The sequence below is a fragment of the Flavobacterium sp. WC2509 genome (assembly GCF_052683105.1).
This window is the reverse complement of record NZ_JBQZFG010000001.1, coordinates 4,210,014-4,267,684: the sequence shown is the minus strand read 5'-3', so window position 1 is coordinate 4,267,684 and position 57,671 is coordinate 4,210,014. Positions and strand designations below refer to the sequence as shown.

Sequence of the window (57,671 nt, the reverse complement as noted above, 5' to 3'; positions counted from 1 at the left end):
TTTGATTATCTTGAATTATTGAGGAAATATAATTCCTGCCACCTTTAACTTTACGGATATCAATTCTTAAAAAAGTATTTTCTTTTTTATTAAACAGATTCAAACCATTGTTGGTACCAATCCAAAGTTCTTTTTCGTTATCTTCTAAAACAACATTAATGTGATTGTTGCTAATAGTATTTAATATGTCTTTATTATAAACATATCTCAAAAAATCATAACCATCATAACTAATCAAACCATTTGCAGTTCCTATCCAAATAAATCCCTTTTTAGTTTGATGAATACTAGAAATCATACTTTGCGAAAAACTCACATCATAATTAATATGATCAAAATATAAATCATGATCTTGAGCAGAGGAACCAAAAGGGATTGAAAAAAAGAATATAAAGCTTAAAATATAGTTTTTGATATTTTGCATAAATTGAATTAATTATGGGACTCAATAATTATTTGACGAAGATATTTTTTTTAATTAATCTTTAGAAAAAATAAATAAAACAGATTGCAATGTAAATCTAATGCAAAAAAACGAAAGCCTATATTTTTCCTTTTTAAGGGGTGTATTTGTACTTTTTGTACAAAAACTGCATGGTTCTAGGACGAAAAGTACACAAAAAAATCCCATCTCCTTTAATAATAGAGATGGGATTTGAAAATATAAAAAACAAGAAGCTTATTCCAATTTAAAGCTAACACTTACATTAACAGTAATTTCAATTTCTCCAACTGCCATTGTTTCTCTTGTCGTATCACTTTCAGCTTTCATAGCCATCGTTCTGATTCCACCATAAACAGGCTGTGGATAATAGTTTTGTGAATTATCTGTAATAACCGTTGCTAAGCCAACTTTTTGCCCTAAAACAGATACATAGTCCTCAGCTTTCGTTTTAGCATCTTTCATAGCTAATTTTCGGGCATCAGATTGATATTGGGCCAATTTTGAAGATTGAAAAGTCACATTATCAATTCTATTAATTCCCTGATCAACCAATCCTTCCATCAATTCATCATATTTTGATAAATCTTTCAAAAGAATCTCAATGGTTTGTGTTGCATTATAACTGTGTTTCTTTTTCTCATAATCATACTGAGGATTCAAAGAAACTCTTTTTGTTTTGTAATCTGCAGGAGGTAAATTCATAGTTTTAATTAATTTTATAACAGCCTCCATTTGCTGGTCATTTTGTTTTTTGACATCTTTAGCATTAGTCCCTTTGGTTTCAACTGTTGCAGATATTGTAACCTGATCTGGGACTACTTTTATTTTCCCTTCTCCAGAAACATTAATTTGAGGAACTAGCTTCACTTCTTGACAATAAATTGCCATTGTAAAAAAACAAACTAAGAATGCAATTGATTTTTTCATACTTTTTTAAATTAAATTATTATTATAGTTTACCCATTTTTGCCATTCCAAATAAAATTACAATTGGAATTGCTAATAAAACGGTCATTAAGGTATGTTCTTGTATTAATTCTGGATTTCTTAAAAGTGTAATCAAATATCCTCCTATTGCCCCTCCAAAATGAGCCGTATGACCAATGTTATCATTTTTGGCTCTCATTCCATAGATAGAATATAATAAATATAAAATACCAAATAAATAGGCTGGAATAGGAATTACAAAATACAAACCTAACATCATATTTGGCTGTAATAAAATAGCTGAGTATAAAACTCCCGTAACTGCTCCTGATGCCCCTACTGCTCTATAACCATATTCATTTTTATGAAATGATAAAGTCAATAAACTGCCAAATAGCAAACTGCCAAAATAGACCAGAATAAATGAAAAATCACCTAAAAAGCCAAGAACTACTGGTGCAAAAAAATAAAGTGTCAACATATTAAATAATAAATGCCCCATATCGGCATGCAAAAATCCAGACGAAAGCATTCGGATTTGTTCTCCAGCCCCTATACTTCCTACGTGAAACTCATACTTTCTAAAAAAAGAAAGATCATTAAATCCTTTATAACTAATAAATACATTGGCAACAATAATGACTATTAAAATAGCATTCATAAAATGGATTGTTTTTAAAATTTTACTGTAAAGCTAACTATAATTTAGATTGACAAATAACAATATTTTTTTATGAATTAATATCAATTTGCATTTTTAAAAGAACTATTTAACATCAATTTATGCTTTATACATATAAATTTATTAAAAATCGACAAAGTGAAGCTAAACATCGTTTAATAAACTATATTTGGCCAAATTTTAAAAATGAAATACATTATTTATCTAATTGTTTACCCTTTTTTATGGTGTATTTCAATGCTTCCTTTTCCTTTATTATATTTACTTTCTGATTTTGTATTCATTATTCTTTATCGAATTATCGGTTACAGAAAAAAAACTGTACGGGCGAATTTAAAGTTAGCTTTACCTCATTTATCAAAAAAAGAACGTTTGATTATTGAAAAGAAATTTTATCATCATTTGTGTGATATGTTTCTGGAAATGATAAAAACAATGAATATTTCTAAAGAAGAAATATGCAAACGATATGTCTTTAAAAATTTTGAAATCTATCAGGAATTAGAAAAACAAGATAAGAGCATCGCTATTATGTGTGCGCATTATGCAAGTTATGAATGGGTTGTATCGATGAATTATTATACAAAATTTAAAGGTTACGGTATTTACAAACAAATTAAGAATCCTCATTTTGATAAATTAGTTCATAAAATACGATCTAAATTTAACGCAACCTTAATTACTACTAAAGAGACAATCCCTACAATAGTAACTAATTACAGAAATAAGAACTTATCAACTTATGGGTTTGCCAGCGACCAATCTCCAAAGGAAAATACCGCTCATCATTACACAAAATTTATGGGGCATGAAGTGCCTGTTCATACTGGAGCCGAAATGTTGTCAAAAAAATACGACATGAATGTTGTTTTTTTGAAAACCAAAAAGATTAAACGTGGTTACTATGAAGCTACTATGGAAATTCTATCGGAAAATGCTAAAGAAGTTCCAAACTACGGAATTACTGATCAGTTCTTAAAACTAGTAGAACAACAAATTTATGAAGCTCCAGAATATTATTTATGGACTCACAAACGATGGAAACATAAGCAATAGCATTTTGCAATAAGCATTGAAACATTACGGTAATAACATTTCTGAATTATCAAATTATAAAGAAAATAATTATTTTTTATATTTGTATAAATTTAGACTACATGCAATATCTCATATATCTACTTGCCTACCCATTAATTTGGGGAATATCGATGCTTCCTTTCCCATTATTATATTTGGTTTCTGATTTAGTTTATTTCGTGACTTACAGAATAATTGGTTATCGTAAAAAAACGGTTCGTGACAATTTAGCATTGGCACTTCCAAATTTATCAGACAAAGAACGATTAATCATTGAAAAAAAATTCTATCATCACATGTGTGATATGTTTCTTGAAATGATTAAAACAATGAATATTTCAAAGGAAGAAATATGCAAAAGATTTGTTTTTAAAAACATAGAAGTCTACAAAGAAGTTGAAAAACAAGGCAAAAGCATCGCTATTATATGTTCACATTATGCAAGCTATGAATGGATTATATCGATGAATTATTATTCTGACTTTGTTGCATATGGAATCTACAAACAGCTAAGAAATCCTTATTTTGATAAATTGGTTCATAAAATACGTTCTAGATTCAATGCCAAATTAATCACTACAAAACAAACTGTACCAACAATAATTAATAATAATAAAAACCATGTTTTGGCATTGTATGGTTTTGCCAGTGACCAATCTCCAAAAGCAAAGGGTGCTGTTCATTGGTCTAAATTTATGGGAGTCGAAGTGCCTGTACATGTTGGTGCTGAAATGCTTTCTAAAAGATACGATATGAATTTACTATATCTGAATACTAAAAAAGTAAAACGTGGTCACTACGAAGCCACTCTTGAAATTCTTTCAGACCATCCAAAAGACGTTCCAAACTTTGACCTTACAAACCAATATTTAAAACTTCTTGAAAAACAAATCTATGAAGCTCCTGAATATTATTTGTGGACACATAAAAGATGGAAATATAAACGTTAGGTTTCCAATTGAGATATCCAAAATCCGAATAAAATAATTTAGACAAAGCATATAAAAAAAACCGACTCACGTCGGTTTCTTGTTTTAAATTCCAGCTACAGCTTTTATTTCATCAATAATTCGTAAAGCTAAATCATCTGCCAATTTCTGACTAGAAGCTTCGGTATAAATACGAATAATTGGTTCTGTGTTTGATTTTCTTAAATGTACCCAATTATCAGCGAAGTCAATTTTCACTCCATCAATTGTAGTAATATCTTCGTTTTTATATTTTTCGGTCATTGCTACAAGAATCGCATCAACATCAATTTGTGGTGTCAATTCGATTTTGTTTTTACTCATATAATATTCTGGATACGAAGCACGTAAAGCAGAAACAGACATTTTTTTGTTAGCCAAATGAGTCAAAAACAAAGCTATCCCTACCATACTATCACGACCATAGTGTGATTCTGGGTAAATAATTCCACCATTACCTTCACCACCAATAATTGCGTTGTTTTTCTTCATCAATTCCACAACATTCACTTCACCTACAGCACTCGCTTCATAGCTTCCATTATGGCTGTTAGTTACATCACGCAACGCACGAGAAGAAGACATATTAGATACTGTATTCCCTGGAGTTTTACTCAAAACATAGTCGGCACAAGCTACCAAAGTATATTCTTCCCCAAACATTTCTCCGTCTTCGCTAATAAAAGCCAAACGGTCTACATCTGGATCAACAACAATTCCTAAATGTGCTTTTTCGGCAACAACCAACTCTGAAATATCCGTTAAATGCTCTTTTAAAGGCTCTGGATTATGAGGGAAATGACCATTAGGCTCGCAGTATAACTTAACAACTTCAACGCCCATCAATTCTAATAATTTAGGAACGATAATTCCACCAGATGAATTTACACCATCAACAACAACTTTAAATTTTGCTGATTTAACTGCTTCAACATCAACTAAAGGTAAATTCAATACTTCGTCAATATGAATATCCATGTAGGCATCATTTTGAGTAATAATACCCAAATTATCTACATCCGAAAAATCAAAAGCTTCATCTTCGGCAATTTGAAGAATTTTTTCTCCTTCAAGCCCATTTAAAAACTCTCCTTTTTCATTCAATAATTTCAAAGCATTCCATTGTTTTGGATTATGAGAAGCCGTTAAAATAATTCCACCATCAGCCTTTTCTAAAGGAACGGCAACTTCAACAGTTGGAGTCGTTGATAAACCTAAATCAATAACATCTATCCCTAAACCGATAAGTGTATTAATAACTAAATTATGAATCATAGGTCCCGATATACGAGCGTCACGACCTACCACAACATTTAATTTAGCTTTTTTTGAATATTTTTTTAGCCAAGTTCCGTATGCAGAAGCAAATTTTACAGCATCAACTGGTGTTAAATTATCTCCCACTTTCCCTCCTATCGTACCACGAATACCGGATATTGATTTTATTAAAGTCATTGTGAATTATGATTTTAGATTAACGAATTTTGATTGCAGATTTCTATTTTGCAATTTAATTTCCGAATTGTTTTTTCCGAGCAAATATAAAAAAGTTTATGTCTTTATAAGAAGTAAATTGAAAAAAGGGATTGATTCTCTCGAAGCCATTTCTTTTAATAAAGTTTTATACCTTTATAAAATCACTATCGTCCATAAATATCTTCATACTTGATTTAAAATCAAAAATCAGAAATCGTTAATCTAAAATCATAATTCTCAATGAACTTCCTAGCCCACATCTATTTATCAGGAGACCATGAGTTAGTAAAAATAGGGAATTTTATGGCTGATGGAATCCGGGGAAAACAGTTTGAAAATTATCATTCGGAGATCCAAAAAGGAATTATTTTACACCGATTTATTGATACTTATACAGATTCTCATCCTGTTTTTAGAAAAAGCACCAAACGTTTACACGAGAACTACCACCATTACGCAGGTGTGATTGTAGATGTCTTTTATGATCATTTTTTGGCTAAAAACTGGAATCAATATTCGGAGGAAAAATTAGAAGAATTTGTGGCTCGTTTTTATCAATCTTTACGAGATAATTACGATTTACTTTCAGAAAGAATTCAAGGGATAACACCTTATATGATTGAACATAATTGGTTGGTAAGTTACCAAACAGTAGAGGGAATTCATCGAATTTTGACCCAAATGGATAGTAGAACTAAAAATGAATCAAAAATGCGATTTGCATCGAATGAACTCAAGGAATACTACGAAGATTTTGAATTAGAATTTAGTACTTTCTTTGAAGATTTGAAAATTCAATCACAACAAAAATTAATTTCTCTATAAAATAAAATAGACTCTTAGATTATTTTTCAGAACGATAACATCAATGCTATTCACACATAATCACTTATACCAGTAATAACCATGATTATGATTATAATTTCAGAATTATCGTTAAAAATACATTGTCATTAATCGAATAGTTTCTCTCTTTTTTGAATTTAAAAACTTATTTTTGTAATAAACCTAAGCAAAAACATACAATGTTAAAGACTTTTTTTCACAGATTAGAACGGTTAATAGCTATATCACAATCGGCCTTAGGAGAAAAGCAATTTATACTTTTATCAAGTGTTTTGGTGGGTATTTCATCAGCTTTAGCTGTAATAGTTTTAAAGACATTTGCACACTGGGTTTTTAGGTTTGCCACATATGTAACGCTGCATACCAACTTTCTCAATATACATACCAAATTTATCAACATCGGTTTTACTAAAATAATGCTTCCCGTTATTGGTATTATGCTTACCGTTTTTGTTGTCAATCGATTTTTGGGTGGTGTTATTGAAAAAGGAACATCACAAATTTTGTATGTAGTTGCTAAAAAAGCAAGTATCATTCCTAAAAAACAGATGTATGCCCAAATTGTAACAAGTTCCCTTACTGTAGGTTTAGGAGGTTCAGCTGGATTAGAAAGTCCAATTGTTGTTACAGGTGCTGCATTCGGATCTAATTATGCACAAAAATATAAATTATCATATAAAGACAGAACTTTACTTATTGGTTGCGGAGTTGCAGCCGGAATTGGAGCTGCATTTAACGCCCCAATTGCAGGTGTTTTGTTTGCAGTTGAAGTTTTGCTAGTAGATGTGAGCATTTCGGCCTTTACTCCAATAATGATTGCAGCAGCAACTGGAGCATTAGTTTCTGCTATTGCATTAGATGAATCAATTTTATTAAATTTTCCGACTAGGCAAACGTTCAATTATCATAATATATTTTATTATATTTTATTAGGTATATCTACTGGATTTGTTGGGGTATATTATGCTCGAAATTTTCAAAGAGCTGAACATTATTTTGCACACATGCGTCTTTCTCCCTATAAAAAAGCGTTTTTTGGAGCATCAATTTTAGCCCTTTTAATATTTATTTTTCCAACACTTTTTGGTGAAGGATATGAAAGCATCAGAACATTATCAGAAAGTGATCCTGGCCAGTTATTAGACGAAACACTTTTTAAAAGCTTTAGAAACAATAATTGGGCATTATTAGTTTTTGTAGGTTTCTCTTTTATGTTAAAAGCTTTTGCTACTGGAATAACTTTAGGAAGCGGAGGAAATGGAGGTAATTTTGCTCCTGCCCTATTTATAGGTTCCTATGTTGGATTTTTCTTTTCCAAATTTTTAAATTTAACAGGTTTAACCAATTTACCTGTTAGCAATTTTACAGTTGTGGGAATGTCTGGAATCTTAAGTGGTTTATTCCATGCACCTCTGACAGGAATATTTTTAATTGCTGAAATAACAGGAGGTTACGGACTGATGATTCCCCTTATGATTGTTTCTTCCATCAGTTTTGCCATTTCGAAGCGTTTTGAAGTACATTCATTAGATGTTAAGAATTTGGCAAAAAAAGGGCATGCATTTACTAGCAATAAAGACACGAATGTCCTATCAACTTTAGATACCAATTCTATTATTCAAACAGATTATTTAACCGTTTCTCCAGATGAAAGTCTTGAAAAATTAGTTGATTTAATCTCTCATTCCAACCAAGTTATTTTTGCTGTTGTTTCTGTAGATAAAGAGTTATTAGGTATCGTTCATTTCAATGATATTCGAGAAATTATTTTCAATACATATCGCGTAAAATACACTTTAATTAAAGAAGTAATGCTTCCGCCGGTTGAAGTAATTTACCCTTTTAACAGTATGGAAATTGTTATGAATAAGTTTGAAAAATCAAAAAAAGCCTTTCTTCCCGTAATTAGAGACGGCAAATATTATGGTTTTATCTCTAAATCTATTGCACTTGAAGCATACAGAACCAAGCTAAAATCAATGACGATAGAATAATTTTTTTAGTATTATCCAAATTATCAGCAAATTATCAACTTTCACTTTAAGCTTTTAAACAGAAAAAAGTAACGATTAAATATAATTTTAGAACATTAAAGCTAAATTATGTAACTTGTTGGAGTAATATTTTTACATTTTTGTAAATTATACAATCCAGCTTTATAATAACGCTTTTGTCTAACGTGTTTTATCGACTTATGAATCAAAAATACATTCATTTTCTAAAAAAAACACTACGTATACTGCTTTGGTGCGTGGGTTCTATAATTGCGATTTTATTACTTCTTATTATTTTAATTCAGGTTCCGGTAGTTCAGAATTTTGTAAAAGACAAAGCTGTTACTTATCTCCACGGAAAAATAAAAACCAAAGTTGCTTTAGATTATATTTCTATCAAATTCCCTAAAGATATTGTTCTCGAAGGATTTTATTTTGAAGACCAAAAAAAAGACACTTTACTGGCTGGAAAACGTTTAGAAGTTGATGTTGATTTACTTAAATTAATTAGCAGTGAACTTGAAATTAATTCTGTTGCTCTTGAAAATGTAAACGCTAATATTTCCAGAAACAAAGAAGGCGTTTTCAATTTCGATTATATTATCAAAGCATTCGAATCGAAAGAACCAAAAGATCCCAACAGTAAACCTTTTAAAATTTCAGTTGTAAAAGTAAATCTTGATAATGTCAAATTTAATTTTAAAGATGATTTTTCTAAAAATGATATTCGGGTAAAACTCACGCATTTTGATACCAAATTCAAGGAGTTTGATTTAGAAAAAATGGATTTTAATATTCCGAATATTAACTTAAACGGATTGAAATTGGTCTTGAATCAGGACGCTGTTGAGAAAATTGCCGAAGTTTCTGTAAAAACCGTTGATACCATTTCTAAAAGAAAAGATTTCAAATTAAAACTGGAAAAAATCAGTTTATCAAAAATTGATGTGTCATACGACAATAAAGATTCTAAACTGGATTCAGGAATACATTTGGGAAATTTAGAACTAGCTGTTAATGAAATTGATTTGAATAAACAGCTTTTAGATTTTGATACTTTCGAACTAAAAAATCTAAAAGGCAACCTACGATTGGGTGTAAAAGACAAACAAATTAAAACGCCAAATTTAGATTCAACAGCCATCAAACAAACAGGATGGAAAGTAAAATTGAATAATGTCAATTTACAAAATATTGCCTTCAAATTTGATGATATGCAATCCAAACCAACTCCAAAAGGAATTGATTACAGCCATCTAGATTTAGATAAATTTGATTTAAAAGCAGAAAAATTATATTATGGAAATGATACGATTTCGGGGAATATAAAAGCACTAGCTATAAAAGAAAAAAGTGGTTTAGAAATCCAATCCTTAAAAACCAATTTCTTTTATGGACCTAAAAATGCGTATTTGACTGATTTGTATTTGAGAACTCCACAAACACTTCTTCACGATAAAATTAAAATTGCTTATGCGTCGCTTGATGCTCTAAAAAAAGACATTAAGAACATTGCATTAGAAGCAAATCTAAACCAGTCAAAAATTGGATTTAAAGATATTCTTCTTTTTTCGCCCGATTTGCAAAAGACCAATCCTTTTAAAAGTAATCCAAATGCTATTTTATATTTAAATACTCGTTTGAGCGGAAAAATAAAAGATTTGAATATTCCACTGTTCGAAATGAGCGGAATCGGAACTACCACAGTTTCTCTCTCAGGAAAAATTATTGGTTTGCCTGATGGTCAAAAAGCATATTATGATTTGAATATTAAAAAACTGTCGAGCACTTCGAAAGATGTGTATTCTTTTGTACCAGCAGGCACGATTCCCAAGAACATTCAATTGCCTTCTCAATTTAATTTAAATGGAAAATTTAAAGGTTCTGTTCAGAATTTCAAAACCAATTTAGCTTTAAACAGTAGTTTCGGAAATGCAAAAATAGACGCTCTGTTTGATCAACGCATAAAAAAAAGAGAGAAATATGATGCTACTATTTCTCTTTTGGATTTTAACTTAGGTCGATTAATTAAAAATGATTCTATTGGAAAAATTACGCTTAAAGCAAAAGTAAAAGGGAAAGGTTTTGACCCAAAAACAGCTCAGGCAGAATTGGAAGGAATTGTTCAAAAAGCAACATTTAACAAATACACCTATAGCAATTTAACCTTAAAAGGAAATATCGAAAACGGATCTTTTGCAGTTAAATCCGGGATGAAAGATCCAAATCTGAATTTTAATTTGACAGCCAATGGAAATACGAAAGACAAATATCCATCAATACAATTAAAATTAAACCTTGATATTGCCGATCTAGAAAAGCTAAATCTTCACGCCGGCCCGATGAAATTGAGAGGAAATATTGATGCAGATATTGCCAACAGTAATCCTGATTTCTTAAACGGAAAAGTGTTTCTTTCTAATATTCAGATTTTGCAAAATGCTGAACCAATCGTTTTAGACTCGGTTCGTATAATTGCTTTTGCCGATAATAAACGAAATAATATCAAAGTATCATCACAGTTTTTGAAAGCAGAAATTGACGGAAAATATAAATTGACAACATTAAGTTCAGCAATTAAAAAATCACTTTCAAAATACATGGATTTACAAAATCCAAAAGTAAATGGCGAATCAGATGAACAACGATTAGCATTTACATTGACAGTAGATAATGATCCTGTACTTTTTAAAATAATCCCTAAATTAACTGGTTTAGAACCTATTAAAATTACAGGAAAATACAATAACGTAACCGATTCTTTAGAAATCAAAGGAACAATTCCGAGGATTGTATATGCCAATAATACAATCGCTGACGGAAAAATTAATATCGAAGCCAAAGAAAATGCTTTAGAATATCAAATTTCGGTAGCTACCATTGAAAGTGGTGAAATTAGAATTCCATTCACAAGTTTAACAGGTAAAGTAGAGAATAATATTCTTTCCTACGCATTGCAAGTAAAGGACACCAAAGACAAAGAACAATATGCTATTGCGGGAGAGTTTCTACGTCAGGATGCTAAAAATATCCTAAAAATTAACGCAGATAATTTTGTGTTAAATTACGATAAATGGACTATCGATCCTGAAAACGCAATTGAATTTGGAGATAAAAGACTTTATATAAATAAATTTTTCTTGGCAAATGCTGGAAACGAACTTAAAATACAATCACAAAGCAATCAAGACAATGCACCCATTAAAATTGATTTTGTCAATTTCAAAATAGAAACCATTCTAAATATGGTCAAAAAGGACAAGCTCCTTATGCAAGGTTTGATTAACGGAAATGCCGTTATAGAAAACGCGATGACCTCTCCCATTTTTACCTCAGATATTAAAATAGATGATTTTGCTTTTAGAGGCGACGCTGTTGGAGATATTGCGATAAAAGTTGATAACAAAACTGCAAATACATTGGTAGCCAATGTGGTTTTAAGTGGTGAAGGAAACGATGTCAATCTATCAGGGAATTATAAAATTAGTGATGGGAATTTAGATTTTAATGCAGCTATCAATAAATTGAATATTAAAAGTATTCAAGGTTTTACGATGGGAAATATTACTGAAGGAACTGGATTTTTATCTGGAAATTTCAAAGTTACAGGAAATGCAACGTCACCAAAAGTTGCAGGAGAGTTACAGTTTAATGAAACGGGATTTAGAATTAAACGATTCAATTCTTATTTTAAAACAGATAATGAAAAAATCACTTTCAGTAATGATATAATTACATTCGATAAATTTACCTTTCATGATGAAAATGATAATGAATTGGCTTTAAATGGCACTATTCAATCTTCTGATTTTAAGAAATATAATTTTGGCTTAACAGTTGTTGGTAAAGATTTCAGAGCAGTACATTCTAAAGCTACTGATAATGATTTGTTTTACGGTGATTTATTTTTAGACACCAAACTAAACATAAATGGAACTCTCGAAAATCCTATAGTTGGCGGAAATATCAAAATAAAGAAAGATACCAAATTTACTGTTGTTTTACCTCAATCCGATCCATCCATTGCAGACAGAGAAGGAATTGTGGAGTTTGTAGATGAAGATAATTTATATCTGAAACAAACGGTCGCAATGGAGAAAAAACTCAATCAGGCGGAGTTAATCGGAATGGATGTTAGTGTGGATATTTCTATAGATAAAGAAGCAGAACTGACTTTGGTTATCGACAAAGGAAATGGAGATTACCTTAATTTGAAAGGTGAAGCAGAACTAACCGGAGGAATTGATCCTTCTGGAAAAACTACACTTACCGGGAAATATGAATTTTCAGAAGGAGCTTATGAGATGAATTTCAATGCCATCCGACGAAAATTTGACATTCAAAAAGGTAGTTATATAATTTGGAATGGCGAACCAACAATGGCGACACTAAATATCACCGCAATTTATAAAGTTAGCACGGCTCCAATTGATTTATTAGGTAATCAACTTGGAACGGTAAGTCCAGCGGTGAGAAACAGCTACAAACAAAAAATTCCGTTTCAGACTTTATTAAAAATGAAAGGAGAATTAATGAAACCCGAAATCACTTTCGATATTATTCTTCCTGATGGAAATTATGATGTTTCAGCAGATATAGTAACCGCTTCTCAGACAAAATTAGAACAATTGCGACAAGAACCTGCAGAATTGAATAAACAGGTTTTTGCACTTTTATTATTAAACCGATTCATTGGAGAAAATCCATTTGCAAGCGAAAGCGGCGGAACAAGTGCAGAATCATTGGCTAGACAAAGTGTGAGTAAAATTTTATCTCAACAGTTAAATGATATTGCAGGGGAATTAATTACCGGAGTTCAGTTAGAATTCGATTTAGAATCTACCGAAGATTACACAACAGGAACCATGGAAAACAGAACCGATTTGAATGTTGGTGTTTCTAAAAAACTGCTTGATGATCGATTAAAAGTAACCGTTGGAAGCAGCTTTGGTGTTGAAGGAAATACTCGTGCCAACGAACAAAGTACAAACATTGCAGGTGATGTCTCATTAGATTATCAGCTTACCAGAGATGGTCGCTATATGGTTCGCGCCTATCGCAAAAATGAATATCAAGTAGCTGTAGAGGGTCAAGTTGTTGAAACAGGAGTTGCTTTTGTTATCACGATGAGTTACAATAAATTTAGAGAACTTTTTCATCGCAGTGCAGAAGAAAAACAACTGATTCAGGAAGAAAAACTTCGTAAAGAAAAAAAGAAACTCAAAGAAAAAGAGCAAAAGGAAAAAGAAAAAGAAAAGAATGAGCAAATCGAAGGTTATGAACAAAAAACATAGTGATATGGAAAACAGATATATGAAATATTTTCTACTGCTGTCCTTATTTTTTGTTTTTGGATGTAGCAATACCAAATATTTACCAGAAGGCGATTTATTATATACAGGTGCTTCTGTGACAGTCAAAGATTCTATCCTTAAAAAGAAAGAAAGAAAAGCACTAGAAAAAGATTTAGAAGAATTACTTCGTCCAAAACCGAATAAGCAAATACTAGGATTAAGACCTAAATTATGGTTTTATAATATTGCTGGTGAACCCAAAAAAGATAAAGGATTCAGATATTGGTTAAGGACTAAAGTGGGTGAAGCGCCCGTGCTTCTCAGTAAAGTCGATTTAGATTATAATGCATCAGTACTTAGAAATTATGCGGAAAATAAAGGTTATTTTAAAACTAGAGTCAGCGCCGATTCTACTGTCAGAAGTAAAAGAGTAACAGCAGAATATATTGTTCAGCCCAGAAAACAATACAAAATAAAAGAAGTAAAATTTCCAGAAGATTCTTCCGGTTTAGGAAAAGCTATTGCCCGAACAAGCCGAAGATCTTTATTGAAAGTTGGAAATCCTTATGATTTAGACATAATAAAAACAGAACGTGAACGCATTGATACAAGATTAAAAGAAAAAGGATTTTATTATTTTAATCCCGATTATATTCTGGCTCAAGTCGATAGTAGTAAAGGAGCTTCTCTTGTTTCTATCAAATTAAAAATAAAAGAAGAAACACCCGAAAAAGCCAAAATAGCTTACAAAATTGATAAAATCATAGTGTATCCTAATTTTTCTATTTCAAAAGATACTATCAAATATAAAAAAGAGGATATTATTCAATACAATGATTTTACAATTATAGATACTGCAAATACATTTAATCCGAGAGTTTTTGACAGAGCCATTTATTTTAAACAAGGAGATTTATATAATCGAAAAGACCATAATCTTACACTGAATCGATTTGTGAATTTGGGAACATTTAGTTTTGTTAAAAATGAATTTAGAACTTCGGATAGTATAAAAAACACTTTAGACTCTTATTATTTTCTAACACTTTTACCCAAAAAATTTATTCGTGTCGAAGTTTTGGGTAAAACAAATTCGGCCAGTTATAACGGTACAGGTATTAATGTGAACTGGAATAATAGAAACTTATTTAAGGGAGCTGAATTACTAACTGTTTCTGCGTTTGGTGGTGCCGATTTTCAATTATCAGGGCAAAATAAAGGACACAATATTTTCAAACTTGGAACAGAAACTAGTTTGACTTGGCCAAGATTTATTGCACCATTTAATATTCAAGGATCAAGTGAATTTGTTCCTAGAACCAAAGCTACTATTCGTTATGAATATCAAAATAGAACACAACTATATGCTTTGAATTCTTTTAATACTTCATTTGGTTATTTATGGAAAGAAAACATCAGAAAAGAACATCAATTAAATATTGTTGATATTACTTATGTAAGTCCAAATAATGTTACTGCTGAGTATCAAGAAGATATTTTGCAGGATCCCAGTTTAGGAAAAGTGATAGAAAAACAATTAATTTTTGGACCAACTTATTCGTACACATATACGAATACAATGCAAAAACGTAAAAAAAACACCATTTATTTTAACGGAGAATTAGACTTTGTTGGAAATGTTACAGGCCTAATAACTGGAGCCAATATCAAAAAAAATGATACTATAAAAGTATTTAATGTACCTTTTAGCCAATATGTAAAAGCAAAAGCAGATTTTAGACATTATTTAAAATTAGGAAAAGAGAGCCAATTAGCCAGTCGAATTATTGTAGGAGCTGGATATGCTTATGGAAATTCAAGTACTTTGCCAAACTCCAAGCAATTTGTTGTAGGAGGAACAAATAGTATTCGTGCTTTTAGAGCTAGATCTCTAGGGCCAGGAAGTTATATTATTCCCGAAACTACGAGTTCTTATGTGCCAGATCAATCGGCTGATTTAAAATTAGAATTCAATACCGAATATAGAGCAAAATTATTTAGCATTGTAAAAGGAGCTATATTTTTAGATGCTGGAAATATATGGCTATTAAATGCCGACCCAGATAAAGCCGGAGCTGAAATTACCAAAGATTTCATGAAAGATATAGCCGTTGGAGCCGGTGCAGGATTGCGTTTTGATCTATCGTTTCTAATATTGAGAACAGATTTGGCGTTTCCTTTAAGGATTCCTTCTTTGCCACAAGGTGATAAATGGGTTATTGACAATATCAATTTAGGAGATAGTTCTTGGAGAAAAGATAATCTAATTTTGAATATAGCTATTGGGTATCCTTTCTAAAATAATACAATCATTACATAATTAATTAATATCGGATAGTATAAAAAAAGTAATACAACCGATATTATTGTATCTTTGTGGAGTTATGTGGGAAATAGATTTAGGATATAGAAAAGAATTTCAATCTACTTTTGAAAGATTGTACCAAAAAAAGCAAGATTTGCAAGCCAGCAGACCTTTGCCAAGTATCGCTTTGAATAAAATCAGAGAAAGTTTGTCTATAGAATGGACTTACAACTCTAATAGTATAGAGGGAAACTCTTTAACTTTACGAGAAACCCAAATGGTACTTCAAGAGGGAATTACAGTAAAAGGAAAATCGTTGCGAGAACATTTCGAAACACACAATCATGATAAAGCCATTGATTATTTATTCTCGATTTTAAAAGAGGATTATAGACTTCGAAGTATTGATATTTTGTCATTACATGGTTTGGTTTTACGTTCTATCGAAGATGATTTTGCAGGGCGTTTGCGCAATGGAGGTGTACGCATTGTCGGTGCGAATTTTGTTCCGCCAAACGCTAATAAAGTTTCAGATTATCTAGATGAATTGATTGATTTTGTCAATACAAATCCTTTAGAATTAAACGATATAGAATTAGCAACTGTATTTCATCATAAATTAGTTTGGATTCATCCATTTTTTGATGGCAATGGCCGTACCGTTCGTTTGAGTATGAATTTATTATTGATGCGTTGTGGTTTCCCACCTGCTATTATCCTGAAAAATGATAGAAAGAAATATTACGAAGCACTCAATCAAGCAAATAATGGTAATTATCAAAAATTAATACTGTTGATGAGCCAAGCCTTAGAACGAAGCTTAAATATTTATTTGAATGCGATGCCCGATAATGACAATGACTATCAAAAAATATCTGATATTGTAAGTGAGCCAAGTACTCCTTATAGTCAGGAATATGTAAGTTTATTGGCGCGAACAGGCAAAATAGATGCTTACAAAGAAGGCAGAAATTGGTATACTACTAAAGAAGCCATAGACGATTATATAACAACCCGAAAAAGAAAACGCTAGCTTTGAGTTAGCGTTTTTTTTATACCTTATTTTAACACAATCTTCCATAGTGTTCTATCAAAAGAATAAATCAAAATGGTAACTTTGCTTTTTTGCAAAAATTATGCTAGATACAGACAATACGATCGAAGTTCAAGGTGCACGCGTTCACAATCTAAAAAATATAGATGTTTCCATTCCTAGAGAAAAACTGGTAGTTATTACTGGATTATCTGGTTCTGGAAAATCCTCATTGGCATTCGACACTATTTATGCCGAGGGGCAACGCCGTTATGTAGAAACTTTTTCTGCCTATGCCAGACAATTTCTTGGAGGGCTAGAACGACCTGATGTAGATAAAATTGATGGACTCTCCCCTGTTATTGCTATCGAACAAAAAACAACTAGCAAAAGCCCACGTTCTACGGTAGGAACCATAACCGAAATTTATGATTTTCTACGTTTGCTTTATGCTCGTGGAGCTGATGCCTACAGTTATAACACAGGCGAAAAAATGGTTTCCTATTCGGATGATCAAATTAAAGAACTAATCATACAGAATTTTTCAGGAAAGAGAATTAATATTTTGGCGCCTGTAATTCGCGCTAGAAAAGGACATTATGCAGAGTTATTTCAACAAATAACTAAACAAGGATTTTTGAAAGTTCGTGTAAATGGCGAAATTCAAGATTTGGTTTCAGGAATGAAATTAGATCGTTATAAAACCCATGATATTGAAATAGTTGTTGACAGAATGGTAATAGAAGACACTCCTGACAACGATAAACGTTTATCCGAAAGCATTAATACAGCCATGCATCATGGTGAAAATGTATTGATGGTCTTGGACCAGGACACCAATGAGGTACGTTATTTTAGTCGAAACTTGATGTGCCCAACTACTGGAATCTCCTATCAAAATCCAGAACCAAATTTATTTTCTTTTAATTCCCCGAAAGGAGCTTGTGAACACTGTAATGGATTAGGAACAGTTAATGAAATTAATGTTGGGAAAATTATCCCGAATCCTAAATTATCTATTAAAGCGGGTGGATTTGCACCATTGGGAGAATACAAATCTTCATGGATTTTTAAGCAACTGGAAATTATAGGTGAAAAATATGGTTTTAAATTGACCGATGCTATTGAAGTTATTTCTGAAGAAGCGATGCAAATGATTTTGAATGGTGGCAAAGAAAAATTTACAATTAATTCTAAAAATTTAGGTGTTGCTCGTGACTATAAAATAGATTTTGAAGGAATATCCCATTTTATAAAAAACCAACACGATGAAAGTGGTTCAACCACAATTAAACGTTGGGCTGCGGCATTTATGGATGAAATAAAATGTCCTGTTTGCAATGGTTCCCGTTTGAAAAAAGAAGCCAATTATTTTAGAATAAACGAAAAAAGCATCTCCGAGTTATGCGATATGGATATATCGGATTTGACCACTTGGTTTTTGGATTTAGATAAACATTTATCAGATAAACAAAAAAGGATTGCTACTGAAGTCATTAAAGAAATCAAAGATAGATTAGCCTTTTTGATGAATGTAGGTTTGGATTATTTGGCTTTAAGCCGAAGTTCGAAGTCGCTTTCAGGTGGTGAAGCACAACGCATTCGATTGGCAACTCAAATTGGTTCTCAACTGGTTGGTGTTTTGTATATTTTGGATGAGCCGAGTATTGGTTTACATCAAAGAGATAATGCAAAATTGATTCATTCTTTGGAACAATTACGAGATATTGGTAACTCGGTAATCGTGGTTGAACATGATAAAGATATGATTGAGCAAGCCGATTATGTAATTGATATTGGTCCAAAAGCTGGAAAATATGGCGGTGAAATCATCAGTATTGGAACTCCTGCCGAAACCTTGGCTTCAGATACCATTACTGCTCAGTATTTGAATGGAAAAATGAAATTGAATATTCCTGAAAAACGAAGAGAAGGAAATGGGAAATTTTTAAAACTGACAGGTGCTACAGGCAATAATCTAAAAAACGTAACAATCGATTTGCCATTGGGTAAAATGATTTGCGTTACAGGCGTTTCAGGAAGCGGTAAATCGACTTTGATTAATGAAACCCTCTACCCTATTTTGAATGCCTATTATTTTAACGGAGTTAAAATTCCGAAACCGTATAAAAAAATTGAAGGATTAGAACATATCGACAAAGTAATTGATATTGATCAAAGCCCGATTGGAAGAACACCACGCTCCAACCCTGCCACTTATACCGAAGTTTTTACTGAAATCAGAAACCTGTATACGATGACTTCTGAAAGTATGATTCGTGGATATAAAGCTGGTCGTTTTAGTTTTAATGTCAAAGGTGGTCGTTGCGAAACTTGTGAAGGCTCTGGAGTTCGTACAATTGAAATGAACTTTTTGCCCGATGTTTATGTTGAATGTGAGACTTGTCAAGGGAAACGTTTTAACAGAGAAACTTTAGAGATTCGATACAAAGGAAAATCAATTTCGGATGTACTGAATATGACGGTTGACGAAGCGGTTCCTTTCTTTGAAAATATCCCGAAAATTTATCGCAAAATAAAAACGATTCAGGATGTTGGTTTGGGATACATTACACTTGGCCAACAAAGTACAACACTTTCTGGTGGAGAAGCTCAGCGTATTAAATTGGCTGGTGAATTATCTAAAAAAGACACTGGAAATACATTTTATATTCTGGACGAACCTACTACAGGCTTGCATTTTGAAGATATTAGAGTATTGATGGATGTAATTAATAAATTGGTAGATAAAGGAAACACCATTTTGATTATTGAGCATAATATGGACGTAATCAAACTTGCTGATTATATTATTGACATTGGCCCAGAAGGCGGAAAAGGCGGTGGACAATTGGTTGCCAAAGGAACTCCTGAAGAGATTGTGAAAAATAAAAAAAGCTATACAGCTCAGTTTTTAAAAAAGGAGTTGTTATAAAATTCCCCTCCTCTGGAGGGGTGCCCGTAGGGCGGGGTGGTTTTTTTTTGTTGTTTTTTCCTATATTTTTTTTATAACTTCACTTTAAAGAAAGTTTCATTAGAAGAAAGTATTAAATGGAAAACAATAAAGAAATTGCAGCTTATATAGACAAACATCCCATTTATAGAAATTTTATCGAAAATTTGCCCTACAACATAAAACTAAAAGCAAGATCCCGAGCATTACGTAAAGCAGGTGTACTGTCAGAAGTTATTTTTTGGATGCAAGTATACAAAGGGATGTTTTGGAAAATAGATTTTGACAGACAAAGAATCATAGGTAATTTTATCGTAGATTTTTATGTAAAAACCTTAGGATTAGTAATCGAAATTGACGGTTCAAGTCATGATAACAAAGAAGAGTACGACCAGAAGAGAGAAGATTATCTCATTTCTTTGGGATTAAAGATCTATAGAGTCTCTGATTTAAGGGTAAAACATGATTTGAATAATGTGATGACTGAGTTAGAGAAATATATTATTGCTGAATTTGGGGATAGTTCTATTAATATCTGAAAATTTAGACATAAAACCACCCCGCCCTACGGGCACCCCTCCAAAAGAGGGGAAATCAAAGAAACAACATCTATTGACAAGAAGCCTAGAAGAGATTGTAAAAAATAAAAAAAGCTATACAGCTCAGTTTTTGAAAAAGGAACTTATTTAAAAATCACAAAAGTTTTTAATAGCATTTGGGTGTGTCCCTCCGTAAACTACGGGGCGGGCTGTCCGCTGTATCTTTATGTTTTGAAAAAAAAAACATAAAGGATGCCGCTCCCATCCCTCACACAAAGTGACCTTAACACTATTTTTCTTCTCAACGCATTCATATTCACTTTTTTAATATATTTGACAAAATTTAGAAAAACATAATTTTATTCTTAATTTATTTTAAAAAACGCATCCATTTACAACATTAAAAACAAATATTAACAACCAAACATTTTACTTACCAAATAACTTTACACGATGAAAAAAACCAAATCAGGAATACTTTTAGTATTTCTTTTACAAAGTATTTTAGTTCTAGCGCAACAGATTCCAGCAGAAATCCCTCTTTTTCCAAACGGCATAAAAGACAATCCAATTACCCATGAACAAAAAGAAACTTTTGCAGATTCTATTGTAAAACCGGGATCATTATCAAAAAAAGATCGTGTTTTTCGCAATATTTCCGAACCAACTTATATGTTATTCCCAGCTGCTGAATCAAATAACAAACATATAGCTACAATTATTTTCCCTGGTGGTGGTTTTACTACAAATTGGGTAGATAAAGAAGGAACAGATTTAGCACTTTGGCTTTCGCAACAAGGAATCACTTGTATGGTTGTAAAATATCGAACTAATACAAAAGATGAAAAAGGAAAATTTAAGATCCCAATGGAATCAATCTATTTTGAGGCACTTAAAAAGGATGTAAATGCGAGTGTGATGACGATGATAGGATTAGCAGGTAAATTTAAATTTGACAAAGAAAAAATAGGCGTACTTGGTTTTTCAGCAGGTGCATTTATATCGGAATGGTTGACTTTTACATCGGTTAGCGAAAAAATGCCTTGGAAACCAGCTTTTGTCGGTTTAATTTATGGGGGAGATAAATTAAAATTACTTGAAAATATAAAAGACAAATCAACCTTACCTCCATTTTTTATGGCAATTGCAAGAGATGATAAAAAATGGACCTTAAAACGAGCACTTCCCTTTTTATCAGCGGTGGTAGAACAAGTTGATAAATCAGAATTACATGTTTACTCTAAAGGAGACCACGGTTTTGGACTTGCATACGACGAAGGTCATTCAGTTGGAATGTGGAAAGACAGCTTTTATAATTGGCTATTAGACATTTATAAAAAATAATTAGAAATCCCTTAATTGGGATTTTTTTTTGAGAAAAATTTGAAAAACTATTTGGAGAAGTTTCTCAAAAAAGAACTAAATTAGTTTTATAAATGGATTCCATTTACAGCCTAATGCCCTAGCCCTGATGGAAGCGACATCCTTTTTCTTTTTCCTTTAAAAAGAAAAAGATATAGCGGACAGCAGGTACCAGCTCCTCAAAAAATAAATTAATACTATAGAATATGAAATTAGAAGATTTTGATAATGAAGAAGATAAAATAATTCACAACAGTTTTAAACAAAAAACTTGGAATGAAATCAGAACCAATGATAGTTGGGGAATTTTTAAAATCATGTCCGAGTTTGTCAATGGATATGATACAATGGGGCGAATTGGCCCGTGTGTAACAATTTTTGGTTCGGCTAGAATAAAACCCGAGGATCATTACTATTTATTAGCCGAAAAAATAGCATATAAGATTAGTAAAGCCGGCTATGGTGTGATTACAGGCGGTGGTCCCGGAATTATGGAAGCTGGGAATAAAGGAGCACATTTGGGAGGTGGTCCTTCGGTAGGATTGAATATTGAATTACCATTTGAACAACATTTTAATCCGTACATTGACAGAGACAAAAATCTAAATTTTGATCATTTCTTTGTTCGTAAAGTAATGTTTATCAAATACTCACAAGGGTTCGTGGTGATGCCAGGTGGATTTGGAACTCTAGATGAATTATTCGAAGCTATAACTTTAATTCAGACCAAAAAGATTGGAAAATTTCCAATTATATTAGTTGGAACTACTTTTTGGACTGGTTTAATCGATTGGATAAAAGCGGTTTTATTAGAAAAAGAACATACAATAAGTCCAGATGATTTGAATTTATTTAAGATTGTAGATACTGAAGACGAAGTAGTTGATGTTCTGAATAAATTCTACAAAAAATACGATTTAAGTCCTAATTTTTAATACTAAAAGCCGTTTTCAAAGCGGCTTTTTTATTTAAACGTATTTCGATGCATTTTATCCATTTAATACTGTACTTTTCTTAAAAATTTGTAAATTGTATTAGTTTTATACCCCAGTAAACTTATAATCCCAAATTGAAAACTTACGGTAAAATTATCCTGCTATTTATTGTTTTGTTGGTAACTCAAAAACAATATGCACAGCATCAATCTAAGATGACTGTTGTAGCTGATATGGATTCTAAAACCTTAACAATTAATCAAGAAATTACATTTTACAATCAATCCAATGATACTTTGACTTCAATTGTATTGAATGATTGGAATAATGCTTTTTCGGAGAAAGAAAGCCCATTAGGTAAACGTTTTTCAGATGAGTTTTATAATAAATTTCATTTGGCTCCAGAAAAAGAACTTGGCGGAACCCTAAATCTGATTATTGAAGATAATGAACAAAAAGCTTTTACTTGGGAAAGATCTAAAAAAAATCCAGATTATATCACAATTCTACTGAACAAAACCTTATATCCCAACCAAAAAGTAAAACTACATCTTACTTATATTGAAAAAATTCCTAGCGATAAATTTACCAAATATGGCTATTTTGAAAAATATGGGATGCATCTCAAAAACTGGTTCCTCACACCAGCGCGTTATGAAAATCATCAATTTGTAAAATACAGTAATGAGAATCTTGATGATATTGCCAATGCTATTTCTGATTTTGATATCGATTTAAAAGTTCGCGGTAAAAATGCTATCACGACAGATTTGGCAATTAATCAATTAATACAAACTGATGAGGAAACCAATATCAAATTAACTGGGAAAAACAGAAACGATATTGATCTTATTATAGAAAAAGAATCTACTTATACCCAATTCAAAGTAAACAACTTAGAAGTTTTTACAAATATAAGATCTGGAAGATTTAGCGACTCCTTGAAATCTCAAATTATAAAGAGAGTTGTTGATTATGGCAACAATCAAATTGGAGAGTATCCATTTGATAAAATAATTATATCTGAAGCTGATTATGAAAAAAATCCTTTCTATGGATTGAATCAGTTGCCCAAATTCATGCGCCCATTCACTACTGATTTTTTATTTGAAATAAAATTTTTGAAAACCTATTTAAATAATTATTTAAAAAATAGCATTCGATTAGATTCCAGAAAAGACAATTGGATTTATGATGGAATTCAAATCTTTACGATGATGAATTATATTGATGAATACTACCCAAATAGTAAAATGATGGGTTCGGCTTCAAAATATTTTTTACTCAGAGGTTTTAAAATGGCACAAACTGATTTTAATGATCAATACAGCTATTATTATATGTTAATGGCTAGAAAAAATTTAGACCAACCTCTAAATGCTTCTAAAAATACATTGATAAAATACAATGTTCAAATAGCCAATAAATACAAAGCGGGATTGAGTTTACATTATCTTGATGATTATCTCGGAAAAGATATTGTTTTGTCTGGAATCAAACAATTTTACAATCTCAACAAACAAGAACAAACTGATAGAAATGATTTTGAAGAGGTATTAAAATCAAAAGCTTCAAAAAACATCAATTGGTTTTTTGATTACATTATTGATAGTAGAGAAACTATTGATTATAAATTTAATGACGTTTCTAAAACCAAAGACAGCGTAACTTTTACATTAAAAAACAAAGGAGTGCCTATAGTTCCAATGCCAATATTTGGAATTAGAAATAAACAAGTCATTTTTAAAAAATGGCTGGAAACCAGCGAAATTGATAAAGAACTTACATTCGAAAGAAAAAAAATAGACAAATTAATTCTCAATTACGAAAATGAAGTTCCTGAATTTAATTTGAGAAACAATTCGAAATCCTTGCATGCTTTTTCTTTAAATCGTCCATTAAAAATGACTTTTTTTGAAGATTTAGAAGAACCTCATTACTCTCAATTATTTTATGTCCCTACTCTATTTTATAATAAATATGATGGTTTTTCACCTGGAGTAAGTTTATATAATTATAGCATTTTTGATAAACCATTCATGTTTGTTTTAAATCCAATGTATTCCATCAATACCAAATCAGTTATTGGGAGTACTAGTTTTGCCTACAATCAATATTTAAGAGATGGTCGATTATACAACATTCGATATTCTTTGAATAGTTCTTATTATCATTACGCATCAGATGCTGCCTACTTAAAATTTTACCCAAATGTATCTCTGTTTTTTAGACAACCAAACTATAGGGACAATAGAAAACAGGCTATAACAATGAAGTACAACATTATATACAAAGAGCCGTCTGCGGTGGTAATAGACAGTACTGATAATTACTCTATCCTAAATTTAAAATATTACAATATAAAAACTGAGATTACAAGCCACGTTAAATTTTTGACCGATGTACAACTATCGCATTATTTTGGTAAAGTATCGGCAGAAATGGAGTATCGTAAACTATTCAATGACAATCGATATTTTAATGCCAGAGTTTTTGCAGGAACCTTTTTATACAATTCAAATAATAACCAAAATTACAATTTTGGTATTTCAAAAGTAAACGATTATATGTTTGATTATGCAGTTTACGCAAGATCCGATGAAACAGGTATTCTAAGTCAGCAATATATTCAAGGTCAGGGAGGTTTTAAATCGTTTTTAACTCCGCCAGAAGCTAATCAATGGTTGGTATCAAGTAATTTGAGTTATTCTTTATTATGGAATTGGGTTGATGCCTATGCCGATTTTGGATTTGTAAAAAACAAAGGAGTCTCAAATACCTTTCTTTATGATAGTGGTATTCGGTTAAATTTGGTTCAAGATTACTTTGAATTGTACTTTCCAGTGTATTCTTCAAACGGATTTGAACTGTCAGAAAAAAATTATGGCGAAAAAATCCGCTTTATCTTCATTTTTAATCCAAAGTCATTAATTAACCTTTTTACACGAAAATGGTTTTAATTCAAAATAAAAACTTTAAAATATTAAATTATTGTTACTAAATTTTAATCAAAATTATTCATTTGATAAAAATACATTCAATTTACTAAAAATTATTGGTCAAAAAAATATAAAATACAAAATTCTATAAGGTTATTTAGATTGTTTTTAATTAAATTTGCAGCGATAAAGCATACTTTTAAATTATGATTAAAGAGAAAGTCGATACTGGTTTGACATTTGAAGATTTCAAAACCGAAGTCTTAAATGATTACAAAATTGCCATAATAAGCCGTGAATGCAGCTTATTAGGTCGTAAAGAGGTATTAACTGGAAAAGCCAAATTTGGTATTTTTGGAGATGGTAAAGAAGTTCCTCAGCTTGCCATGGCAAAGTGCTTTAAAAATGGAGATTTCCGTTCAGGATATTATCGCGACCAGACTTTTATGATGGCTATTGGGGAATTAACCATCAAACAATTTTTTGCTGGTTTGTATGGTCATACTGATATTGAGTTTGAACCAATGTCCGCAGGAAGACAAATGGGTGGTCATTTTGTAACCCATAGTTTGAATGAAGATGGTTCTTGGAAAAACTTAACACAACAAAAAAATTCTAGCGCAGATATTTCACCTACGGCAGCACAAATGCCTCGATTACTAGGACTAGCACAAGCTTCTAAAATATATAGAAATATTCCAAATATCCCAAATGCAGACCTTTTTTCTATTGATGGAAATGAAATTGCATGGGGAACAATTGGTAATGCCAGCACCTCCGAAGGATTATTTTTTGAAACAATCAATGCTGCTGGAGTATTACAAGTTCCGATGGTAATGAGTGTTTGGGATGATGAATATGGTATTTCGGTACATGCAAAACACCAAACTACCAAAGAAAATATTTCGGAAATACTAAAAGGTTACCAAAAAGAAGAAGGAACAAATGGTTTTGAAATATTAAAAGTTAAAGGTTGGGATTATGTTGACTTAATTGCAACTTATGAAAAAGCTGCCGAAATAGCACGTGAAAAACATATTCCAGTTTTAATCCACGTGACTCAATTAACACAACCACAAGGTCATTCTAGCTCTGGCTCTCACGAAAGATACAAAAGTGCTTCTCGATTAGCATGGGAAAAAGAATTTGATTGTATTCGCCAAATGAAATTATGGATGATTGCTATCAATATTGCTTCTCCTGAAGAAATTGACGCAATCGATTTGGAAGCTAAAAAAGAAGTTTTTGAAGGTAAAAAAGCCGCTTGGCAAACTTTTATAGCTCCTATAATTGAAGAAAAAGAAGAGCTAATTACAATTTTAGAGAAAATTGCTGAAGTTAGTCCTAAAAAAGACGAAATTTTAAAAAAGGTTTCTAGTTTAAAAAGCATTAAATCGCCTTTGAAAAAGGAAATAATGACAGTTGCTAGAAAAACACTTCGATTAATTATCGATGAAAGTCACAAAGTAGAACTATCGAATTGGATTAAAGATTACATCAATAAAACACAACCTAAATTCAGTAGTAATTTATTTTCTGAATCGGATAAAAATGTATTTTCGGTAAAAGAAGTTTTACCAGAGTATCCCCTTGATGCTATCGCGGATACCGATGGCAGAATGATTGTAAGAGATAATTTTGATGCTCTTTTTACCAAATATCCAGAAGCTTTAATTTTTGGTGAAGACGCTGGTAATATTGGCGACGTAAACCAAGGTCTTGAAGGCATGCAAGAAAAATATGGTGAGCTACGAGTTGCCGATGTTGGGATTCGAGAAGCTTCAATATTAGGGCAAGGAATTGGGCTGGCATTAAGAGGATTACGTCCGATTGCCGAAATCCAATATTTAGATTACCTATTGTATGCTATTCAAATTATGAGTGACGATTTGGCTACCTTACAATATAGAACGGTTGGAAAACAAAAAGCACCGCTAATTATCCGTACCAGAGGACACCGTTTAGAAGGTATTTGGCATTCAGGTTCACCAATGGGAATGATTATTAATGCCATTAGAGGAATTCACGTATTAGTTCCTAGAAACATGACACAAGCTGCTGGTTTTTACAATTCTTTATTAGCATCTGATGAACCTGCCTTGGTTATTGAGTGTTTAAATGGTTACCGATTAAAAGAAAAAATGCCTTCAAATTTTGGTGAGTTTAAAACACCAATTGGTGTTGTTGAAACATTAAGAAAAGGAACAGATATAACTCTTGTTGGTTATGGTTCGACTTTGAGATTGGTTGAACAAGCTGCCAAGGAATTATTTGAAGTTGGTATTGATTGTGAAATTATTGATTTACAATCCTTACTCCCTTTTGACATCAATCATGATATCGTAAAAAGTATTGCAAAGACAAATCGATTATTAATCATTGATGAAGATGTTCCAGGCGGAGCATCAGCTTATATTTTGCAACAAATAATTGAAGAGCAAAATGCATATATTCATCTGGACAGCAAACCGCAAACTTTGAGTGCAAAAGCTCATAGACCTGCTTATGGTACAGATGGTGATTATTTTTCAAAACCTTCAGCCGAAGATATTTATGAAAAAGTATATGAAATGATACATGAAGTGAATCCTTTAAAATTTCCTTCTTTATATTAATTCATAAAAAATCAAAATCCCAATCTAAATTTAAAGATTGGGATTTTTTTTATCTTTGTCTCGTCCTGAAAAAAGTTGACTATAATTACCTTAATTATGTCAACAGAAAGAAAAGAATTCAAAAAGCCGTTAGCTCCACAAACTTTCGGAGAGCTATTCAAAAAGCAAGTAGTAAAAGAATTTGAACAGGGATTATTTACAAAAGCGGAACTTCGCAGGCGCTATAATATTCGTGGTAACAGCTGTATACCCCGTTGGTTAAAAAAATATGGTAAATTTACCTATCAAGATAAACTAACCATTGGCCGTCCTATGAAAGATCCTCAATCTCAGCGCATCAAAGAACTTGAAGCACAATTAGCCAAGAAAGAACAAGAATTGTTGGTTTTTAAAAAGTTTATAGAAATAGCCGAACGAGAGCTAAAAGTTGAGATTGTAAAAAAGTCTGGTTCCAAGCAGTCCAAGAAATAAATCATATTTACAGGATTAGTCCTCAGGGAATATGTCGATTGTTTGGGTATAGCAAACAAGCTTATTATAAACGAAAAACACATCTGTTAAAATCAGGTTTAGACAAAGAGTGCCTAAACTCTTTAGTGATGTCAGTGCGTCAAAAACTGCCCAAAACGGGAGGTAAAAAACTATATTTTATGTTGAAAGATGATTTTAAGAAACATCAAATAAAGATAGGCAGAGATAAATTATTTGATTTTTTACGAGATGAATATTTATTAGTTCCGAAAGTTCGAAGATATTACAAGACAACCAATTCAAGACATTGGATGCGTAAATATCCAAACTTAATTAAAGAGATAGAAATCAAAAGGCCTGAGCAAATTTGGGTAGCTGATATTACTTACCTTAGAACTAAAGATAAAACACATTATTTACATCTGATAACAGATGCCTATTCGAAGAAAATTGTGGGCTATAAATTATCGGATAATTTAATGGCAGCTTCTACATTAGAAGCTTTAAAAATGGCTGTTATTAATAGAAAATACAGTAACAATCTTATACATCATTCAGACAGAGGCTTGCAGTATTGTAGCAAAGAATATACCGAATGTTTATCCAGAAACAACATTCGGATAAGCATGACGCAAAGTTATGATCCCTATGAAAATGCAATTGCAGAAAGGGTAAATGGAATTTTAAAAGAAGAGTTTGGATTATTTGAAATTTTTGAGAATGTTGAAAACTTAAAAAAGCAAGTCGAAGAATCTATTCTGTTTTACAATCAAATTAGAGTCCATTTGTCTATAAATATGCTTACTCCTAATCAAGCGCATTCTCAAAATAATATTAAACTAAAACGATGGAAAAAAATAAATCGGAACAGAAGTAATTCTGTCCCGATTTAACTAATTTTATAATATTAATCGAGTCAACCTTTTTCAGGACAACTCACTTTAGTAACTTATTCCATCCTCCAATGATATCGTTAGAAACTTTGTTTTTAGATCTAAAAGACATTAAAGTAATTGATAGTAGTATTCCGTACACACAATATACTCCATTAGATTTATCTGCTTCAAATTTAGATCTCAATCAATTTGACCTTACTAATTCAAATGAATTTGAAAAATATATAGAACAACTTTTACCAAAAAAGAAATCTACCGTTGCTTATGGAGGTTACAACGAAATACGTAATTTATACAAACGAAGTACCGTTTTTAATGATTTAAATACAGAAGAACGTAATATTCATATCGGTATCGATTTGTGGATTAAATCAGGTACAGCCGTATTAGCAGCTTTGGATGGAAAAATACATAGTTTTAAATATAATAATAATTTGGGCGATTATGGTACAACAATTATACTACAGCATCAATTAGAAAATCATACTTTTTATACTTTATACGGGCATTTAGCATTAGAAAATATTGCTTCCATTAAAGTTGGTGATTTTTTTGCAAAAGGAGAAAAATTAGCTTCACTCGGAGATCCAACTGTAAATGGAGATTATGCCCCTCATTTGCATTTTCAAATCATAAAAGACATTGAAGGTAATTTTGGTGATTACCCAGGTGTTTGTAGTAAAAACAAATTATCTTATTATTTGGAAAACTGTCCTGATCCTAACTTGTTACTAAAAATTTATTAAGCAATCTTAATTATTTATTCCAACTCAAAATTGAGAAACAAAAAATATTCCTGCTTAAAACGACTATTTTAAAGTAAATAAATCATTCCATTTTATCTAAAATGCAAGCGGTATTTAATTAAAAACGTGTGAATCATGTAAACATTGTTAAAAGTAATGCAACACTTAAACAAAATTTGTTGATGACCTTTGAGTAAACAATTTAACACAACACACAAAATGAAAAATTTACTTTTTTTATGTACTTGCTTAGCATTTACATATATAAGCGCAGCAGCGAATAAAGACGTAAAATTAGATACTGGAATTTCTAATAGTTCTACAACAGACAATGGAAATCTGGAAAATAATTTTTATAAAACCAATATAGTGTTTTATGAAGTTGGAGACTCAAAAGCAATCTTTATATCTAAAGATGCAAAAGATTCGGATAATGACGGTGTTGCAGATAAAAATGACAAGTGTCCAGACACACCTGCAGGCGTAAAAGTAGACCTATCTGGCTGTCCACTTGATAAAGATATAGATGGTGTTGCCGATTATTTAGATAAATGTCCAGATGTTGCTGGAATATCTAACTTGAATGGTTGTCCCGATTTTGATAAGGATGGTATCGCTGATGCGCAAGACCATTGTCCAGATGTTGCTGGTTTAGTAGATTTAAAAGGTTGTCCCGATGTAGATAAAGATGGTGTCGCAGATATCGATGACAAATGTCCTAATACAACTGCTGGTTATAAGGTAGATGCATCTGGATGTCCAATGGATAGTGATAAAGATGGTGTAGCAAATGAAGTAGATCTTTGTCCTGATGCAGCTGGTCCTTTAGCCCTAAAAGGCTGTCCCGACACAGATGGTGATGGGGTTACCGATAATATTGACCGTTGCCCTTCCGAAAAAGGAAATATCGCTGACAAAGGTTGTCCAAAAATTGCCCCAATAGATGTTAAAAAAATTGCTGATATCGCAGGTAAACTTTTCTTTGAAAATGCCAGTGCCGAGTTAAAATCATCTTCTTATATTCAACTTGATAATTTAGCGGAAATATTAAAACGTTATAATGCAACTAATTTACAAATTGGTGGTCATACAGATAATGTTGGTGGTGATGCTTACAATATAAACTTATCTCAACAACGTGCTGAATCTGTAAAAACTTATTTAATGAACAAAGGAATACCAGAAACCAGACTTACTGCTTTAGGTTTTGGAGATGGTAAACCAATTGCCACTAACGATACGTCTTCAGGCAGAGCCAAAAATAGAAGAGTCGAATTAATAACGTCATATTAAGGACTAAATTAATATTGTAAATCCAAAAGAGGCTGTTTTATAACAGTCTCTTTTTTTTTAGAGAAATACGAAAAAAGTCATCCATGAATTATGAAACCTTTATACCAAATCCTATAACAAAATATATGGGTATAGGCTTGATCTTTGTACTATATAATTTAGAGAAGAAAATATTCTTCCTTTCACTTTAAAATAAAGTGGAAAAAAATTAAAAACAAAATAAAAATGAAACCATTAAAATTAATTGCCCTAGCCCTATTCTTTTTTGCATCGACAGCAAATCATGCACAAGTTTCTATAAATGTGAATTTTGGAACACCTCCACAATGGGGTCCTGTTGGCTATTCTGAAGTATCATATTATTATCTGCCAGATGTAGAATCCTATTATGATATAAGTGCCCAACAATTTATTTTTTTAAACAATGGCACATGGATTAGATCACGTAATTTACCTAACCGTTATAGAAATTATGATTTATATAGTGGATATAAAGTGGTATTAAATGATTACCACGGATCAAGACCTTATAGCCATTATCAAGAACACAAAGTAAAATATTATAAAGGATACAATAAAGGTCCTCAAAAAAATTATAGAATGGCATCCAATTACAATAATGAACATCATGATAATGAACACCATGACAATGGTAATCAAGGGCACGAAAATCATGGCAATAACGGAAATAATGGCCATGGAAACAAAGGAAATAAAAATGGTAAACATTAATTAGTTACCGTAGTTAACAAAAAAAATCTTAAAGACTGAATTATTGATATTAAAGAAAATCTCTAATTATCAAAGTTTTTTAGACCGTCTTTATGCCTTAAAATCATAATTTATAAAAGCCCTGTTATTAGTAGATAGCTGGGCTTTTATTTTATCTTAAAAGTAAAATATCATGAACAAAATATACAACCATACAGAAAATATTTTCGAAAAATTGGTCTCAATTGCAACCACAATATTGGGCAATTCTATTTCATTTATTATAGCATTATGTTTGGTGCTATTTTGGTGGATTAACAGTTTATTTTACAACAATGATGTACATCTTATCATTGGTGACATCATTTTTGGAATTACTTTTTTGAGTTTATTTATAATTCAAAAATCTTTTAATCGGTTTTCGGCTTCATTACATTTAAAAATAAACGAATTAGTTTCTTCACACGAACCCGCAAGTAATGCAGTATTGAATGCAGAAATTAAAACTGAAAGAGAAATCACGAAACTATCTAAAGAGTATTCTGATTTGGCTGAGCAAATTAAAGATTTAAATGAAGAACAAAAAGAAGAGTTTACTAAAGAACTCGACAAAACTTTGGGCGAAGAAGATAATTATGCAAAAAAATGATTGCGATATAAATGTCACAAGGCGAATTACTTCATAAAATAAGTCAATTGTTATGATGCATACTAATGTTCTAAAGTACTTAAATTAAAAAGATAAGTAATAAAATCCTTTCCGTTTTTTGTTAGAAATCACTATTTTTACTTTCTAACTTTATCAAAATGAATCCAAACGAACAATTGATCGAGAAATTTTATACTGCTTTTGCAAATGCTGATGCAAAAACGATGTGTGAATGTTATCACAATACTATTCAATTTGAAGATCCTGCTTTCGGAAAACTTAATGGAAACGATGCTTGTCAGATGTGGAAAATGTTGATAGAAAAAAGTAAAGGGAACATAAAAATTGAATTTTCAGACATCAAAGCCGATGATTATTCTGGAAGTGCTAAATGGATTGCTACTTATAATTTTAGTAAAACAAATCGAAAAATAGTCAATAAAATTCATACTCAATTTGAATTTCAGGACGGTTTAATTGTTAAACACATTGATTATTTTGATATTTGGAAGTGGTCTAAACAGGCATTTGGTTTTAAAGGATTACTCTTCGGTTGGACAGGTTTCATGCAAAAACAAATTCAAAAACAAGCAATTGTATCTTTAAAAAATTACTCAAAAACGCATTCTTAATATCTTGATTTTGAATACAAATAAAAAAGACTGATTTTATAATCAGTCTTTTTTATATAAATATAAATTCTAATAAATATTATATTTTACCATGGTACATTGCCTTAACAATACCATCTGATAATCCAATTTTTGGAACATAAATTTGTCTTGCTCCACTCCATTTCATTGCATTAAGATAAATACGAGTTGCAGGCACAATTACGTCTGCCCTATCTGGATTTAAACCTAATTGAGAAATTCTTTGTTCATATGTCAAAGAATTCAAATAAGCATATTGTGAGTTTATATAGATGTATGACAAAGGTTTTTCCTGAATTTTGCCAGACATTTTGAATAATTTATTGATATTACCGCCAGAACCTATTAAAGTAACTTCTTCATAATCGGCAGTGTTTTGTTTAATCCATTTTTCAATTTCATCCCAAACAACATCACAAACCATTTCATTTAGCAATCGTACAGTTCCTGCTTTGAATGATCTTGAATTTACCATTTTTCCATTAGAGAACAAGGTAAATTCTGTACTACCACCACCTACGTCAACAAATAAATACGTTTCATCTGTTTTTAGCAGATGATGCAAATCGGTTGATGCTATAATCGCTGCTTCTTTTTTACCGTCAATAATTTCTATTTTGATGTCAGCTTTCTTTCTTATCAAAGCAACAACTTCTTTAGCGTTATAAGCTTCTCGCATAGCCGATGTAGCAAATGCCATATAACGTTCTACTTTATGCACTTTCATCAACAAATTGAAAGCCTTCATAGCATCAACCATACGGTCAATATTCTCTGGAGAAATTTCTCCTACTGTAAATGCATCCTGCCCCAAACGAATCGGTACACGAACTAATGAACTTTTATTGAATTGAGTCTCTTTCCCGTCTTCTTCTACTATATTGGTAATTAATAAACGCATGGCATTTGAACCAATATCAATAGCAGCATATTTTTTAATTTTAATCATATTCTCAAGGATGCAATTTATTTTTTAGAATTAATTCTACAGGTTAATGTTATTATAATCTTCTTTCAATTCTTCAACCGGTTCTATTTTTCTTTGGTAATATAAATAGGTTTCTAACTGAGCTCTAAAAACTGGATTATCTCCCCTAATTCTATATTTATTATCCAATTTATAAGAATGAAATCTAGCTTTTACATTTCCTTTCCAGCCGATATCAAAATTATCTATCAATTCATTTTTTATTTCTTGATCATAAATTGGACAAGTAACTTCAACTCTGGCATCAATATTTCGGGTCATTATATCGGCAGAAGAAATATAAACTTCCGTAAATCCAGCATTTCCAAAAATATAAACTCTAGAATGTTCTAAATAATTATCTACTATACTAATAGCTTCGATATTTTCACTTAATCCTTTAACACCAGGTATCAAAGAACATATTCCTCTTACTTCTAATTGAATTTTAACTCCTGCATTGCTAGCTTCGTATAATTTATCTATCATTGCCAAATCAGATAAGCTATTCATTTTCAACTTCATATAAGTCTTTCTACCTGCTATAGCATGAGCAATTTCTCTATCAATTAATCTAGTAAAACGTTGTCTCGTATATTGGGGAGAAACAATAAGATGTTTATAACGCTGTACTTTATAATTAATAGCAAAAAATTCAAATACCTTTGTTATGTCTTTTAAAATTTGAGGATGACATGTAAAGAGAGTCACATCAGTATAAATTTTGGCTGTAGCTTCATTAAAATTCCCTGTCGAAATGAAACCGTATCGTTTAACTTTACCCTTCTCAAGTCGTTCAATAACACAAACTTTACTATGAACTTTTAATCCTTTTATACCAAATATAAGTTCAATTCCCTCCGTTTGCATTTGTTCTGAATAGGAGATATTAGACGCTTCATCAAAACGAGCTTGTAATTCTATTTGTACAGTTACTTTCTTTCCATTTTTAGCAGCATTAATCAATGAACTGATAATCTGCGAATTTTTGGCTAATCGATATAATGTAATTTTAATTGAAGTTACTTTTGGATCTAAAGCAGCCTCACGTAAAAATTTAATTAAATAGGAAAACGTTTGATAGGGAGCATTTAATAAATAATCTTTTTTAGCGATTCTTTCTAAAATACTTCCTTCAAGACTCAATCCTGGTATTGGAAGAGGGTCATTTTTTTTATATAGTAAATCAAATCTACCAAGATTAGGAAAATTCATATAATCTCTCCTGTTATGGTATCTTCCGCCAGGTATAATGCTATCGGTAGAGTCTATATGCATTTTATCCAGAAAAAATTTAAGAGTATCTCTGCCAATTTCCTGATCGTATATAAATCGTACAGGCTCCCCTATTCTTCTTTCTTTAACGCTGGAAGATATTTTTTCAAGCATACTTTTACTCAAATCACTATCAATGTCTAATTGAGCATCTCTTGTTATTTTTATCATGTGTGCTGAGGCACTTTCATAATCAAAAATATTAAAAATACTGCTCAAATTCATTCTGATTATATCATCAATCAGGATAACATATTGCTTTTCGGTATTTGTAGGCAAAACTACAAATCGATTAATCATTTTAGGAATTTCGATAATAGCGTAACGTACTTCCTGATTTTTTTTCATCACGAGCTTTACTGCTAAATATCCTAATGAATCTTTTAAAACTGGAAATTCTGCTAAATCATTTAAGATAATTGTTACCAGTTCTGGACTTAATGTTTGAATAAAAAATTCCTTTAGAAAAACTTCTTGTTCTTTATTAATATCATTTCCCTGAGTAATATAAATATTTTCGTTTCCTAATTGTTCTTCTATATTACTAAGAATTCGCAAACTTTCGGACTGTTGCTGTATCACAATTTTAGTGATGTCCTTTATTAATTGTTGAACAGTTACTCCTCCGAAATATTTTTCACCAGAAATACCACTTAGACTTATTCTTCTAATAGCTGCAAATCGAACTCTAAAAAATTCATCCAAATTATTTGAAAAAATCCCTAAAAAACGCAACCTGTCTAATAATGGAACTGAATCATCTGCGGCTTCTTGTAGTACTCTAGCATTAAAAGCTAACCAGCTTTTTTCTCTATCAATATATTTTTGTTCAAACACTTTTTATTTATTTTAAATCTCTGGGGAATACTGTTTTTTTTGTTTTACCCTTACTAATATTATCCCAACTGTCATTATCAAATTCTATATGCACAAATCCAGTTGTAGGAACATTATCAATGTAAACATCCCCAAATTTATTAACAAAATTTGTAATAGCCTCGTTATGCCCGAATATAATTATGTTATCATTTCCAATACTATCTAATTTTATAATTTTCTCTAGTTTTCTTTCATCAAAAGTATATAGGTCATCTTTATATAGAATACTTTCTAAAGGAAAATTAATATTCTGAGCAAAAATCATAGCTGTTTCTTTAGTTCTTTCGGCCGTACTACACCATATTGAATATGTTTTAGGCAAGTCTTTGACAATATGGGAAGAAACCAAATGAGCACATTGCATACCATGTGCAGTTAAAGGTCTGTCTTTGTCATGTAAAGGAGCTTCCCAACTAGACTTAGCATGCCGAATTAAAATTAGATTTTTCATATTTAGCAAATATTTATTTTTTATTGGTATCAGTAATTCACATAATGGTATCATGTTCATTTGACACATCAATCTATTTTTAGACAATAATAACACCACCAATAATTCTATTTAGAAAATCATTAGAGACATACAATTTACAAAAAAAGTTAAGACTATCGAACTTATTTTTTATTTAGAATTGTAATCTATTAAATACGACTCTTAATTAGCCTATTAAAAAATACTATTAATAACTCAAAAAATTAAAATAGCTTTTTGCAAATAATTTCAAATATTTAAACTAAATCATCTTCTATAAATAAGAATTAAGTCAAATACAATAACAACTAATCCATTGATAACAAATAAATTACAAATTCAAAAACATACTTCTTGGTTCATTATGTTAAAAAAATAAAAACATTGATTTTATAACTAATTATCAAAAAAATCAAGTGTAAATTATACAATTCTCAATTTAGTATGCCGTTTTTTAAACCAAATCAAAATAATTAACATTTAAAAAATATTTCTTAACTAAAAATATTATTTTATTTTTAAAAAACAAGCACTATAACATAAGTTATTACCTACGAGTCAATCTTTTCAACGAGTATTTAGGTCTTTCAAGGACTTTCATATTGTATTACAAACATTCTTGCTAAATTTGATATATAAATTAATTAGTTTTTTAACCGAAATATTAACAAATTACAAAAAAAAAGTCTACTTAATAACAAATATTGAATTTTTGATTTAGTTCCCAAATCTAAATCAAAACAAATTAAAAAATCTACTTCACTTTTTATTAATTACGAGCCCATTAAAATTTTGATTTAGTTCCCAAACCCGAATCAAAATAAATTAAAATATCTACTTCTGTTTTTTATTGATTTCATGTTTATTAAAATTTTGATTTAGTCCCCAAACTTGAATCAAGACAAATTAAAAATCTACTTCTGTTTTTTATTGATTTCATGTTTATTAAAATTTTGATTTAGTCCCCAAACTTGAATCAAGACAAATTAAAAATCTACTTCTGTTTTTATTGATTTCATGCCTATTAAATTTTGATTTAGTTCCCAAATCTAAATCTATATTAAAGCTGTCTATGCCTACACAACTATTTGTTAAGCTATTATCAAATTGAAGATTTAGTTAATTATTTGTCCCACGTAAAAATCAAGAATATGATACCTAAAACTACACTAAACCTATTTAAAGATTTTTTTCGAATATTATTCAAAAAGCAATCTTATTTTAAACTTCTTTTTTTGAAAAAAGTTCGTCTTATCCCATTTGAAACTTCATACACCTTTTTTTAGCGTATAAATCTTCAAAATCTTTTATAAAAGACTGTTTTTAGTTTACTTCAAACTGTAAAAACTTTAAAAAATTAAAGGTGCTCATCTTAAAGCGTATTACTCATTGAATATTCAATTTATTGAATTTCGACAAGTAAAATTCATCCTTTTTTTGACCATAAAATGTAAATACTTTAGAGTAATTACTCATTTGCCATGCTTTAATAACTGATTCATATAGAATAATTGTTAAGAATCTTTTCTCATACTATTTAGGTTATTAACCTTAAAATAATTCAAAATGAAAACAAAATCTACTCATTTTAAAAAAATATATTTATTGCTATTTTTTTGTGTTTTGAGTATTCACAGTGTGCTTAATGCGCAAACAGTAATAGATTGTCACTGTACTGCTGGAGATACAAATGTTCTAAAAGTAGAACTAGTTTCATCTAATTTAAACCCAACATCTACTGGTGATAATGACAAATACCTTCCCTTAGGTTCGTCCTGTTCAATGGGTGATAATTTAAATGGATTAATTAAGTTTACAATTAGTCAAAATGCAACTACACGTTATGGAACTAATATTTATGCAGATGTTTATATAAATAATGCGTTTTTAAAAACTATTCATACTTGTAATCCTGCTCAAACTACTGGAGATTTTGTAATATATCTTGATGCTGCTGCAGATTTAATAACTTGGTCATGTGCAACAAATATTACTTTAAAAAATGTATTTCTTGGATGGGGTAATTCTTCTGGTAATAATGCTTGTACAGGTGGAAACGATAACAATAGATGTTATACTTCACCCCATTGTTCTAAGAATGCTTCTGAAACCAATTATGTAGTTATTACTCCATTAAATGCAAGTTTTAACACTACAAGTACTTGTGTCGGAAACAATGAATTAAAAGACATTACCTTTACTAGTACGTCAACTGGAGGAACAACTCCTTATCAATACAAATGGGTTATATTTGATGGTACAACAACTACAACAATTGACTATTCAGCAAATAATTCATATACTTATACACCTACAAATAATCATGATTTAGATGTTACTTTATATGTTAAAGATTCAAGCAACCCACAAAAAAATTCAAGTATATCACAAACAGGAATTGCAGTAGGAACTTGCTGTACGACACCTGTCATTACAAATAAAACAGCAAATATATGTTCTAATACTTCTTTCAATATTAATCCAACAACAGGTGGTGGTGACACTGTCCCTGCTGGAACAACTTATACTTGGACAACCCCTGTAAGTAATCCCGTTGGAGCTATAACTGGAGGTACTTCACAAGCTACTGGAATTACTGGACCTATAAGTCAAACTCTAATAAATGGATCAACTAATTCTGCTACTTTAACTTATACAGTCATCCCAAAATCAGGATCTTGTACTGGGATTCCATTTAACATCGTAGTTACCGTAAAATCTTCTTTTACTTTGGGAGCAAGTAACTCAACCAATGTATCTTGTTTTGGAATGGCAAACGGATCTGCTTCTGTTGGTACTATAATAGGTTCTACAGGTACAATAAATTATATATGGAAAAATTCCTCGAATGTAACTGTTGGTACCAACGCAACAGTTAATAATCTGCCTCCTGGAACTTATACAGTAACTGTTACTGATGACTGTTCTTCAAAATCTAATTCAGTAACCATTACGCAACCTGAAGTTGCAGTTTCAGTGAGTGGTATCGTTACCAATGCCACTTGTTTTGGACAAGCCAATGGATCTATAGCAGTAACTAGCAGCCAAGGATCAACAGTAGTGATTACTAATGAGGCAAACCAAGTGGTTACTAATACCAATTTACCTGCTGGAATTTATACACTAACCGCTTCTGCTCCCAACGGAAACAGTAACGGCTCCTGTACTGCAATAGCTCAGGTAACCATCACTCAACCAACTGCTGCTTTGAGCGCATCAATTACTTCACAAACTGATGTACTTTGTTTTGGAAATAATACTGCCAGTGTAACCGTAGCAGGTGCTAATGGAACTGCTCCTTATACTTATTCTAAAGATGGAATCACTTTTGTATCCAGCGGGGTGTTCAGCGGACTTATTGCTGGAAATTATACCATTACTGTAAAAGATGCCAACGCCTGTGCCACAACACAAGCGGTAACCATCACTCAACCAACTGCTGCTTTGAGCGCATCAATTACTTCGCAAACCAATGTGTTATGTTTTGGAAATAATACTGCCAGTGTAACCGTAGCAGGTGCTAATGGAACGGCGCCTTACTCTTATTCTAAAGACGGAATCACTTTTGTATCTAGTGGGGTATTCAACGGACTTATAGCGGGAAATTATACAATTACTGTAAAAGATGCCAACGCCTGTGCCACAACACAAGCGGTAACTATCACTCAACCAACTGCTGCTTTGAGCGCATCAATTACTTCGCAAACCAATGTGTTATGTTTTGGAAACAATACTGCCAGTGTAACCGTAGCGGGTGCCAACGGAACGGCTCCCTATACTTATTCTAAAGATGGAATTACTTTTGTATCAAGCGGGGTTTTCAGCGGACTTATAGCGGGAAATTACACTATTACCGTAAAAGATGCCAACGCCTGTACTACAACACAAGCAGTAACCATTACTCAGCCAACTGCTGCTTTAAGCGCATCTATTACTTCACAAACCAATGTGCTTTGTTTTGGAAACAATACTGCAAGCGTAACAGTGGCGGGTGCCAATGGAACGGCTGCATACTCTTATTCTAAAGATGGAATCACTTTTGTGCCTAGCGGGGTATTCAGCGGACTTATTGCTGGTGCTTACACTATTACTGTAAAAGATGCCAACGCCTGTACTACAACACAAGCGGTAACCATCACTCAGCCGACTGCTGCATTAAGTGCATCAATTACTTCACAAACTGATGTGCTTTGCTTTGGAAACAATACTGCCAGTGTAACCGTAGCAGGTGCCAACGGAACGACTCCCTATACTTATTCTAAAGACGGAATCACTTTTGTCTCAAGCGGGGTATTCAGCGGACTTATTGCTGGTGCTTACACTATTACTGTAAAAGATGCCAACGCCTGTACCACAACACAAGCGGTAACCATCACTCAGCCAACTGCAGCATTAAGTGCATCAATCAGTTCACAAACTGATGTACTTTGTTTTGGAAACAATACTGCCAGTGTAACCGTAGCGGGTGCCAATGGAACGGCTCCTTACTCTTATTCTAAAGATGGAATCACTTTTGTCTCAAGCGGGGTATTCAGCGGACTTATTGCTGGAAATTATACAATTACCGTAAAAGATGCCAACGCCTGTACCACAACACAAGCGGTAAACATCACTCAGCCAACTGCAGCATTAAGTGCATCAATCAGTTCACAAACTGATGTACTTTGTTTTGGAAACAATACTGCCAGTGTAACCGTAGCGGGTGCCAATGGAACGGCTCCTTACTCTTATTCTAAAGATGGAATCACTTTTGTCTCAAGCGGGGTATTCAGCGGACTTATTGCTGGAAATTATACAATTACCGTAAAAGATGCCAACGCCTGTACCACAACACAAGCGGTAATCATTACTCAGCCAACTGCTGCATTAAGCGCATCGATTACTTCACAAACCAATGTGTTATGTTTTGGAAACAATACCGCCAGTGTAACCGTAGCGGGTGCCAACGGAACGGCTCCCTATACCTATTCTAAAGACGGAATCACTTTTGTCTCAAGCGGGGTATTCAGCGGACTTATAGCTGAAAATTACACTATTACTGTAAAAGATGCCAATGCTTGTACTACAACACAAGCGGTAAGCATCACTCAGCCAACTGCTGCTTTAAGCGCATCGATTACTTCACAAACCAATGTGCTTTGTTTTGGCAATAATAACGCAAGCGTAACAGTGGCTGGTGCCAATGGAACGGCTCCTTACACTTATTCTAAAGATGCTACAACCTTTGTAGGCAGTGGCGAATTCAGTGAACTTATCGCTGGTACTTACACTATTACAGTAAAAGATGCCAACGGATGTACTACAACGCAAGCGGTAAGCATCACTCAGCCAACTGCTGCTTTAAGCGCATCGATTACTTCACAAACCAATGTGCTTTGTTTTGGCAATAATAACGCAAGCGTAACAGTGGCTGGTGCCAATGGAACGGCTCCTTACACTTATTCTAAAGATGGAATCACTTTTGTATCCAGCGGGGTATTCAGCGGACTTATTGCTGGTGCTTACACTATTACTGTAAAAGATGCCAATGCCTGTACCACAACACAAGCGGTAACCATCACTCAGCCGACTGCTGGATTAAGCGCATCGATTACTTCACAAACCAATGTGCTTTGTTTTGGAAATAATACTGCCAGTGTAACCGTAGCGGGTACCAATGGAACGGCTCCATACTCTTATTCTAAAGACGGAATCACTTTTGTGCCTAGCGGGGTTTTCAGCGGACTTATTGCTGGTGCTTACACTATTACAGTAAAAGATGCAAATGCCTGTACCGCAACACAAGCAGTAACCATCACTCAACCAACTGCAGCATTAAGCGCATCAATTACTTCACAAACTGATGTGCTTTGTTTTGGAAATAATACTGCTAGCGTAACCGTAGCGGGTACCAATGGAACTGCTCCATACACTTATTCTAAAGACGGAATCACTTTTGTATCAAGCGGTGTATTCAGCGGACTTATTGCTGGAAATTATACAATTACCGTAAAAGATGCCAACGCCTGTACCACAACACAAGCGGTAATCATTACTCAGCCAACTGCTGCATTAAGCGCATCGATTACTTCACAAACCAATGTGTTATGTTTTGGAAATAATACTGCTAGCGTAACCGTAGCGGGTACCAATGGAACTGCTCCATACACTTATTCTAAAGACGGAATCACTTTTGTATCAAGCGGTGTATTCAGCGGACTTATTGCTGGAAATTATACAATTACCGTAAAAGATGCCAACGCCTGTACCACAACACAAGCGGTAATCATTACTCAGCCAACTGCTGCATTAAGCGCATCGATTACTTCACAAACCAATGTGTTATGTTTTGGAAATAATACTGCTAGCGTAACCGTAGCAGGTGCCAACGGAACGGCTCCCTATACTTATTCTAAAGACGGAATCACTTTTGTATCCAGCGGTGTATTCAGCGGACTTATAGCGGGAAATTATACAATTACTGTAAAAGATGCCAATGCTTGTACTACAACCCAAGCGGTAATCATTACTCAGCCAACAGCTGCTTTAAGCGCATCGATTACTTCACAAACTGATGTGCTTTGTTTTGGAAACAATACTGCCAGTGTAACCGTAGCGGGTACCAATGGAACTGCTCCTTACACTTATTCTAAAGATGGAATCACTTTTGTCTCAAGCGGGGTGTTCAGCGGACTTATAGCGGGAAATTACACTATTACTGTAAAAGATGCCAACGCCTGTACAACAACACAAACGATAACTATTACTCAGCCAACTGCTGCATTAAGCGCATCGATTACTTCACAAACCAATGTGTTATGTTTTGGCAATAATAACGCAAGCGTAACAGTGGCTGGTGCCAATGGAACGGCTCCTTACACTTATTCTAAAGATGCTACAACCTTTGTAGGCAGTGGCGAATTCAGTGAACTTATCGCTGGTACTTACACTATTACAGTAAAAGATGCCAACGAATGTACTACAACGCAAGCCGTGACCATCTCAGAACCCGAAGTTACTGTTTCAGTGAGCGGTATTGCTACCAACGTCTGCTGTTTTGGAAAATCCGATGGATCTATCGCAGTAACTAACAGCGCAGGATCAACAGTAGTAATTACCAACGAAGCTAATCAAGTGGTTTCTAATACCAATTTGCCTGCTGGAATTTATACCCTAACCGCTTCGGCTCCAAATGGAAACAATAATGGTTCTTGTACTGCAACATCTCAAGTAACTATCACTCAACCTGAAGTTGCTGTTTCAGTGAGCGGTATTGCTACCAACGTTTGCTGTTTTGGAAAATCCGATGGATCTATCGCAGTAACCAACAGCGTAGGATCAACAGTAGTGATTACCAACGAAGCTAATCAAGTGGTTTCTAATACCAATTTGCCTGCTGGAATTTATACTCTAACCGCTTCCGCTCCAAATGGAAATAATAATGGTTCTTGTACTGCAACGGCTCAGGTAACTATCACACAGCCTGAAGTGGCTGTTTCAGTAAGTGGTATCGCTACCAACACCATTTGTTTTGGAGAGTCCAATGGATCCATAGCAGTAACTAACAGCGCAGGATCAACAGTAGTAATTACCAACGAGGCAAACCAAGTAGTTTCTAATACCAATTTACCTGCTGGAATTTATAGCCTAACCGCTTCGGCTCCAAATGGAAACAATAATGGTTCTTGTACTGCAACATCTCAAGTAACTATCACTCAACCTGAAGTTGCTGTTTCAGTGAGCGGTATTGCTACCAACGTTTGCTGTTTTGGAAAATCCGATGGATCTATAGCAGTAACCAACAGCGTAGGATCAACAGTAGTGATTACCAACGAAGCAAACCAAGTAGTTTCTAATACCAATTTGCCTGCTGGAATTTATACCCTAACCGCTTCGGCTCCAAATGGAAACAATAATGGTTCTTGTACTGCAACATCTCAAGTAACTATCACTCAACCTGAAGTTGCTGTTTCAGTGAGCGGTATCGCTACGAACGCTACTTGTTTTGGAGAGTCCAATGGATCCATAGCAGTAACTAACAGCCAAGGTTCAACAGTAGTAATTACCAACGAGGCAAACCAAGTAGTTTCTAATAACAATTTGCCAGCCGGAATTTATACGCTAACTGCTTCTGCTCCTAACGGAAACAATAATGGCTACTGTATTGCAACGGCTCAAGTAACTATCTCACAACCTACTGCACCCTTAAGTGCTACTGCTGTAATTATAAACAATAATAATTGTACTAATTGCAATAATGGTTCAATAAATCTTAGTGTAACCGGAGGAACAGATCCTTATACTTTCTTGTGGTCAAATGGAGCTACCTCTGAGGATATTTCAAACTTAACTAAAGGAATATACAGTGTTGAAATAAAAGACAAAAATGGTTGTAAATCGAATTACACTTTCGAAATTTATGAATCAAGTATAAACATCACTAAAGATGGTAATTATGTAGACACTAATCAAGATGGAATTACCAATGTAGGTGATGTAGTTACTTATAACTTCGTAATTAAAAATACCGGAAACCTAACATTAACTAATATAAATGTAACTGATAACAACGCAGTGATTACTGGCGGACCAATTACAACATTAACAGCCGGATCTACAGATTCGACTACATTCTCAGGTTCACATATTATCACTCAAAATGATATCAATATTGGATATGTTTACAACTTAGCAATAGCAAATGCTAAAGATCCCGAAGATAAAACAGTAATTGATACTTCTTCTGATCCAACACCTTGTACTACGTGTCCGATCGAACCTGAATGTACCAATTGCACTATTACAATTTTAAAACAAACTCCTGGATTGACCGTATTAAAAACAACTACTACTGAAAGTTTTAGTAAAGTTGGAGATATCATTAACTACTCAATTATTATCAAAAACACTGGTAACCTAACTTTGCATCAAATAGTTGTCAAAGATCCACTTACAGGATTAGATACTACTATCGCTACTTTAGAACCAAATGCTAGTTCTGTGTATTTACAAAGCTACACGGTAACCCAACAAGATTTGAATAAAGGCTCAGTAACTAATGTAGCAACAGCAAACGGATTAACACCAAGTAACAATCCTATTAGCGCTACAGATGATGAAATAGTTAACGAAAAAACAAATCCGATTGATGCTGTTAATGATAATGCAGGAACAGTGGTTGGTGTGAACCAAATTACACCAAATGTAATTAACGTATTTACGAATGACACTTTAAATACATTAGCTGTAAATCCGACCGATGTAATTTTAACAACTGTGACATCAAATCCATACTTACAATTGAATCCAAATGGCTCAATAGATGTATTACCTGATGCTCCTGTGGGTACACAAACAATGACGTATCAAATTTGCGAAAAATTAAACAACACCAATTGTGATACTGCCACTGTAACTGTTATTATACAGGCGCCAACTATGAAAATATCTGGAGAAGCTATTTGTATCAATGATGTTCCTTATTTTAATTATACAGCAACCGCAGATAATTTCACTCCCGTAAATGGATTAACATTAACTTGGTCTGATAGCAATAATAATATAATTGCAACAATGCCCAATTTGCCATTAACTGGTAGAATATTATGGCCTGGTGCTACTGTTGATCAAAACGGAAATGGTACCGATTGGCCAGGTTGGGTTTTCGAAAATGGCAAATGGAGCGAAAGCGCCGATGGTTTTCAAGGTCTTAGACCAAATGCTACAATAACATTCACCTTAAATCCAAGTCAGGTAATTACTGTAAATTATCCGCCATCAGATCCATTTTGTACCTCTAGACCAACATTCAAAATTGATGCTGTTAATGATACTGCTGGACCTATAAACGGTATAAATGGTGCTACTAATGTGCTTAATGTACTTAATAATGACACTTTGAATACTGTTGCTGTAAACCCAGCCGATGTTAAATTGACTTTGGTTACACCTGATCCTACTGGTTTTATGACAATGAATCCGAATGGTTCCATAGATCTAAAAAACAGTACACCTGCAGGAATTTATACTTTGGTGTATCAAATTTGTGAAATTGCTGACAATGGAAATTGTGATTCAGCTACCGTAACCATAACCGTTATTTGTAACAATACAACCAAAATTGATGGTGTTGTTTTTAATGCGGCAACAAACGCTCCTTTAGCAAATGTACCAGTAACCTTAGTTCCGCAAGGGACTACAACTGGACCAATTCTTATTAGAATAACAAATGCACAAGGACAATATAACTTTACTGGTGTTATTCCTGGTGATTATTTGGTACAAGTTCAAGATGCTAATTTAAATTCAGCCTATCAACTCTATCCTGTCGATTCTAGTTTGTTCTTTACAACTTTAGAAAACTGTAAATATCAGGCACATAATTTCGCATATGACAAATCAGACTTGCCAGTCTTAGGAGATTTTGTTTGGTATGACATTAATAATAATGGTATTCAAGATGAATGGTTTGATGCGAATAATGATAATTTGGTTACTAAAAACATTCCCGATGCTAATGGCTCTTTCGATTACAGTAAATGGGAATGGATAGACCTTAACGGTGATGGAAGCTATAAAGGTCCATTAAACGTGGGAGAATTAAATGCCGCTGGTTTTGGTAATGCAAAATCTCCAAATATTTTTGTAACTGGCCCTAATAATTATAATAAAAGTGTCATTATTGGTATCCAAGGTTTCTGGAGAAACAGACCAGATGCAGGAGTATATGGAGATTATAAAGTAGAATTAAAAATGGATGCCAACTTAGAAGCACAGTCATCTGCAATGAGTGCTACAGGATTGGTAAAAGTACTACCAAAAACCAATAAAACAGACGATACCAAAAAAACTAGTAAATCAGCAAAATTTGAAGTTTGCGGACCAACAAATGCAAACCCACAAACCGCTACTCTGACCGCTACTAATCAGGTTAATTTAGATATTGATTTTGGTATTAGTTGCAAAATGTTTGCAAACATCCAAGCTACAAGCGACACATACAATGTAACTCAATGTTCTATAGCAAATGAAATTAGAAATGCATTAAGTAATGATTTACTCGATGGCCTACCAGCTAATATTAATGATTTTAAATTTAAATTATTAACTAGTTTGCCTCAAAACGTTGCTATTGATCTAAACGCAAATGTTTCTTTTGTAGAGGGCGTATCACCAGGTCAATACATATTAGACTATCAAGTTTGTGAAGCAGCAAATCCTACAAATTGTTCAACAGCAAAAATTACTATAAACGTTGCAGGAATTACTCCAATTATGATAGCAAGTACTGCTTGTAATGCCGATACTTCGCTTATAGACCTCAAAAAATTATTACCGGAAGGTTTTAATACTAATGGTAGCTGGATTGACACCGATAAAACTGGAGTATTAGTTGGAAATACTTTTAACGCACTTGGAATACCTCTCAACAATTACAAATTTGAATATAAAATTGGGGATAATTGTCCAAGTAGCGTCATCTTAACAATGAGTATTAACGATGATTGCAAAGTACTGCCTTGTAACTCAATTATTGTCCATAACGCTGTTTCTGCAAATGAAGACGGCAAAAATGATTATTTCCAAATTGAAAACTTAGAAAATGATTGTTATAAAAATTTCAAAGTAGAAATATATAATCGCTGGGGTATATTAATTTTTGAAAGAGAAAATTATAACAATGAAGGTAATGCATTTAGAGGCCGTTCTGAAGGTAGAACAACAATTAATAAAAATGAAGGTTTACCAACAGGTACTTACTTCTATATATTAAATTATGACACTGTTGATGGAGAAGGTAAAACTATAAATATTAAAAAAGATGGTTACCTCTATTTAGTAAAATAAGCCACCTAAAAATACTCTGAGTAAATACAACTCAGAGTATTTATCTCTTCCATTAAAATATTTAAAATAAAATATAAGTCCTCAAAATTAAGCGCTATTACAAAATAGTTCTTTTAACCAACAAAATAGCTAACCATGAAAACAAAATTATTTTCACTCGTTATTATGTTTACTGCAATTGCAAGTTTTGCACAACAAGATGCTCAATTTACTCAATATATGTATAACACCATAAATATAAATCCTGCTTACGCTGGTTCAAGAGGAGCATTAAGCTTTTTTGCCCTGCATCGTACACAATGGGTTGGTCTTGATGGTGCTCCAATTACAAATACGATATCAGTAAATACGCCTTTCAACAATAGTAATTTAGGGCTAGGCCTTTCAATTATAAATGATGAAATTGGACCATCAACTTCTAATTCAATATCAGCTGATATTTCATATACGCTCCAAATGTCAGAATCATTAAAACTATCATTTGGGATAAAAGGAACAGCAAATCTTTTGAATATAGATGTAAATAAATTAAACCCTGGCGATCAAACAGATCCTGAATTTCAAAATTTTGGCAATGATTTTTCTCCCAATATTGGTGCTGGTATTTATTTACATTCAGACAAAGCCTATCTGGGGTTTTCTGTTCCAAATTTCATAGAAACTGATGCTTATAATGATAATGACATTGCCATTTATAAAGAGAAAATCAATTATTATTTAATAGGTGGTTATGTATTCGACTTATCTCCTTCGATAAAATTCAAGCCTGCATTTATGGCTAAACTGGTAGAAGGTTCTCCTTTACAAGTTGATCTTTCTGCAAATTTCATGTTAATAGATAAAGTAACTGTTGGTTTAGCCTATAGATGGAGTGCAGCAATGAGCGCTATGGTAGGTTTACAAATATCGGATGCTTTCTATCTGGGATACTCTTATGATTTTGACACAACAGCATTAGATAACTATAATTCAGGTACTCACGAAATATTCTTGCGTTATGAAATATTCAAGAAAAACAGCAAAATGGTAACTCCAAGATTCTTCTAAATCAATAAAATAGAAATTAAGAGGAATTAAAACAGATTAGATATTTAATTTAAACCAGATATCATGAAAAATCAGATGCTCCTTTACATGCTAATCGTGAGTTTATCTTCATTTAATTATTGGCCGCTACAAAGTCAAATTTCATCAAGTGAAAAAAAACTCCAGCCAACAAAAACAACTTCTTCAACAATGAATAATACTATAAGAAAGATAAAATATTATCATGTTGAAGAAACCGTTTCCTTAAAATTTGGCGGTTACAAAAGTGAATACGATGTAACCAATCCAAACATAATAAACACATATGATCTAGGTCCAAACGGCACTAGGATAATAACTGCAATTTATGAAGATGAGGTCCAACCAGAAAAACTTGTTCTTAAGCCTGACACTATATTAAATGTAAAAAAAACAGGCTCACTTTCAATCTCTGATGCTCCCAAAAAGGATAGTATTTATGCTTACATCGATATAATAAAAACCTACGAAAGAGTCTCTGACCAAGGATATGAGTCTATAGAAATGCTGAAAAAATTAGGCAATTCATACTTTTTTAATGATGAATTTGAAAAAGCTGAAAAATGTTATAATAAATTATTTAACATCACTGCGAACTTGGAGCCAGACTTTTATTACCGTTATTCAATTATTTTAAAATCAATGGGTAACATTCAAAAGTCTGAAGAATTTTTAAAAAAATTCCAACAATTATCCAGTATTACATCTAGGCAATGATCCTAAAAAGTCCAAAATCCAATTTATAGATTTCTAAAAATAAAGATTATGAAAAACATTGCAATACTTTACCTGACTATACTCAATCTTTTTGCAGTTTCTATATATGCCCAAAAAGGAAAAATAGCAAGTGCAGATAAAAAATACGATAATTATGCCTATATCGACGCCATAAAAACGTATGAAAGAGTTGCTAATAAAGGCTATGAGTCTCCAGACATGTACCAAAAAATAGGGAATGCCTATTTCTTCAATTCCGAGCTAGATCAAGCGGCCAAATGGTATGAAAAATTATTTGCCCTAAAAACAACTGTTGATCCGGAATATTATTACCGATATGCCTATTGCTTAAGATCTATAGGTCAAGATGATAAAGCAAATGAAATGTTGTCAATATACAATCAGAAAACTGGATATACTGGCAAAGGAGAATATTATAGCAAACAAGTAAATTATTTAGATAAGATAAAAGCAAATTCAGGCAGATACAAAATAAAAGATGCCGGAATCAATACTAAATATTCCGATTATGGAAGTTCTTTTTATAATAATGACAAATTAGTCTTTACATCATCAAGAGATACTGGAAGTTTAGGCCAAAGAAAACACACCTGGACGGATCAATATTTTACTAATCTGTATGAAACTAATTTAACAGCAGATTCATTAACTCCAGTAAAAGCAGTCAAATTTGCTAGAGGCGTTAAATCAAGATTTCATGAGGCAAGTGCAGTATTTTCTAAAGATGGAAAAACAATGTATTTTACTCGAAATGATTATTTGGAAGGAAAAAAAGGAAAAAATGAAGACAAAATTACTTTACTTAAAATATACAAAGCTAGTTTTATAAACAATGATTGGACAAATGTTATGGAATTACCATTTGATAGTAACAATTACAAAACGGGACATCCCTCACTAAGCCCAGACGAAAAGACTTTATATTTTGTTTCGGATATGCCGGGAGGATTTGGTGAATCTGACATCTATAAAGTAAGCATCAACAGTGATGGATCTTATGGAAAACCCGTAAATCTGGGAAATGTAATCAATACTCCTGGAAAAGAGACATTCCCGTTTGTAACCGATGAAAATGAAATTTATTTTGCTTCAGACACGCATCCCGGAATTGGTGGCTTAGACATATTCGTATCCAAAATAAATCCAGATGGAACATTTGATGAGGTTCAAAATGTTGGTACCGACGTAAATTCTCCTCAGGATGATTTTGCCTATTTGATCAATACAAAAAATAGAATTGGATTTTTCTCTTCAAATAGAACAGGCGGAAAAGGCTATGATGATATCTATCAATTTTTGGAAACCAAAAGAATCAAAACAAAATGTAAACCAGAATTAAATGGAGTTATTACCGAATCGACTTCAAACCAAATGATTTCCAATGCCAAAATAACTCTTTATGATGGTCAGCATAAAGTAGTAAACACAACTGAATCTGATCAAAATGGACAGTATTCATTTCCTGTCGGAGACAAAGGCACTTATAGCGTTAGAGCTGAAAAACAAGACTATGCCACTATAGAAAAAACGGTCACAATAAAAGAAGATGACTGCAAAACTCAATTGGATTTGGCCTTTGAAAAAGCTTTATGCAAAGTAGAAGTCGGTGATAATTTAGGTAAATGTTTTGGAATCAAATGGATCTACTTTGATTTAGACAAATCGGATATTAGACCTGAAGCCACATTAGATTTAGCCAAAATATTAGATGTAATGGGGCAAAATCCAAACATGAAAATAGATGTTCGTTCACATACTGATAGCCGAGCTTCTTTCCATTACAATGAATCCCTTTCAGATAGAAGAGCAAAATCTACTATAGATTGGTTAATTAAAAACGGAATAAATCCAAACAGGCTAACAGGAAAAGGATATGGTGAAACTCAATTAGTCAACAAATGCTCTGATGATGTAATATGTACTGAAAAAGAACATCAAGAAAATAGACGAAGCGAATTCATTATTAAGGCTTTATAAACTCAGTAATCCTAAAAACAAAAAATCTACCATTTGGTAGATTTTTTTTGTAATAATTTAATAATATTCAATACTTTATATTTTTATAAATATATTAGTATAATACTTTTTGCCAGTAGCTGGATTCTCTCTAATTGAAATACCAAAATGAGTAAAATCACCTTCTATGTTTTGTTTGTGACCTTCACTTTTTAGCCAAGCATCAAATGCTCCTTGCGCGCTATTGTAATTGTAAGCAATATTTTCGCTTACCTTTTTTGCGCCTAGCACTTTCATTAGATCGGTCGAACGAGCTTCAAAATCATTATGATTTACAACATTGTTAGCAATCATGTATTCATCATGCTCTTCTGATATAGAGGAAATATGATCGATTTTTTCAAGAGCATTTAAGCCAACACTTACTCTATAACTATTTATTAAAGCCAACGTTTCTAATTCCGTAGAACTATACTCGTAGTTTAAAACGATTCCAGAAGTATTAGCTGTATCCGCAGTTGAATCATCATCAGGAGCAGTACAAGAAACTAAAAAACATAAAATAAGAACGAAAAATGAAAAACGATAAAATTTAAAATTCATGACAATAGGTTAGTTGTAAAAATCAAAGCAGTTCAGGGGGGGACAAACTACTTTAACGTTAATTATTTGTAAATTCGAGTGCAAAGAAACTTACATAACATTATATTACAAAAAAAAATCGATGAACTACATCAAAAAAAAAAAACCTAACCAATTGTCTTACAGTCTCTAAAACTTAAGGTGCCAAGCGAGAAATTTTCCAAGAATAATCTTTCGTTAATTTATATCGAATACGATCATGTAACCGATTTGGTCTTCCTTGCCAAAATTCAACTTCCATTGGAACAACCAAAAAGCCGCCCCAATGCTTGGGTCTAAGAATTTCCTTACCTTCAAAATCATTTTCTAATTGCTTCAAATTTTCTTCAAGATAATTTCTGGAAGGAATAACCTCACTTTGATTAGAAACTATCGCACCAAGTTTACTACCATCGGGTCTAGATTCAAAATAACCATCCGAATTATTTTGTGAAGTTTTCTCAGCAATCCCTTTTATTATTACTTGACGCTCTAAACTTTCCCAAAAAAATGAAATACATACATTTGGATTATTAGCTATTGCCCTACCCTTTTCAGAATTATAATTAGTATAAAAAACAAATCCTTCTTCACTAAATTTTTTCAATAAAACGACCCGTGATTTAGGAAAACCATCTAATCCTATTGTCGAAACTGTCATCGCATTAACTTCTCCAGCTCCTTCAAATGCTTCAACCTCATGAAACCATCTATTGAAAAGATTTATTGGATCCTCTGGAATTGAAGATTCCGATAATTCACTTTTTTCATATGATTTTCTATAATTGCTTAAATCACTCATTGTTTAGATTATTAGATTATTGGACTTTTTGATTATTGGATTATTGGATTTTTTGAGCACTGGACTTTTTATTATTAAAACACTTCCTTTTTAAATTTAGTATCTAGTATTCTAAAAATCCAATAATCTAAAAATCTAAGTGTACATTTTAAAATTCAAAACTTTTACCATCTTCTGCCAATACTACTTCTTTAAAAATAGTTTCAGCTTCTAGCTTAAATAAGCCAATACTATCATATCGAGTAGAATAATGACCTAAAATTAATTGTTTTACATTTGCTTTCAAAGCAATTCTAGCAGCCTCTTTAGCGGTAGAATGCATTGTTTTAGACGCCAAACTTTCCTCTGAATCTAAAAAAGTAGACTCATGATACAATACAGAAACATTTTCAATTATTGGAATAATAGCTTCATTGTATTTGGTATCAGAACAAAAAGCATAACTCATAATTGGATCTGGGTCAAAACTCAAATTGCTATTGGCTATCACCCGACCATCGTCAAGGGTAATGTCTTTTCCGTTTTTGATATTCTGATAATAACAAGTATCGATTTCATAATCACGGACCGCATTCGTATCGAGTTTGCGCTCCCCCATTTTTTCCTGAAATAAAAATCCATTAGTATAAACACGATGCTTCAGTGGAATCGTTTTAACAATCACTTTTTCATCCTCATAAATAATTTCACTTTCTTTCGATTCCAATTCATGAAAGAATAATTTATAATTTGTCCATGAATTTGATAGTTTTAATTGCAAATCAATTATTTCTTTTACCCCTTTTGGTCCATAAATATGCAAATCATTTGTTCTTCCTAAAAGTGCAAAAGTAGATATCAAACCTATTAGTCCAAAAAAATGATCCCCATGCAAATGAGAAATAAAAACATGATTAATTTTTGAAAATTTTAATTTGTTTTTACGCAATTGAACCTGAGTACCTTCTCCACAATCTATTAAAAAAAGTCTGTTTTTAATTTCTAAAACCTGTGAAGTCGGATTCGTTAAAGTACGAGGAGTAGCGGCATAACAGCCTAAGATGGTAAGTTTCAATTCTTTTGTTTTGTTTAATCGTTTAACTGTTTATTTGTTTAATCGTAAAAGGTCTGTTTAAAAATAAAATTCTAGAATTTTTAATTGTAAAATTACTCACACTAAACTAGTGTGTCAAAAAACGATTAAACAAATAACCGATTAAACAAATAAACAAATAAACGATTAAACATTTTTAAAAACCTAAGTCTCTTTCAATTTCGTCCATTTCAATTAAATCATGTGCTTCCAATTGAGTCGGTACAACGACAATAGATCGGGGAACTTTATTAAAATCAATATTCTCGGCAACAAGAACTAATGATTTTTTTACTTTTTTATGTTTTTTGATCAAATCCGAAAAAATAGAAATCGACTTCACATCGACAGATGCATCATGTGAAATATCTAAAATAAGATTATGGTCATTAAAGGTATTGTATTGGCTATTTATTTTTTCTAAAAAAGCCACAATATCTCCCTCGGTATCTTTAATTGTGATGGTATGTCCTTTGGTAGTAACTTTCATATATGAAAAATTTATTGAATTTTTGAAGCCAATAAATAGATAACGGCCATTCTAATAGCAACTCCATTCTCTACTTGATTTAAAATCACCGATTGTTGTGAATCGGCTACATCACTTGTAATTTCAACACCTCTATTTATTGGTCCAGGATGCATAATTACAATTTCTTTATCTAATGAATCTAGCAAAGCTTTGTCTACTCCATATTGCTGAGCATACTCCCTAGTTGATGGAAAAAAATTCACATCCATTCGTTCATTTTGGACTCTTAACATATTTGCTACATCGCACCATTCAAGTGCTTTACGCAAATTAGGTTCAACAGTTACTCCAAGTGATTCAATATATCTCGGAATGAGTGTTTTTGGTCCACAAACTTTAACTTCTGCACCTTGCATTTGCAAAGCATATATATTAGAAAGAGCAACTCTAGAATGTAAAATATCACCAACAATCACTACTTTTTTCCCTGCAACATCTCCTAGCTTTTCTCTAATTGAGTAACTATCTAACAATGCTTGAGTAGGATGTTCGTGAGCTCCATCTCCTGCATTTACAATACTTGCTTTAACATTTTTAGACAAAAAATAAGCTGCTCCAGGATTTGAATGTCGCATGACAACCATGTCCACTTTCATCGAAAGAATATTATTTACAGTATCAATTAGTGTTTCTCCTTTTTTTACGGAAGACTGTGCAGCTGAAAAGCTAATAACATCTGCGGATAATCTTTTTTGAGCTAATTCAAATGATAACTTAGTACGGGTACTGTTTTCAAAAAAAATATTAGCAATTGTAATATCGCGTAACGAAGGTACTTTCTTTATAGGTCGATTAATAACTTCCTTAAAATGATCGGCTGTTTGAAAAATCAGGTTGATATCATTTTCATTGATATATTTAATACCTAATAAATGATTTACACTTAATTCGCTCATTGTTTATTTATTTGTTTATTCGTTGAATCGTTAATTCGTTAAATTGTTTTTTTTACTTGGCTTTGCTTGGTCATTAATTTGTTTAATATTAATAGTTAAAACAATTAAATATTAAACGATTAAACAGTTAAACAATTTAACTAGTGACTAAATAAACACCATCTTCACCATCTTGCTCTGCCCAACAAACTTTTACCTTTCCGCCACTAATTGCATCCACCTGACGGCCACGAAAATCGGGCTGAATAGGTAAATCTCTGCTAAAACGTCTATCTATTAAAGTTAACAACTCTATTCCAGAAGGTCTTCCAAAAGATTGAATTGCTGTTAAGGCCGCACGAATACTGCGTCCTGTATACAACACATCGTCGATGAAAATAACTTTTTTATTTTCTACCAGAAAATCAATTTGGGTTTTATTAGCTTCCAATGGTTTATTTGTTCTACGGAAATCATCTCTAAAAAAGGTAATATCCAAATAACCTAAAGAAACATTTGGTATATTATATTCGTTTTTTAATACTTCCTTCAATCGTTCTGCCAAAAAAGTACCTCTAGGTTGAATTCCAATTAATACTGTATCTAAAAAATCAAGATGTTTTTCAATTAATTGACAGGCCAAACGATGCAGAATGATATTGACTTCTTTTGAAGTAAGCAATACTTTTTGACTCATAATAAAATGTAGTTTGTTAGCAAATATACGAAATCAGAAGCATACCCCACAAAAAATATATTTCAATAAAAAGAAAAGAATTTAC

General features: G+C 32.2%; 36 protein-coding genes (1 of these 36 only partly in view). 23 read left to right on the top strand and 13 right to left on the bottom strand.

Annotated elements, in window-relative coordinates:
* The 3 genes from ACUN3A_RS17575 to ACUN3A_RS17565 form a co-directional block, all read right to left on the bottom strand.
* Positions 1 to 424 carry the 5' portion of a hybrid sensor histidine kinase/response regulator transcription factor gene (locus ACUN3A_RS17575; RefSeq protein WP_445552586.1) on the bottom strand. 3,713 nt of this gene lie to the left of the window's left edge, so only the first 424 of its 4,137 coding nucleotides appear in the window; its start codon is at positions 422 to 424; its stop codon lies beyond the left edge, outside the window.
* A gap of 255 nt (positions 425 to 679) precedes the next feature.
* A complete protein-coding gene (locus tag ACUN3A_RS17570; protein WP_445552585.1) occupies positions 680 to 1,372 on the bottom strand; it encodes an SIMPL domain-containing protein in 693 nt (230 codons plus the stop codon).
* 22 nt (positions 1,373 to 1,394) lie between these two features.
* A complete protein-coding gene (locus tag ACUN3A_RS17565; protein ID WP_445552584.1) occupies positions 1,395 to 2,033 on the bottom strand; it encodes a rhomboid family intramembrane serine protease in 639 nt (212 codons plus the stop codon).
* A 207-nt stretch (positions 2,034 to 2,240) separates the two neighbouring features.
* On the opposite strand from ACUN3A_RS17565, the gene ACUN3A_RS17560 reads away from it, so the two are divergent.
* Both ACUN3A_RS17560 and ACUN3A_RS17555 read left to right on the top strand, forming a co-directional pair.
* Positions 2,241 to 3,110: a lysophospholipid acyltransferase family protein gene (locus ACUN3A_RS17560; RefSeq protein WP_445552583.1), complete on the top strand. Its 870-nt coding sequence runs from the start codon at positions 2,241 to 2,243 to the stop codon at positions 3,108 to 3,110.
* A 101-nt stretch (positions 3,111 to 3,211) separates the two neighbouring features.
* Complete coding sequence (locus ACUN3A_RS17555) at positions 3,212 to 4,081, top strand: lysophospholipid acyltransferase family protein (protein WP_445552582.1); 870 nt, start codon at positions 3,212 to 3,214, stop codon at positions 4,079 to 4,081.
* 84 nt (positions 4,082 to 4,165) lie between these two features.
* On the opposite strand, the gene glmM is transcribed toward ACUN3A_RS17555, so the two are convergent.
* A complete protein-coding gene (gene glmM / locus ACUN3A_RS17550; protein WP_445552581.1) occupies positions 4,166 to 5,554 on the bottom strand; it encodes a phosphoglucosamine mutase in 1,389 nt (462 codons plus the stop codon).
* A 261-nt stretch (positions 5,555 to 5,815) separates the two neighbouring features.
* On the opposite strand from glmM, the gene ACUN3A_RS17545 reads away from it, so the two are divergent.
* The 17 genes from ACUN3A_RS17545 to ACUN3A_RS17465 all read left to right on the top strand — a co-directional run bounded on the left by ACUN3A_RS17545 (position 5,816) and on the right by ACUN3A_RS17465 (position 33,788).
* Positions 5,816 to 6,400, top strand: a complete 585-nt coding sequence (locus ACUN3A_RS17545) for an acyl carrier protein phosphodiesterase (RefSeq protein WP_445552580.1) — start codon at positions 5,816 to 5,818, stop codon at positions 6,398 to 6,400.
* A 200-nt stretch (positions 6,401 to 6,600) separates the two neighbouring features.
* Entirely contained in the window at positions 6,601 to 8,415 is a 1,815-nt protein-coding gene (locus tag ACUN3A_RS17540; protein WP_445552579.1) for a chloride channel protein, read from the top strand.
* Between the two features lie 200 nt (positions 8,416 to 8,615).
* Entirely contained in the window at positions 8,616 to 13,709 is a 5,094-nt protein-coding gene (locus ACUN3A_RS17535) for a translocation/assembly module TamB domain-containing protein (protein WP_445552578.1), read from the top strand.
* A complete protein-coding gene (gene tamL / locus ACUN3A_RS17530) occupies positions 13,693 to 16,008 on the top strand; it encodes a translocation and assembly module lipoprotein TamL (RefSeq protein WP_445552577.1) in 2,316 nt (771 codons plus the stop codon). Before ACUN3A_RS17535 ends, tamL begins: the two co-directional genes overlap by 17 nt.
* 85 nt (positions 16,009 to 16,093) lie before the next feature.
* The gene (locus ACUN3A_RS17525; protein WP_445552576.1) at positions 16,094 to 17,047 is read left to right on the top strand and encodes a Fic family protein; all 954 of its coding nucleotides are present in this window, start codon (positions 16,094 to 16,096) and stop codon (positions 17,045 to 17,047) included.
* Positions 17,048 to 17,150: 103 nt separating this feature from the next.
* Positions 17,151 to 19,982 (top strand): excinuclease ABC subunit UvrA, encoded by a 2,832-nt coding sequence (gene uvrA, locus ACUN3A_RS17520; RefSeq protein WP_445552575.1) that lies wholly within the window; start codon positions 17,151 to 17,153, stop codon positions 19,980 to 19,982.
* A gap of 116 nt (positions 19,983 to 20,098) precedes the next feature.
* Positions 20,099 to 20,539: a DUF559 domain-containing protein gene (locus ACUN3A_RS17515; protein ID WP_445552574.1), complete on the top strand. Its 441-nt coding sequence runs from the start codon at positions 20,099 to 20,101 to the stop codon at positions 20,537 to 20,539.
* Positions 20,540 to 20,992: 453 nt separating this feature from the next.
* Positions 20,993 to 21,883: an alpha/beta hydrolase gene (locus ACUN3A_RS17510; protein WP_445552573.1), complete on the top strand. Its 891-nt coding sequence runs from the start codon at positions 20,993 to 20,995 to the stop codon at positions 21,881 to 21,883.
* A gap of 224 nt (positions 21,884 to 22,107) precedes the next feature.
* Entirely contained in the window at positions 22,108 to 22,836 is a 729-nt protein-coding gene (locus ACUN3A_RS17505) for an LOG family protein (RefSeq protein ID WP_445552572.1), read from the top strand.
* Between the two features lie 134 nt (positions 22,837 to 22,970).
* Positions 22,971 to 25,796 (top strand): aminopeptidase, encoded by a 2,826-nt coding sequence (locus ACUN3A_RS17500; RefSeq protein WP_445552571.1) that lies wholly within the window; start codon positions 22,971 to 22,973, stop codon positions 25,794 to 25,796.
* A 185-nt stretch (positions 25,797 to 25,981) separates the two neighbouring features.
* Positions 25,982 to 28,390, top strand: a complete 2,409-nt coding sequence (locus ACUN3A_RS17495) for an alpha-ketoacid dehydrogenase subunit alpha/beta (RefSeq protein ID WP_445552570.1) — start codon at positions 25,982 to 25,984, stop codon at positions 28,388 to 28,390.
* A 96-nt stretch (positions 28,391 to 28,486) separates the two neighbouring features.
* Positions 28,487 to 29,754, top strand: a protein-coding gene (locus tag ACUN3A_RS17490) for an IS3 family transposase (RefSeq protein ID WP_445550800.1) whose coding sequence is annotated in 2 segments (ribosomal slippage) — positions 28,487 to 28,826 and positions 28,826 to 29,754 — 1,269 coding nt in all. Because the reading frame shifts where the segments join, the coding sequence is not laid out codon by codon here.
* 71 nt (positions 29,755 to 29,825) lie between these two features.
* Positions 29,826 to 30,503: a peptidoglycan DD-metalloendopeptidase family protein gene (locus ACUN3A_RS17485; RefSeq protein WP_445552569.1), complete on the top strand. Its 678-nt coding sequence runs from the start codon at positions 29,826 to 29,828 to the stop codon at positions 30,501 to 30,503.
* Between the two features lie 219 nt (positions 30,504 to 30,722).
* Complete coding sequence (locus tag ACUN3A_RS17480; RefSeq protein ID WP_445552568.1) at positions 30,723 to 31,796, top strand: OmpA family protein; 1,074 nt, start codon at positions 30,723 to 30,725, stop codon at positions 31,794 to 31,796.
* A gap of 225 nt (positions 31,797 to 32,021) precedes the next feature.
* Positions 32,022 to 32,528: a hypothetical protein gene (locus tag ACUN3A_RS17475; RefSeq protein WP_445552567.1), complete on the top strand. Its 507-nt coding sequence runs from the start codon at positions 32,022 to 32,024 to the stop codon at positions 32,526 to 32,528.
* Between the two features lie 172 nt (positions 32,529 to 32,700).
* The gene (locus ACUN3A_RS17470) at positions 32,701 to 33,156 is read left to right on the top strand and encodes a low affinity iron permease family protein (protein ID WP_445552566.1); all 456 of its coding nucleotides are present in this window, start codon (positions 32,701 to 32,703) and stop codon (positions 33,154 to 33,156) included.
* Positions 33,157 to 33,314: 158 nt separating this feature from the next.
* Complete coding sequence (locus ACUN3A_RS17465) at positions 33,315 to 33,788, top strand: nuclear transport factor 2 family protein (protein WP_445552565.1); 474 nt, start codon at positions 33,315 to 33,317, stop codon at positions 33,786 to 33,788.
* A 79-nt stretch (positions 33,789 to 33,867) separates the two neighbouring features.
* On the opposite strand, the gene ACUN3A_RS17460 is transcribed toward ACUN3A_RS17465, so the two are convergent.
* The 3 genes from ACUN3A_RS17460 to ACUN3A_RS17450 are packed head-to-tail and all read right to left on the bottom strand — an operon-like array spanning position 33,868 to position 37,381.
* Positions 33,868 to 34,758 (bottom strand): Ppx/GppA phosphatase family protein, encoded by an 891-nt coding sequence (locus ACUN3A_RS17460; protein WP_445552564.1) that lies wholly within the window; start codon positions 34,756 to 34,758, stop codon positions 33,868 to 33,870.
* A 36-nt stretch (positions 34,759 to 34,794) separates the two neighbouring features.
* Positions 34,795 to 36,888: a polyphosphate kinase 1 gene (ppk1, locus tag ACUN3A_RS17455; protein ID WP_445552563.1), complete on the bottom strand. Its 2,094-nt coding sequence runs from the start codon at positions 36,886 to 36,888 to the stop codon at positions 34,795 to 34,797.
* A gap of 7 nt (positions 36,889 to 36,895) precedes the next feature.
* A complete protein-coding gene (locus ACUN3A_RS17450; RefSeq protein ID WP_445552562.1) occupies positions 36,896 to 37,381 on the bottom strand; it encodes a SixA phosphatase family protein in 486 nt (161 codons plus the stop codon).
* 1,587 nt (positions 37,382 to 38,968) lie between these two features.
* Between ACUN3A_RS17450 and ACUN3A_RS17445 the strand changes: the two genes are divergently transcribed.
* The 4 genes from ACUN3A_RS17445 (at position 38,969) to ACUN3A_RS17430 (ending at position 53,008) form a co-directional block, all read left to right on the top strand.
* Entirely contained in the window at positions 38,969 to 49,228 is a 10,260-nt protein-coding gene (locus ACUN3A_RS17445) for a DUF7507 domain-containing protein (protein ID WP_445552561.1), read from the top strand.
* A gap of 135 nt (positions 49,229 to 49,363) precedes the next feature.
* Positions 49,364 to 50,275 carry a PorP/SprF family type IX secretion system membrane protein gene (locus tag ACUN3A_RS17440; protein WP_445552560.1) on the top strand — a complete coding sequence of 304 codons (912 nt, stop codon included), beginning with the start codon at positions 49,364 to 49,366 and terminating at the stop codon, positions 50,273 to 50,275.
* A 63-nt stretch (positions 50,276 to 50,338) separates the two neighbouring features.
* Positions 50,339 to 51,010 carry a tetratricopeptide repeat protein gene (locus ACUN3A_RS17435; protein WP_445552559.1) on the top strand — a complete coding sequence of 224 codons (672 nt, stop codon included), beginning with the start codon at positions 50,339 to 50,341 and terminating at the stop codon, positions 51,008 to 51,010.
* A gap of 48 nt (positions 51,011 to 51,058) precedes the next feature.
* Positions 51,059 to 53,008, top strand: coding sequence for an OmpA family protein (locus ACUN3A_RS17430; RefSeq protein ID WP_445552558.1), 1,950 nt, complete (start codon positions 51,059 to 51,061; stop codon positions 53,006 to 53,008).
* Between the two features lie 75 nt (positions 53,009 to 53,083).
* Here the strand turns inward: ACUN3A_RS17430 and ACUN3A_RS17425 are convergent, their stop codons facing one another.
* The 6 genes from ACUN3A_RS17425 to pyrR form a co-directional block, all read right to left on the bottom strand.
* Entirely contained in the window at positions 53,084 to 53,590 is a 507-nt protein-coding gene (locus ACUN3A_RS17425) for a CAP domain-containing protein (RefSeq protein ID WP_445552557.1), read from the bottom strand.
* 175 nt (positions 53,591 to 53,765) lie between these two features.
* A complete protein-coding gene (gene pdxH / locus ACUN3A_RS17420) occupies positions 53,766 to 54,410 on the bottom strand; it encodes a pyridoxamine 5'-phosphate oxidase (RefSeq protein WP_445552556.1) in 645 nt (214 codons plus the stop codon).
* Between the two features lie 148 nt (positions 54,411 to 54,558).
* Entirely contained in the window at positions 54,559 to 55,464 is a 906-nt protein-coding gene (locus tag ACUN3A_RS17415; protein ID WP_445552555.1) for a ribonuclease Z, read from the bottom strand.
* Between the two features lie 175 nt (positions 55,465 to 55,639).
* Entirely contained in the window at positions 55,640 to 55,972 is a 333-nt protein-coding gene (locus ACUN3A_RS17410; RefSeq protein ID WP_445552554.1) for a ribonuclease Z, read from the bottom strand.
* An 11-nt stretch (positions 55,973 to 55,983) separates the two neighbouring features.
* On the bottom strand, positions 55,984 to 56,910 hold the full coding sequence (locus ACUN3A_RS17405; RefSeq protein WP_445552553.1) for an aspartate carbamoyltransferase catalytic subunit: 927 nt from the start codon (positions 56,908 to 56,910) through the stop codon (positions 55,984 to 55,986).
* Positions 56,911 to 57,046: 136 nt separating this feature from the next.
* Entirely contained in the window at positions 57,047 to 57,586 is a 540-nt protein-coding gene (gene pyrR, locus ACUN3A_RS17400) for a bifunctional pyr operon transcriptional regulator/uracil phosphoribosyltransferase PyrR (protein WP_445552552.1), read from the bottom strand.
* Positions 57,587 to 57,671: the final 85 nt, after the last annotated feature.

What these genes read in the sequence shown, in the direction of transcription:
- ACUN3A_RS17570 (WP_445552585.1), bottom strand. Translation starts at nt 1,372, where the DNA reads ATGAAAAAATCAATTGCATTCTTAGTTTGTTTTTTTACAATGGCAATT.
- ACUN3A_RS17565 (WP_445552584.1), bottom strand. Translation starts at nt 2,033, where the DNA reads ATGAATGCTATTTTAATAGTCATTATTGTTGCCAATGTATTTATTAGT.
- ACUN3A_RS17560 (WP_445552583.1), top strand. Translation starts at nt 2,241, where the DNA reads ATGAAATACATTATTTATCTAATTGTTTACCCTTTTTTATGGTGTATT.
- ACUN3A_RS17555 (WP_445552582.1), top strand. Translation starts at nt 3,212, where the DNA reads ATGCAATATCTCATATATCTACTTGCCTACCCATTAATTTGGGGAATA.
- glmM (WP_445552581.1), bottom strand. Translation starts at nt 5,554, where the DNA reads ATGACTTTAATAAAATCAATATCCGGTATTCGTGGTACGATAGGAGGG.
- ACUN3A_RS17545 (WP_445552580.1), top strand. Translation starts at nt 5,816, where the DNA reads ATGAACTTCCTAGCCCACATCTATTTATCAGGAGACCATGAGTTAGTA.
- ACUN3A_RS17540 (WP_445552579.1), top strand. Translation starts at nt 6,601, where the DNA reads ATGTTAAAGACTTTTTTTCACAGATTAGAACGGTTAATAGCTATATCA.
- ACUN3A_RS17535 (WP_445552578.1), top strand. Translation starts at nt 8,616, where the DNA reads ATGAATCAAAAATACATTCATTTTCTAAAAAAAACACTACGTATACTG.
- tamL (WP_445552577.1), top strand. Translation starts at nt 13,693, where the DNA reads ATGAACAAAAAACATAGTGATATGGAAAACAGATATATGAAATATTTT.
- ACUN3A_RS17525 (WP_445552576.1), top strand. Translation starts at nt 16,094, where the DNA reads ATGTGGGAAATAGATTTAGGATATAGAAAAGAATTTCAATCTACTTTT.
- uvrA (WP_445552575.1), top strand. Translation starts at nt 17,151, where the DNA reads ATGCTAGATACAGACAATACGATCGAAGTTCAAGGTGCACGCGTTCAC.
- ACUN3A_RS17515 (WP_445552574.1), top strand. Translation starts at nt 20,099, where the DNA reads ATGGAAAACAATAAAGAAATTGCAGCTTATATAGACAAACATCCCATT.
- ACUN3A_RS17510 (WP_445552573.1), top strand. Translation starts at nt 20,993, where the DNA reads ATGAAAAAAACCAAATCAGGAATACTTTTAGTATTTCTTTTACAAAGT.
- ACUN3A_RS17505 (WP_445552572.1), top strand. Translation starts at nt 22,108, where the DNA reads ATGAAATTAGAAGATTTTGATAATGAAGAAGATAAAATAATTCACAAC.
- ACUN3A_RS17495 (WP_445552570.1), top strand. Translation starts at nt 25,982, where the DNA reads ATGATTAAAGAGAAAGTCGATACTGGTTTGACATTTGAAGATTTCAAA.
- ACUN3A_RS17485 (WP_445552569.1), top strand. Translation starts at nt 29,826, where the DNA reads ATGATATCGTTAGAAACTTTGTTTTTAGATCTAAAAGACATTAAAGTA.
- ACUN3A_RS17480 (WP_445552568.1), top strand. Translation starts at nt 30,723, where the DNA reads ATGAAAAATTTACTTTTTTTATGTACTTGCTTAGCATTTACATATATA.
- ACUN3A_RS17475 (WP_445552567.1), top strand. Translation starts at nt 32,022, where the DNA reads ATGAAACCATTAAAATTAATTGCCCTAGCCCTATTCTTTTTTGCATCG.
- ACUN3A_RS17470 (WP_445552566.1), top strand. Translation starts at nt 32,701, where the DNA reads ATGAACAAAATATACAACCATACAGAAAATATTTTCGAAAAATTGGTC.
- ACUN3A_RS17465 (WP_445552565.1), top strand. Translation starts at nt 33,315, where the DNA reads ATGAATCCAAACGAACAATTGATCGAGAAATTTTATACTGCTTTTGCA.
- ACUN3A_RS17460 (WP_445552564.1), bottom strand. Translation starts at nt 34,758, where the DNA reads ATGATTAAAATTAAAAAATATGCTGCTATTGATATTGGTTCAAATGCC.
- ACUN3A_RS17450 (WP_445552562.1), bottom strand. Translation starts at nt 37,381, where the DNA reads ATGAAAAATCTAATTTTAATTCGGCATGCTAAGTCTAGTTGGGAAGCT.
- ACUN3A_RS17445 (WP_445552561.1), top strand. Translation starts at nt 38,969, where the DNA reads ATGAAAACAAAATCTACTCATTTTAAAAAAATATATTTATTGCTATTT.
- ACUN3A_RS17440 (WP_445552560.1), top strand. Translation starts at nt 49,364, where the DNA reads ATGAAAACAAAATTATTTTCACTCGTTATTATGTTTACTGCAATTGCA.
- ACUN3A_RS17435 (WP_445552559.1), top strand. Translation starts at nt 50,339, where the DNA reads ATGAAAAATCAGATGCTCCTTTACATGCTAATCGTGAGTTTATCTTCA.
- ACUN3A_RS17430 (WP_445552558.1), top strand. Translation starts at nt 51,059, where the DNA reads ATGAAAAACATTGCAATACTTTACCTGACTATACTCAATCTTTTTGCA.
- ACUN3A_RS17425 (WP_445552557.1), bottom strand. Translation starts at nt 53,590, where the DNA reads ATGAATTTTAAATTTTATCGTTTTTCATTTTTCGTTCTTATTTTATGT.
- pdxH (WP_445552556.1), bottom strand. Translation starts at nt 54,410, where the DNA reads ATGAGTGATTTAAGCAATTATAGAAAATCATATGAAAAAAGTGAATTA.
- ACUN3A_RS17410 (WP_445552554.1), bottom strand. Translation starts at nt 55,972, where the DNA reads ATGAAAGTTACTACCAAAGGACATACCATCACAATTAAAGATACCGAG.
- ACUN3A_RS17405 (WP_445552553.1), bottom strand. Translation starts at nt 56,910, where the DNA reads ATGAGCGAATTAAGTGTAAATCATTTATTAGGTATTAAATATATCAAT.
- pyrR (WP_445552552.1), bottom strand. Translation starts at nt 57,586, where the DNA reads ATGAGTCAAAAAGTATTGCTTACTTCAAAAGAAGTCAATATCATTCTG.